This window comes from Stenotrophomonas sp. AGC87, assembly GCF_057333975.1.
The window spans coordinates 26,210-80,337 of sequence record NZ_JBHFHW010000010.1 but is presented as its reverse complement, the minus strand read 5'-3'; the positions used below and the strand labels follow the sequence as shown (position 1 = coordinate 80,337).

The window sequence follows — 54,128 nt, the reverse complement described above, 5'->3', positions numbered from 1 at the left end:
GCCTTCAGCTGGCCGTAGCCCTCGGCGAGGCTGTGCCGCGCCTTGCCGCCTTCCATCGCCTTGCCGTCCTTGTCGCGCATCGGCCGGGCGTGGATTCGCTCGATCACCGCCGCGACGTGGGCGCCCGGGTGCGCAGCGCGCTGCTCGCGGATGAAGATCGCCACGGCGCGTGCGTCGACCTCTGCCCCCTGCCCCAGGTCCATGGTCGGCATGTCCAGCACCGGCCCGGGCTCGCCGTCGATCAGCGTGGCCACCGCGCCGGTGAGGCCCGGGTCTACCCCGAACGTGAGTCGCATGGTCATCGGATTCCCCTTGTGCTCATCAGGAGCAGTACGTTGCGGATGGTTTCGTTCAGGGCGCCGACCTCATCGATCTTGTAGATGCGCCACATGGTCTTTCGGCCGTGCCAGCCGTTCTCGCTGCCCTGGTGGCAGTCGTCGCACAGGGCCACGGTGGTGAAGTGATCGCCCTGGACGATGTGGTGTGCCGCGCTGGGTGCTGCCCGGCCACACACGCTGCAGGGGCAGCGCTTCACCAGCTCGATGTGCGCCTTCTCGGCCTTCGTGAAGGCCTTGGAGTTCTTGGTTCTCACGCAGCCGCCTGCTCAGCCAGGCGCTGATCGCGCAGCGGAGCCACGTCCCGCAGCTTCACGTCGTTGTCGGTGGCCCACCACTGGGCGAAGGTGATCAGTTCTCCCATCTCCTTCACGCGCAGGCGGCGCGTTTGCATCGACAGATTCACGATGCTGGCGCCGTCCAGCGACGGGACCACATCGCCCTGCTGTCGATCCGTTTCACGAGCCCACGCATCGACCAGAAGGCGCTTCCATCCTTCAACATCGATCTTTCTGCCAGCCCACCTGCGTTGCTTGGAGATATCGCCGCAAACGGCGTGAAACAAGGCGTTCTGCTCTTTGCTGCGGGACGGCTCGTACCGCTTCACGGTGACGATTACGTCCTGGCCGATCTCCAGAAAGCTGCAGGCGAACTGCCAGGCCGCAGCCATTCGGGTGCGCGCGTCACCGGCGCGGAGGATGAAGGTTCCGAGCATGGTCAGTCTCCTTGGGCCAGTTCTTTGCCGCTCTTGCGGCGACCGCGCGGGACATCGAACCCGTCGCCGTCGTCATCAGCGGAGGCGCGGATCGCGGTCCGCAACGTGTAGTTCGGCTTGTCGCCGTGGTAGTTCTCGAAGCGGCTGCATTCGAGGTGGTGCCGCAGGTAGGCGGTGCCCGTCTCGCCCTGGCGGTTCTTCGCGAGGATGAATTCCGACACGCCGGGCGCGCCGCACAGGTCCTTCGTGTAGTAGTCGTCGCGGTAGAGCATCGCGATCACGTCGGCGTCCTGCTCGATGCCGCCGGACTCGCGCAGGTCGGCCATGACCGGGCGCTTGTCGGTTCGCGTTTCCACGCCGCGGTTGAGCTGAGACAGCGCTATCACGGGGCAGCCGAGGTTCTTGGCCAGCTGTTTCAGCGTGCGGGAGATGTACGAAACCTCCTCCGTTCGGTTGCCTGCCTTGGCCGGACCGGACAGCAGCTGCAGGTAATCGACCGCGATGATGCTGAGCCCACCACTGACCTTGGCGTGCATGCGCGACGCTCGAGCGACCAGCGAGTCCACCGGCAGCGACCCGCAGTCATCGATCGCCAGCGCCAGCCCGTGAAGGTGGTTGCGGGCGATGCTGAGCTTGTGCCAGTCCTCGTCGGTCAGCTCCCCTTTGACTCGCATGCGCGACAGCGGGACGCCGGAATGCATGCTCGCCAGCCGCATCAGCAGCTGTCGGCGGCTCATCTCCAGGCTGAAAACGGCGGCATTTTTGCCGTGGTCGGCAACGCTGTAGACCCACTCCAGCATGTTGGCTGTCTTGCCCATCGACGGGCGGGCGGCCAGGATCATCAGGTCGGTCGGCTCCAACCCGGGCAGCTTGCGCGCCACGTTGTGCCACGGCGGGACCAAGCCAAGATCGGCTGTGCCCTCGAAGCGGGCCTCCATTTCAGCCCACATGCCCGGCAGCTCGCTGCGCACCAGCAGCAGCCCGCCGGTACCGCCCGCCTGAACGCTCAGGTTGGCGAACTTGGCGGTGGCGCTGGCCACGAGGGCCTCGGCGTCTTCGTCGGCAACCTCATAGGCTTCGTTGGTGATCTCGCCGGCGCGTTGGATCACGCCGCGCAGCAATGCTTTGTTCCGCACCACCTGCGCGTATGCCCGGATGTTCGCTGCCGACGGCACGGTGCTGGCCAGCTCGATCAGGTAGCCGCCATCGGCGACCAGCTCCAGCTTGCCGTGGTTCTCGAACCAGTTGGCCAGCAGCACCGCATCGAAGGGCTGCTCACGGTCGGCCAGGTCGCAGATGGCCTGGTAGATCATCTGGTGGTCGCGGCGATAGAAGTCCTGCTCGGCCAGCAGATCGCGGACCTCTCGCAGGGCTTCCGGGGCCAGCATCAGTCCGCCGAGGACCGATTGCTCCGAGTCGACCGAATGCGGCGGCACCGGCAGATAGGCGTAGTCGTCGCGGTAGGCAGGCTGGGCGCTCATTCGACCTCCCCCTGCTCACGGACGCGCTCGGCGTCACGCTCCCGGGCCAGCTGCACGCCTGCCGTGGTCAGATCGCAGGAGCCGGTATCCGGGAACCACCAGAGCTTGAACCAGTTCCGGCGCACGGCGTCGCGGAAGTGGGCGCGCCAATCCTTCTGCATCCGGCCGTCGGCGCGATGCCGGGCCGAGAACTCGCGCCATGCCAGGTGCAGGTAGTCCTTCGGAATCCCCGTGTCGTTGGCGAACGTGAAGATCGGATCGTTCTTCGGGATCGCCGATTCGCCAGCGGCCTGGCATTGGTCGAGGAACGCCGAGAACGTGATCTTCTCCCGCTTCCGTCGACCCGACTTCTGCCCCTCGGCGTCAGCCGGGGGGGTTGGGGGGTTCTTTTCTTCTTCTCTTCTCTTCTCTTCTCTAGTCCGCTTTTTGTCCGCTTCGGATGCGGACGCCGGTGCGGACATATTGCGGACGTTCTTCTTCCTGTCTGCGTCCTGTGCACGGCGCTTCGCCGATGCCCCGTTATGGTCGTCAAACCTTGGTACGACAAGGTTTTCGCCTTCTTCGAGCATCCATTCCACGGCGATCATGGCGGCCGAAAAGCCCGGCCAGCCGATCAGATCGTCCAGCACGACCGGCGAGTAACCGACCAGCGTGCCGTCGTCGGAATGCGCATCGAACAGACACCAAACCGCGTGCAGTCCACCGATGACGCGAAGCCTGTCCGCTTTCAATGCGGACGCGATGCGGACAACTTTCGGACTCGTTGCGAGGTTGGAGCGCATCTTGATCCAGTCACCGGCCATGTTCGGCCTCCATGACGCGCGCCATCATCTTTTGGTCCAGCACGGCGACCTGCTCAGGTGACCGGGCTAGTGATGCCGCCCGGTACTCGCTGTAGACGCGGCGCAGTTCTTCCCGGTCTCCAGCCTCAAAAGCAGCCATCACCAAGCCGCGAAGGCTCTCGATGCGCTCTTCTCGCGCGATGTCAGAGGCGTTCACGGCCACTTCCCTCCCAGCTGCTCGGCCAGCGCACTGAACTGGTTGGACAGCTGCTGGAGCTTCGCCAACGCTTCGGCTTGCTGCACGTCAGGACATTCGAGGTACTTCTGGATGAGGTAGTGGATCGGCGTGAAGTCTTTTGTCTCGGCGAGGTAGCGCTCGAAATCGTCTACCGACAGGCCGCGCAGCTTGCCGCCGCTGTCGCATCCGGCCAGCTTCTCGCTGAGCTTCGAAGGAGCCATATCGAGCTTCCCGGCGATGGCTGTCACGCCTGCGCCGCTGTAGACCCGTGTGGCAACGTGTTCGCGGAGACTTCTGCTGCGCGAGAGCCCGTTCTCGTAGGAAATCGTCAGGGTTTTCATGCGGTTATCTCGGACGGTGGGAATGCGGGTGTCTACGTAAACCCCTGCGTTCCCCTGGATGGTTCTGAAAATGGCCGCACCCCAACGGAGTGCAGCCAGTGTCGAAACGTGATCAGTCAGCCGAAACCAACGTCCTCACGCTCGTGCGGAGTGGAGGTAAGTGCTTCGTCCTGAAGCGGGTGGGACGGAAAGTGCAGGTGCGGCCAGTGGCCCAGCGGCGGCGCAGCGCGGTGATCGGCAGCGGCACCGTGGTGCCCTTCCCCACCGGTGGCCGGTGAGGTGGTCATGTCAGGCGGCCTTAGAAGAGGCGGATCCCCGCTCGCGGTAGGATGCGATTTCCACACCACTACCCACCGACGAGGGGGAATCCATGAGCTTGTGTCCGCACTGCAACGCCGAGTTCAAGCAGGTCAATCTCAGGGTCATCAAGGCTGTGCAGCCTGCAAAGGCCTGGAATGCGCTTTCATACGACTGCCCGAACTGCGACAAGTCGCTATCGGTTGGGATCGATGTGACTGCGATCAGGGAGGACATCATCAATGCGCTCCGGGTTCCGAATCGCGGTTCTGGCTTTCAGAAATAGGTCGCTGGCAGGGGCAAGCTGAGGCATCCCCATCCATCGCACATACAGCGGCGTGCCCTTCTCGGGGCGCCGCTCCTGTTGCGGTGATCCGCGATTCATCGGCCGGGAGGGCTCGTTCGATAAGGTCGGCCTCAGCGACCTCGGCGACCTGTGCAAATGTCAGGGCACCACGCGGGGTTAACCCTTTTTCGGCGTGCAGCTCCGTATGTGCCGAGGTGGCCTGGCCGCTGGCATCTACGACCACAACCAGTGCGATCCATCCCAGGCGAATGGTTTTCGTGTCGTCCTGGCTCATCTCAGGCCCCCGCGGCAACGGCTGGGGTGGACTTGCGACGGCGAGAGGATTTGGTGGCCGGGGCGAAGAGATCGGGCCGGCGGGCTTTCAGCTCCCACTGCCGGGAATCCGGGATGGGCTGCTCTTCCGGCCAATGGAAGACCGCACCACGGCTCACGTTGAAAAAGCGGGCAAGCTCGGCATCCGACTCCAGGCCGAGCAACGTCTTAACGGAGGCTTTGGTCATGTCCATAGAGCAGCAGTCTAGCTCTCTAGACTTCGATGTCAAGCGCTCTAGCCTCCATTCAGTCTACTTTTCTAGTCCTATGGAGACGATGGCTGAACGAGTAAAACGAGCGCTTGCGCTCCGGGAGATGACGCCGAGCGATCTGATCGCCCGGAAGGTGCTGAGCAAGGCCGGCATCTACTTCATCCTGGACGGCACCACCAAGGCCGAGAAGATACGCGCCTCAACGGTAGCCAAGCTCTCTGCAGCCCTACAGGTGAACCCGGACTGGCTTCAGTATGGCCGTGGGCCTATGGAAGGTGGCGCCCCAGTCGATGAGCAGCAGTGGGAAGACGTGAGGGGCTACTCGCAGGCCATGGGGCTTGGTGGGGGACCCGAGGCGTCTGAGTACGCGGAAACGCACAAGCTCAAGTTCAAGGCATCATCGCTCGCGAGGAAGCGCCTGCGCGCGCCTGCCTTGGCGGTGATGTATGGCCAGGGCGATTCCATGGAACCCCGCATCCAGTCGGGCGACGCCATCCTTTTCGACACGAGCGACACCCGTCCACGTGACGGTGCCCTGTTCGTGATCCTGGTGCCTGGTGCCCACAACGCTGAGTACCAGGTGAAACGGTGCGAAATGCTGGATGACTTGGTGTATTTCAAAGCGGACAACCCCAACGGCGATCATCGCTGGAAGAAGGCGAAACGCCTGGACGACAAACGGAACCCGATTCAGATAGTCGGGCGCGTGCGTTGGATTGGAAGCTGGGAGGATTGAGTGTCGCCGCCAGTCGAAGCCCTCGCAGTGCACAGGATCACGGCGCTGATCAGGGCCGGCTATGTTGTTGACAGGGTTCAGCCCTGTTCGGACTCAGTCGGCCTGACGTTCCCTGACCCGCAGCAGAAATACCGCACAGCCACGGTGCTTGATTCCGGGACAGCGATCCTTCATGCGTCAGGAGGAGAGCAAGCTCGTTTCCCTTTCGACGCTGACCCGTCTTCATTTGCGAGAGCACTCTCCGCAGTACCCAAGCCCCGCCCTCGTTTTGAGCACTATCGAACGAACGTCATCGCATTTTGGGTACTTTTTTACCCCGCCATCTTCTGGTTCACCGAACACACCTGGGCGGTTCTTAAAAAAGCCTTTAGCTGAACGAATCTACAGACGTTCATAAATATTTGCGGTCTAGTGCGTCTAGTTCTCTTGACTGCTCGGTCTAGTTCGCTAGACTGATACCCGTCGGCCCACACCGGGCCATCCAACGGGGCTCCACCATGGACATCGCAACCGCCACCCAGCTGATCGCCGATTACCAGGCCGCCAACTTGATTGGCACCGATGTTGCGGAGGCCGCCAACGCCGCCATCCGCCAGCCGGCCGTCTACGGCGATGAACTGAACGACTCGAACCGTGGCCGCCTGCTCTCGCTGGTCTACGGCATCCGCACCTCGTCGCCGGTCTACACCGGCCCGTCCTTCACCGTGCTGGAGGCCTGAGCCATGTCCATCCACACGGCACACGACTTGGACCGCAACGCCCAGCGCAGCTACGACGGCCACGGCGAGTGCGCGCCGGATGACGAGGCCTTCCAGTTCGCCTGCGACCAGGTGGCGGCGGAGCTGGAGACGGAAGCTGAAACCGCGAACGTCGTTTCGTCGCTGAGCGGTGCCCGGCACGTCGTGCACTTCCTGATGGCTCAGCAGATCCCGGCGCACCTGCTGCCTTGGGCCCGCGAGCTGGCCGATCTGGTCAACAACATGTCCGACCGCGTCGACTCGCAGATGAAGACCTTTGCGGCCGGTGACATGGAGGACGCGGCATGAGCGGCCCTGTCGATGTGCTGGCGGTGCTGGACGCCGCAGAGATGACCGCTCGCGTCATAGGCGCAGACGAAGCGGCCGACGAGTTCGAAGCGGCCCGCGCCGCAGTCGCCGAGCTGATCGAGGCTGCTACCCGGCTTCATGACCGTGCCGAGTTTGAGGGTTTCGGGCGCGATGCCTCTGCCGAGATGGATGCCGTAAACACCGCCCTCGCCCGCGTCAAAGGCGGTGCCGCATGACCGCAGCCGACCGCGCCGCGCACCGCTACGCCATCGGCCACATGGCCGCCTACTTCATCGCGTTCTGCCTCGGCGCTGTGTTCGCCCTGGTGGTGGGAGCAATGCAATGAGCGAAAAGACGCATACCGAATTGCTGGGCGAATGGATCAAGGTCGCCGACGAACTCTCTGCCAAGAACAGGACGCTGGAAGGTCGCGTTATCCAGTTGACCGAAAAGCTGGAGTCCCTCGAAGAGGACGCCAAGCGCTATCGCTTCCTGCGCGACCAGCACAGCTGCGCTTGGGAAGAAGAGCTCGATGCGGAAATCGAGGCTGCGTCATGACCGACACCGACTTCATCAAGGCGATGCAGCAGGGCCTGCCGCCGATCAACCCGCCGTCGACCACGGGCCTGGTCGTCACCGAGTACAGCGTGGCCGAGGCAGACGGCGAAGCCGCCACCAGGATCGCCGCCGCCGCACCGGAGCTGCTGAAGGCGCTGACCAAGGCAGTCAGGGAGACGGAGGGGTTTCTTTTCGAGGCGTGGCTGGTGCGCGTCTGCCCCAGCGGCGACGTCGAAGCAGTCCATCGCCAGTGGCTGGCAAGCAGTGACTACTGCGAGTTCATCGACGAATGGCGCGAGCAGATTGACGCCATCGACAAGGCCACCGGAGAGCAGGCATGCGCCTCCTGACCGCCACCGGCTGCCGCAGCTGGTCCGACTTCGCCGCCTGCATTGCCTGCTACGCGATCGTCGCTGCCCTCGGGTGCGCGATGTGCTGGCCGGCGGCCTGGTCCTGATTTCCCCGCCGGCACGCCCGGCACAACCGAGAGGCAACACCATGTTCCAACTCGCAGGCGTGACCGCAAAGGTCGCATCGTTCAACCCCCGCGCCGAGAAGCACGGCGAGGACAACAAGCTCGCCGCCGATATCAAGATCGCTGTCGTCGTCGGCAACAGCGCGTTGGACCAGTTCCACAAGGACCTGCGCAAGGCGCTGTATCGCAAGGCCAACACCGGTGAGCAGCAGGACTTGATCGAAGGCACCGACGGCCTGGTGTCGGTGAAGTTCCCGCGCATCGGCGCGCTGTCCTGGGACGAAGAGTTCCCGGGCTATGAGGTGGTGCTGGGCTCCGGCCTGGGCCTGTCCGAGCCGCTGGCCATCACCGATGCGCTGCTCAAGAAGTTCAAGTTCGAGCCCCTCGAGGGCGGCAGCGTGGCGGTCACCTTCAACGTGGTGTTCCACCCGGACCAAGAAGAAGCCGGCGCCCTCTGCGGCCTGATTCAGGAAGACGTGGAGCTGACCCTGATCCCGCCGAGCGCGCAGGGCAAGGGCGCCGCGCCGCAGGAAGACCTCGCAGCAGTTGCGTAATCCCCCGCTGCCCGCTCCCCACGGGCAGCACCACCCGCGCCGGCCGGGATCCCCAATGCCGGCACCTATCCAACCAATCCTCATGACAAAGGAACTGCCCGTGTCTGACGCACTGATCCCACTGGAAACCGTCAACGCCCTGGAGGTGTTCACGGGCGGCAAGCTGGACGACCTGCTGCACCGCATCCGCGAGGAAGCCACCAGCCTGGTACCCAATCTCAAGACTGTGGCGGGCCGCAAGGAGATCGCATCGATCGCCTACAAGGTGTCGCAGTCGAAGACCGCGATCGATGCCGCCGGCAAGGCGCTGGTCGCCGACTTGAAGAAGCAGACCGGCGATATCGATTCGGCGCGCAAGAAGGCCCGCGACACCCTCGATGCACTGCGCGATGAAGTGCGCCAGCCCCTGACCGATTGGGAGGCCGAGCAGGAGCGCATCGAGCGCGAGCGCATCGAAGCCGAAGAACGCGCCAAGGCAGAGGTCGAAGCCGCCCGCTTGGCCGAGATCGCCCGCCGGGAAGAACAGATTCGTGCCCGCGAGGACGCTGTGCGCGCCGCGGAGGCCGCGGAACAGAAGCGCATCGCCGACGAGGCAGCAGAACGTGAGCGTGCCGAGCGTGAGGCCCGCCTGCAGGCTGAGGCTGCCGAGAAGGCAAAGCGCGAAGCGGCCGAGGCCGTGGAGCGCGCCGAACGCGAAGCCCGCGAGGCGACCGAACGTGCCGCCCGCGAGGCTGCTGAGTCCGAGCAGCGCGCCAAAGATGCCGCAGAGCGTGCCGAGCGCGAGAAGGCCGAGGCAGTCGCTGCCGCCGAGCAACGCGCGAAAGAAGAGGCCGAGCGCGTTGAGCGCGAGCGCCAGCAGCAGGCCGACGCGCAGCGCCGGGAGGACGAGCGCCGTGCTGCCGACGTTGAGCATCGCCGGACGATCAACCGTGCCGCGGTCGCCGCCCTGGTCACCCTGGGCCTTGACGACAAGGCCGCCGCCACCGTCATCACCGCCATCGCGCAGGGCAAGGTCCCGGCCGTGGCCATCCGCTACTGAGGTCCCCATGAACCAGATGACCACCCGCGCCGCTGCCGGCGAACTGATCACCGAAGAACAGGCCTACGCCATCCGGACTGCACTGAAGACCAGCCTGTATCCCGGCGCCAGCGATGCGTCCGTGGACCTGGTTCTCGCCTACTGCAAGGCGGCCGGCCTCGATCCCATGAAGAAGCCGGTCCACATCGTGCCGATGTGGGACGCCAAGGCGCGCACGACCCGCGACGTCGTCATGCCCGGCATCGGCCTGTACCGGACAGATGCTGCCCGTACCGGCGAGTTTGCCGGCATGTCCAAGCCGGTTTTCGGGCCGATGGTCACCGAGCAGATTGGCAACCGGGATGTGACCTTCCCCGAATGGTGCGAGGTCACGGTCTACCGCCAACTGCGCAGCGGCCACATCGCCGAGTACACGGCGATCGAATACTGGATCGAGAACTACGCCATCAAGGGCGGCAAGGACCAGGACCAGTCGCCCAATGCGATGTGGTCGAAGCGCGCGCGCGGTCAGCTGGCGAAATGTGCCGAGGCCCAGGCGCTGCGCAAGGCGTTCCCCGAGGCGGTGGGCTCCCAGCCGACTGCCGAGGAAATGGAAGGCAAGGAGATCATCGAAGGCGAGAGCGCGCGTGGCGACCGCCGACCGCCAGCGGGCGTCATTACCCGGCAGGCGCCGGCCGCCCCGGAAGACACCGAAGAGCGGCGCGTGCTGTACGCCCACCTGCAGGAGTTCGCAGAAACGGGCATGGCCGAGTACCAGGGCGTGTGGGGGCGGCTGACCAAGGAACAGCGGCAGATGATCGGCACGTCCGGGCACGAAGCATTGAAGGCGGTTGCCGAACGTGCCGACGCGGTCGACGCTGACGCACAGCAGGATGCCGCCGATGAAGAGGTGCCGCTGTGATCCTGCTCCCCTGTGACCAAGGCAGCCCGGAATGGCACCGCGCACGCGCGGGTGTCATCACCGCCAGCATGTTCGCCACCGCGCGCTCTCGCGTGGGCGAGCTGACCGACCAGCAGCGCACATTCGTGGACGCCGTGCTGTCCGGCCTGTCGGAGAAGACCGCGGCCGAGCGTGCGGGCTACAAGGCCGTGCCGCGCTCGGCCATCATCGAGAAAGCCATCGCCGGCGAGCCGGTGGGCGATTTCAGCGAGGCTGCCAAGAACTACGCCTTCCGCCTGGCGATCGAGCGGATCAGCGGCGACCCGCTCGACGAGGGGTTCGAGACGTTCGCCATGCGCCGCGGGCACGAGCTGGAACCGGCAGCGCGTGCCGAGCATGAGCTGCAGTCAGGCCTGATCGTGCAGCGCGCCGGGTTTGTCCTCACGGACGACGAGCATTACGGCTGCTCGGCAGACGGCCTGATCAGTACCGATGGCGGCTCTGAATATAAGTGCTTCATCAACCCGGAGAAGTTGCGCGCCTTCCACATCGACAACGATGCGAGCGAGGTGTTCGAGCAGGCGCAGGGCTGCATGTGGATCACCGGCAGGAAGTGGTGGCACATCGGCCTCTACTGCCCGGCGCTGGAGTCCGTCGGCAGGCAGCTGTGGTGGCGCAAGTTCGACCGCGACGATGCCTTCATCGAGAAGATGACGGCGGACCTGGAGCAGTTCCGCGGCATGGTCGACGGCTTCGAGCGCGACCTGCGCGGTCCGGTAGCGGAGGCCGCCTGATGGACGTTCGCCTTTACCCCTGCCACGCCAAGTCCACCCGCCGCGCCGGCCTGGCACGTGCGGCCCTGTTCGCCCACGTCATCGACGGCAAGAGCTACACCACCAGGCAGGTGGCCACGCAGCTGGGCCTGTCCCTGCACGGCGCGGCCAGGCGGATCAAGCGCGGCCCCTACCCGCTGACCTGGTCGACGCTGCAGCAGTCCCGGCTGGTGAAGTCATGAGCCGCAAGACCTGCACCGGCTGCTGCCGCCGCCTGCCGCTGGAGTCCTTCCCCAACGCGGGGAAGCGCGGCAAGGAACCGACCTGCTTCATGTGCACCAACGACGCCCGCCGCCTGCGCACGCCGCTGCCGGCGATCAAGCGCGACCCGGTGCAGGTCCAGATCAACAACACCTTCAACCTGTGGCACGGGCCGGTGAGCCGCGTGCTGCTACGGAGCCACGCATGAGCAAGATTCCCGCCACGAAGGAAGTGACCAGCGCCGCTGAGGCGTTGGATGAAGCAATCACCAAGTTGAAGAAGGCCGAAGATGATTACCTGAAGGTCAAGGGCCTCGGTCAGACCGGCTACAACGTCAGCGTGAATGGCGTACAGATCGCTGTAGCAGTCATGGACCCGATCAGCTACACCGGAAAAGTGGTCCGTGGCAGGGAAATGCTCCACCTCGGCGCACTCAAGGCGATGCAGGGAATGATCGACGCTTGGAAGGCAGAAGTAGTCCGGCGGCGTGCGGTACTGCGGCAGCTGGCGGCTGACCTCGCGGAGGCCGTATGACCAGCATCCACGTGAAGCCGCTGTTCGACACACCGACCCGGCAGCAGAAGGAAACCGAGTCGCGCACGATCGCCGCCGCCCTGGAGCGCTTCCGCAAGGCTGGCGGGAAGATCGAGGTCTTGGGCATCACCGCGATCGACAAGGCCGGTATCAGCCGCCGGCAGGTCGTCGAGGGTGGCGCGGAGCAGCGCAAGGCCGCGAAGGCAGGCAAGCCATGAGCCGCCCCGTCACCCGCCGCGCGCCGCAGCGTAACGGCGGCTTCTCCTGGGGCCGCTTCCCGATGGGCAACACCGGGATCGTCTGCTACCGCCTGTTCCGCCGCGACCTGACCGGCGCGGTGCACATCCAATCCCTGCACTTCTACCCGCGCGACCAGCGCCGCGAGGTCGCACTGGCGCTGCGCCAGGCGTGCCACCGGCTGCGCGATCGCGTCGACGAACTGGACCTTGCCGCACTGGGAGTGACCGCATGAACACCGAACGCACCGAGAAGTTCGTCAACGCCATCGCCTGCGACCTGGAGGAAGACGGGTTCCGGCAGGTCAGCGGCACCACGCTGCGCCGGACGCTGGCCACCGCTGTGAGCGCGGCGCTGCCGCTGCTGGCCGATACCGGAATCCCGGCATCGCAGCCCGCAGAGCTGGCCGAGCAGCAGGGGGTGCTTCCGCCGCTGCCGCCGGTCGATGGATACGACAAGCGTGTGCAGGGGCATTATTCCGCCGAACAGATGCGGGACTACGCACGCAACGCCATCCGAATCGCCAGGCAGGAACAGGATTGCAGCGGACTTGACATCGACAAAATGGCGCAAGAGCTGCTAGAGCGACACACTGTTGCGGTCCCCGTAGCAGTTGAGGATGGCCGGTGCTTCATGGTCCGCGAGCAGGACGCGCTGGATGCAATACGGACCGCCCTTGCCGCAACTGGCAAGCAGCAGGTTGGCGAGGTGCAGGGGGATGGGCGCTGGATCAAGCAGACAAAGTTCTATGACCCGAGCCAGCCGCCCGAGGTCTGCACCGGAAACTGCACCGAGGCGGCGCTGGCATCCCTGTTCGGTATCCGGCTGGAGGATGTGCCCAGCATGCAGGGCCTGGTCGCCAGCGATTACTGGGAAGCGCTGGAGGCGTTCGTACTCTCGCGCGGATACGGGCTGTCCATGCAGCCTGCCAGCCACCGCCCGGCAGGGCTGTACCTAGCCGATGGTCCCTCGGCGCGCGGGTGTGGGCATTTCGTAGTGATGCGGGGCGGCAAGATGGTCCACGACCCGCATCCGTCCGACGCTGGCCTGCTGGAGGTCGAGCATGTGTGGTCCCTGATGGTGCTTGACCCTGCCGCCCTCGCCGCCCGCCAGCCGGGGGCGCAGGAAGAGCTGCACGGGTTCCTGAAGAACAGCACGCCACTACGTGAGGCGGCACTACGCGCCCTGGGCTTCATCGACCGCAGCGACGAGCATGGCCGCACCGCCTATGACTGCCTTCGCAGGGAGTTGCACGCGGAATGCGCCGCCCCGCCCGGCGCCGCCGGCACTTCCCATCCAACCGGAGCTGTTCGCATGATCAACCATAAAGGAGGCTGCCATGGGAGCGGCTGAGAAACTGATGACCCTCGCCCAGGCGGCCGACCGTTGCGAGTGCTCCACGAAGACACTCCGCCGGGCGATAGACGCCGGCCAGCTCGCAGCCTGCCGCCTCGGGCAAGGCCCGAAATCGGATCGGATTCACCCCGCTGACCTGAACGCATGGTTGGCAAAATGCAAGGTCAGGACATGCCAGTCACCAAGCGCCCCAACGGCCACTATCAGGTCACCATCGGATACGGCGGACGAACGTATCGCAAGACTTCTCGGCTCTGGTCGTTCGCAGACGCCAAGGCGTTCGAGCGCAAGTGGCTCGCCTCCGTCAAAGACGTTGCGGCTGGTCGCGAGCCGGAAAGACTGATCGGCGATGCCCTGGAGAAGTGGTTGATCGAGCATGTGCCGCGGTTGCGGTCGGCGAACAAGACGCGCGCCCATGTCAGGGCGCTGATGCCCTACACGAACGGGCGCAAGCTGTCGGAGGTGTCGAAGGTGTGGGCCGAGATCAAGGCACAGGAAATCCACCTCGCGCCGGCCACCGTGAACCACAAGGGCCGAATCCTGCGGCAAATCACCCGGATGGCGTGGCGGGAGTGGGGTTGGCTGGAGCGGCCGGCGGCGATTGGCCTGCTGCCGGAGAAGCCGCGCGAGACGTTCCTTACGACCGAACAGGTCGAGGCACTGGCGAGGGCTTGCCCGAATCCATTGGCGGGCGACTACGTGCGCCTGGCGGCCTACACGGGCATTCGCCGTGGGCACCTGCTGCGGCTGACCCATCACGAGGTCAAGGAGGGCTTCATCCGGCTGGACCGGACGAGCAAGACGAGCTCGCTGCAGCTTGTGCCACTGCACCCGAAGGTGCTGGGGATCGCTCACCGGCTCCCCCTGCCGATCTCAGAGGACCAAGTCAGGTCGTCGTGGGCGGCGGCGCGGGAGGCCTGCGGCCTGCAGGACGTGCGCTGGCATGATCTGCGCCATACGTGCGCGTCCTGGCTGGTGCAGGCCGGGGTGTCGCTGCACACGGTTTCGGAGGTGCTGGGGCACAGTTCGCTGGCGATGACGAGGCGGTATGCTCACCTCGCGCCGGGCCATCTGGCCGATGCGATCAAGAAGCTGGCCTGAGCGTTCACTGCACAAAAACTGCACAGGCCAATTCTTGTGCGGTTGTGGATAACAGGCTGAAAGCCTTGGTGCCCGGGGCCGGAATCGAACCGGCATGGGGTCGCCCCCGGCGGATTTTAAGTCCGATGCGTCTACCAGTTTCGCCACCCGGGCAACGGCGCGCATAGGGTGCCTGATCGCACCGCTTTTTGGAATGCATGCGCGCCGCTGCGGCCCCGCTCAGATCGCGCGGGAATACCGGACGGGTTGGTCCGGCTGCGTCAGATAGCGGTCGAAACACATCGCCAGCAGCCGCAGCAGTGGGCGCCCGCGCTCGCTCGCGCGCACCACGCCCTGCGCGTAATCGGCCAGGCCGTCCGCCTGCAGTGCCGCCAGTGCGCGCAGCCCCTCGGCGAAATACGACTCGAAGTCCACGCCGTGCCGTGCCGCCACGGCAGCCCCGTCCACTTCTCCTTGGCACATCAACTGGCCGATCACTTCCGCGCGCAGCACATCGTCCTGGTCCAGGGTCAGGCCGCGCCAGACCGGCAACCGCCCTGCATCGACCGCCGCTTCCCAGGCCGGTAGTTCACGCGGGTTCTGGCTGTAGGTCTCGCCGATATGGCTGATCGCGCTGGCCCCCAGGCCCACCAGATCGGTATCGGCGTGCGTGGTGTATCCCATGAAGTTGCGGTGCAGCTGGCCCGCGCGTTGTGCACGGGACAGGTCTTCTTCGGGCAGCGCGAAGTGGTCCATGCCGATGTACTGGTAGCCCGCGTCAGAGAGGCGCTGCACCGCCAAGCCCAACAAGGCCAGCTTCTGCTCGGGGCTGGGCAGATCCGCATCGGCGATCTGGCGCTGCGCACGGAACAGGTGCGGCAGGTGCGCGTACCCGTACACCGCCAGGCGATCCGGTCGCTCGCGCAGCACGGTTTCCAGCGTCTGCGCGAAACCGGGGAGTGTCTGCTTCGGCAGGCCGTAGATCAGATCGACATTGACCGAGCGCAACCCATGCTCGCGGCAGGCACGCAGAATATCCAGCGTGGCCTCCACGCCCTGCTCGCGGTTGATGGCCTTCTGTACGTCCGGATCGAAATCCTGCACGCCGAGGCTGGCGCGGTTGAAGCCCAGCTCGGCCAGCACCGCGATATCGGCGCGTGTGACGAAGCGCGGGTCGAGCTCGATGGAGAAGTCGCGCGCGGCCGCCGTGCTGAAGTTGAAGCGCTGGCGCAGCCCATCGATCAACTCGCGCATCTGTGCCGGCGCCAGGAAGTTGGGCGTGCCACCGCCGAGGTGCAGCTGGATCACTTCGCGCGCCGGATCGAACTGCGGCGCCATCAGGTCCGCCTCGCTCAGCACGCGGGCGACGTAGCTGATGCCTTTGCTGTGATCGCGGGTGATGACCCGGTTGCAGCCGCAGTAGAAGCACGGGCTGCTGCAGTACGGCACATGCACGTACAGCGACAGCGCGCGGCCCCGGCGGTTGCTGTCCACGATGGCCTCGCGCAGGGCCAGCTCACCGTAGCCGTCATGGAAATGCGGGGCGGTGGGATAGGAGGTGTAGCGCGGGCCCGGCCGGTCGTGGCGACGCAGCAGCTCGGGATCGAAGTGCCAGGCGAGCCCGGCGGCGGCAGGCGAGAAGGTATCCATGCCGCCAGCTTGCGGGTGCGCGGGTGCGCACGCATTGCGTCAGATCAATTCACACCTGGGCGGCCCGCGATCGGCAGGCTTGGCCAGCGCAGCATCTGGAAGCGACGCCAGAACGTGTCGGCGATCCGCTCGGCCACATCGTCGGCGAGCCGCTGCATCGGTGGATTGCTGCATTCGGCGGTGGTCTGCCGGAACAGGGCCAGCCAGCGGTCGAACAGGTCGCGGTCGAGCTCATCCATGGCCATGTGCTTGGGCATCGGCGCGCCCTTGAAGCGCCGCGTGCCGCGCAGCATCGCCGACCAGAAATCGACCAGCTGCGCCAGATGCGCATCCCAGTCGTGGATCCGCGCCGTGAACACCGGACCCAGGCGCGGCTCCTCGCGGACGCGCGCGTAGAAGTCGTGCACCAGGCGGGTGACGTCCTCTTCGCTGCACAGGTCCAGTGCCGGGAGAGGCAGGAAGTTGTCGGTGGGATCGGACATGAACACCCTCGGGCAGCAACGCCCAGCATCGGCGGCAGGACCTGCCGCTGCCTTGATCAGGATCAATGAAGGCGGCGGCGAAGCCTTCTAGTCTGGGAGCTCGACAGGACGCGCGCACTCGCGATCCCGGCCCCCGGTCGGCGCGAAGTATAGCCGTGCCCTGCCCCCTCCTCCTGACCGTGGCCGCAATGAACGACCTGCACGACCCGCCCGACGGCAGCCGCCGACGGCTGATCCAGCAATGGGGCGCCATCCTGTGGCCCAGCTTCGTCGCGGCTGGCCTGGCCAGCGTGGTGTTCTTCGCCTTTGTCGACCCGCTGCGCCTGCGCGACATCAGTTTCCCGCAACACGAGATCAGCCGCGAGCTGGGCTACACGCTGGGGTTCTTCATGTTCTGGGCGGTCACCGCCGCCGCCAGCGCGATCACCTGGTACCTGCTGCGGCCGATGCCCAGCGACGATGACGACCTGCCACTGGGGTGACCATGACAGACCGCCTCACCCTGCATCTGGTCGATCCATCGCCCTCGCCCTCGGCCCCGGGCCGGCGCGCGCCGCTGCGCTGGCGGCCACTGCTCTCGGCCATGCTGCTGGCCGGCTTCTATCTCCTGCCGTGGCTGCGCTGGGAGGGTCGCCAGGCGCTGTTGTTCGACCTCACCGCGCGCCGCTTCGATCTGTTCGGCTGGACCCTCTGGCCGCACGACGTCGGCATCCTGCTTGGCTTGGCCGCCGTGCTGGCCACCGCGCTGGTACTGCTCACCAACCTCGCCGGCCGGGTGTGGTGTGGCTACGGCTGTCCGCAGACCTTGTGGAGCCGGTTGTTCCGGTGGATGGATCAAGGCACCGCGCGCTGGCTGCCGGCCACAGGTGCAGCGCGTGCGATCAAGCATCTGCTGTGGCTGTTGGTGGCCGCGTGGACGGGCATCACCTTCGTGGGCTTTTTCAGCCCGATCCACGGCCTGGTCGGTACGCCGTGGCCACCGGTCTGGAGTGGCTGGGAAACGTTCTGGATCGTCTTCTATGCGGCAGCCACCTGGGGCAATGCCGGCTTCCTGCGCGAACATGTCTGCCGCGAGCTGTGTCCGTATGCGCGCATCCACGGCATGTTCTGCGACAACGACACGCCGCGCATGCAGTACCACGCACGCCGCGGCGAACCGCGCGGCCCACGCGTGGCTGGGCTGGGCGGTGTCCAGGCGCGGGGCCGCGGACTGCTTGATCCCACCAGCGCCAGCGACTATGCGTTCCGCGCCGCGCACGAGGATATCGCCGGCCCGATGCCGCACTTCAGCGCCGATCGACTCGGCGATTGTCTGGATTGCGGGGACTGCGTCAGCGTCTGCCCGATGGCGCTGGACGTACGCGCCGGGCCGAACGCTGATTGCATCAGTTGTGGCGACTGCCAGGATGCCTGCGATGCGCGCATGCGTGCCTGGCAGTTCCCACCGGGATTGCTTCGTTATGCGCGTCCATCGGCCATGCAGCACCGCCCGACACGCTGGGTCCGCCCGCGCACGCTCGCCGCGGCCGGCACGCTGTTGGCGCTGCTGGCCATCGGTCTTCATCACCTGTAGTGGCGCCGCGTTGGCGGGTGTCCCCGTATCGTTTCCCCGGTCCCCCGACCCGGTTTCAGCGCGCGCGCGGGCGTGCGCTGCGCGGCGGCACCAACTGGGCGCGCCGCACGATCCCCAACTGTTCGATGATCAACGCCAGCTCATTGGTGACACGGGTTCGCGCGGTGCCCTGCGCGGGTGGGACCAGGCGCTCGAGCACGCGCTGGTAGGTGGACCAGAATTCCGGGCCGCAGCCATGTTTCACGTAGCTGGCTTCCAGCTCGGTTCGCACTCCGTCAGCCAAGTCATGTTCGCCGTATTCCATACGACCTCCGTGGGACTTGCTTGCTTCAGGGACGACAAAACCCCCTCAGGGGGCGGATTCACTTCGGGTTCACCTAAAATTTGCACGGCCATCGCATTAAGTCAATTACCCGAAGGATAAAAGCCACGCCCCCGATGAACCGTTCATACAACCTCCGGACCCGTGCCTGCATCATGCGGGGCGGATACTGACAACAATATGTCAGGGCGGCGCTCCCGATAATCCGCGCCTGGCCGCCACTCCCCGGGAAGCTGCACAGGGGCGGGCAATCTCACTCAGCCGCCGAGCGGCTCTCCTGCAGACCCGCGCGCTCGGGCAGGTGCGGCGCGACGAACTGCATCAGACGTTCCATGGCACTGTCTGCCGGCGGTCCGCCCGCGGCGCGATCGGCAAACGCCTCCCACTCTCCGGCAGACAAAGTCTCGACCAGGGTCGGCTCCACGCCCAGCCAGCGCATGCTCCAGTAAGGAAAGTAGCGCGCAGGCACGCGGGCGTGACCGAGTTTGCGGATGTTCCGATGGCTGCGGGCCTGCAGTACGCGCTCGTGTACTGCCGACACCCCATCATCCGGGCCTTCGAAGTACTGCAGGAAACGATTGCCATCGCAGAGAAGCACACCGGTGACCCCGGCCAGGCTGTTGAAGCGGATGGCATCCTCGACAAGTGCATCGAGATGCTCCGCGGACAGCGGGCCCGCAACGTCGCTGACATACGCGATCGCGCAAAGGGGCATGGGTAAACTCCGACGATTTCAAAGCACTATGCTGGCACTTTCAGGTATCTAAATAAAGCCGCTGCCTGAAGCATTCAGAACACACCTGAAACGAAAGTCTCCCGTCCTAAACGCTTTCACCAGACAGGGCACACGCCCAGCGCTGCGGGGTTACCGATGCCCCGACATCGAGCTTCGTACCGCCTCACTGAACGCATCGAGCAGGAACGGCTTGGCAATCATCGCCATGCCATTATCGAGGAATGCCGAGCGCTCCTGTGCTTTCTCTGCGTAGCCGGTCATGAACAGCACCGGCAACGAGGGCCGCGATTGCCTGGCGATTTCGGCCAGTTGGCGTCCGTTGAGGCCAGGCAATCCGACGTCGGTGATCAGCAGGTCGATCTTCTTGGATGAGCCGAGGATCGGAATGGCGCCATCGGCATCCCCCACGACTTCGGCCGTATACCCGAGGTCTTCCAGCACCACGGTGACCAGCATGCGCACCTGCTCGTCGTCCTCCACCACCAGGATCGATTGCCCGGCGCCGAGCGACACCGGCTGTGCGCACGGTGCACCGTCGTCCTCAGCCGCGTCGTGCACCACCGGCATGAACAACGCTACCGTGGTGCCCTGCCCTGGCGTGGAATCCACCGTGATGTGGCCGCCGGACTGCTGCATGAAGCCGTAAATCATCGACATGCCCAAGCCTGTGCCCTTGCCGATCGGCTTGGTGGTGAAGAACGGCTCGAAGACCCGCTCGACCACCTCCGGTGGCATGCCGGTGCCGGAATCGGAGACCGATACCACGGCGTACTCGCCTGCCGGAATGGTCGGCACTTCGCCCTCGGCGGCGAAAACGTGCGAGGTCCGCAGGATCAACTCCCCCCCTTCAGGCATCGCGTCACGTGCATTGATCGCCAGATTCAGCAGCGCACTTTCGAACTGGTTGCTGTCCAGGTTGGCGCGCAGCGGTGCGTCACTGGTCGCCATCTGGATGCGGATCTTCTCGCCCAGCGTGCTGCGCAGCAGGTGCTGGACCGATCCAACCAGCGCGTTGAGTTCCACTGTCTTCGAATCCAGCAACTGCCGTCGCGAAAACGCCAGTAAACGCTGGGTCAAGGCCGCCGCGCGCTGGCTGGAGGCGGTGGCCGCATCCAGGAAGCGCTCCATCCCTTCCATGCGCCCCATGTCCAGGCGCATGCGCATGATGTCCAGCGAGGAGAGGATGCCGGTCAGCATGTTGTTGAAGTCGTGCGCGATGCCGCCGGTCAACTGCCCGATCGCATCCATCTTCTGCGACTGGCGCAGGGCCGCTTCGCTGGCTTCGCGTGCGGCCATCTGGCGCTCCAACTCGGCGGTGCGCTCGGCCACCATCGCTTCCAGATCCTGCGCGTGCTGCTGGCTGGTCTCCAGGGCGAGTTTGGACGCGGTGATATCGGTCACGAACACATGGAAGCCGTCGGGCTCGCCTGCGGTGTTGAAGCGCGGCGAATAGCGGATTTCACTGTCGCGCCGGCGGCCGTCACTGAAGGGCCAATTGACCTCGAAGACGACGTGTTCGCCCGCCATCGCACGCTCGATCATCGGCCGGCGCGTCGCCCATACTTCTTCTCCGAATACCTCCGGCACGCGCTTGCCGATCACCTCCGAGACGGGACGCTCGAACCAGGATTCATACGCCTTGTTCGCAAAACGATACTGGAGATCACGGTCGATGAAAGCGATCAGGACCGGCATCGCATCGGCCACCAGGCGCAGTTCTGCTTCGCTGCGCTCCAGTGCGGCACGGCCATCGGCCAGCGCCTGCATCTGATCGCGGACCAGGAACTGCTTGTCGCGCGCACGCAGCGCACTGCGCACGGAGCTGAGCAGCGAGCTGCTGCCCAGCGGCCGGTCCAGTTCGATGATGTTGATCGACAACTGCAGGTCAGGATCGGCCAAGGGGCGCTTCTGCGAGCGCGGCGAACGCAGCAGAATGAAGGGGATATCCGACCAGGACGGTTGCTTGGCCAAGGGCTCCAGCAACGCGGCGGTGCCCTTGGCGACCGCCTCTTCGGTGACGACCACCGCGCCAACGTCATCATCGAGCGCGTCGGCCAGCCGTGGCAGGCTCTCCTGGATGGCGGTGCGCAGCCCGGCGGCAGTGAGTACGCCGGCAATGCTCTGCGCATCGCGCCCGAACGGCGCAACGATATGCACCACACCGGAAACGGCGTCACTCTGCACGGGTGTGGCCGAGCAGATGCGCCGTATTACCCACGAATTCCGGCGTGCCGGTCAGAATGCCCTTGAACTCATTGAGCGGGGCGCTCAGCGAAATCCCCTTGCCGTCGATCTTCAGCTCGCGGATCGTATTCTCGTGCGCACCGCCCCGATTCTTGATCACCGAGATCGCCTTGCGGATGCGCCCCTGCGATTCGAAGAAGCGAAACAATACGACCGAGTCGGCGATGTAGGAGACGTTGAGATTGCCGGTCGACATCGTGCCAACCAGGCCATGCTGCGGATTGATCAGGATGGTCGCCACGCCCTTCTGGTTGAGATAGGACAGCATCTCGTGCAGCTGAAGCATCAGCTGCTTTTCCTGGGGCATCGCAGTGACGTAACCGTTGAGGCTATCGATCACCAGCAGGCGGCAGTGGCGCTCCTCGACTGCACGCCGCATGTTCCAGGCGAACTCGCCCGGTGAGATCTCGGCCGGATCGACCTGGAAGATTTCCAGCAGGCCCGACGCCAGGTGCTTGCTCAGATCGATATCCAGCGACTCAGCGCGGGCCAGCAGGGTGCCGATGCGCTCATCGAACTCGAAAATGCAGCAGTGTTCACCGCGCTCGCAGGCCGCCCAGACGTACTGCAGCGCCACATTCGTCTTGCCGCTGCCAGCCGGGCCGGTCAACAGCGTGCTGGTGCCCCGCAGCGGACCGCCGCCGAGCAGACTGTCGATCTCGCCGACCCCGCTGCTGATCGGCGTGCCGTTGAATGTGGCATGGTGGTCCGAGGCGATCAAGCGCGGGAACACCTCCAGGCCGCCTTCGCGGATGGTCATATCGTGGTAGCCGGCGGTGAAGTTCACGCCACGCAGTTTCTGCACATGCATCCGGCGGCGGGCCGGGCCGAAATCCAGCGTGAGCCGTTCCAGCGACACCACGCCATGACACAGACTGTGCAACTGGCCATCGCGCTCCTCACCGGAGGCCGTCATGTCATCGACCAGCACCACGGTCGCGCTCTTGGGCGCGAAGAACTGCTTGAGCGAGAGGATCTGGCGGCGATAACGCAGCGGATCCTGCGACAGCAATCGCAGCTCGGACAGCGAATCGAACACCACCCGATGCGGCTTGATGCGCTCCACCTCGCCGAGGATCAGCTTGACCGTTTCGTCCAGCTCGACTTCCCAGGAGTGCAGTACCGACTGCATCCGTCCATCGCCCAGCGCTTCCTCGGCCGAGGCCAGCTCGAACAACTCCAGCCCCTCCAGGGACCAGCCGTGCGCATTGGCAACTTCGCGCAGCTCGTCAGCCGTCTCGGAGAGCGTGATGTAGAGGCAGCGCTCGCCCTTGCTCAGCCCGTGCAGCAGAAACTGCAGGGACAGCGTGGTCTTGCCGGAGCCTGGCGGTCCTTCCAGCAGGTACAGCCGCCCCTGCGGGAAGCCCCCGCCGAGGATGCTGTCGAGGCCTTCGATACCCGTCGCTACGCGTGCTTTTTGTGTCTGCATAAGGCTGCCAAAGTGGACGGCCGCAGCATACGAAGCGCGTTGTGTAGGCCCTGTCGGCTCTGGCCTCCGAAACTGAATGGAGGCCCACAACGCACAAAGCCCGCTTTCGCGGGCTCTGGGCTACTTTCTATTTGGAGGCCTGGGTCGGAATTGAACCGGCGTACGCGGATTTGCAGTCCGCTGCATGACCACTCTGCCACCAGGCCGGTGACCCTACGATCATCGAAGGCGTGTTGCGTGCCCCGATAAAACAAGACCCCGAGAACGGGGCCTGGTCAGGATTTGGAGCGGGAAACGAGACTCGAACTCGCGACCTCAACCTTGGCAAGGTTGCGCTCTACCAACTGAGCTATTCCCGCAAAATCAAGCGTGTATGTTACCGAAACCACTCGAAACACACCAGCTTTTTCACACTTTTTTTCACATCCCGGCCGATGCTTCCGGACCGGATGCCCGCGTGCCACCGCGGAGAAAAACAAGGCCCCAAGGGGGCCCTGTCGAAATCTGGAGCGGGAAACGAGACTCGAACTCGCGACCTCAACCTTGGCAAGGTTGCGCTCTACCAACTGAGCTATTCCCGCAGACTTTCGCTTGCCCCGACCGCACCGCACCCTGAGGCGCTGGAGGCTGTCGGCCCCTCGACCTGCGTCGAAGGAGCGCTATTCTGTCGGAATTCCTTCACGCCGTCAACATCCTTTTCCCACCAAGTCAGTGCGCTACCCCGACCTGCCCCGACGCCTTCACAGCGCTGGCGCAGCGCCTCCTCGCCCCACCTGAATCCTTCGGCCATGCCAAGCCATTCCCGTACCGCCCGCCTCGCCATCGTCATTGCGATCAGCCTCCTCGCCGCCACCCTCCTCCTGGGTGCAACGACGCACGCCTTCTCCAACGCCTGGCTGATGCTGACCGACAGAAGCAACGTGATTCCTGCCGAATCCTCGATCGTGTCGTTCGATCCCTACGTCATCAACCAAGGCTCATCGAACTACTGGCTGTACGGCAAAGACCGCACGAACTACTACCACTTCGCACATACGGAGCAGGCGCTCTACGTGTACGTGCCCATCGAAAACAGGTGTCCGGGGTTCGACCGCGGGAACATCCGCACGTGGTGCAACGTCCGGATCGGAACGCACTGACTGAGGATCACAGCTGAACGTGCATCGCGCAGCTCGGCAGCAATCTTCTAGGACGACCAGCGATACAGAGCGAGTCGAACGTCGAGGTACTTCGACCCAGACGCCTGGCAATGGTCCGTAGGCGTCTTACATTCTGCCTTTCGATCTGGACGACAGCGAGCTCTTCCGCAGCAAAATGCGCAGACATGCCGACATCATGCTGATGTGTGAGTTGTCGCACTTGGCAATCGAGTCTATGCAGACAGCGTAGTCAATCACCTGTTCTCGTAGACTGAAACAACTCCCTCCCCTGCCCGTTCTTCAGCAGCTCATACATCACGGCCAGAAACACGTTACGGGTGGATTCATCGCTGAGAAGCCTGGTCGCCATGCTGGTGTGGCTGCCCATTGCCGCTGCGATGGCCGCCACTGCCTTGGATGGAAGATCGGCTTTCATGGCCTGCTCCAAGCTGTTGTTCTGTATCTGAGCCATCACTGTGCCGTCGGAGCGAAATTTTTCAGAAATGTGCACAGCCAGAGCCACTTGATCAGTATCTGTAATATGCTTGCCGAAGGCATTATTGAGCTTCTCAATCAACTCAGTCAGATATTTCTTTTCGCGATCACGTGCATCACGCTGGCCACTGTCACTCATGTAATGACCCACCGGTTCCTGCTCAGGTCATGCGGTTAATGTAGCGGCATAAGCCGCGTCCGGGGTCATCATCTTCAGCACCTGATGTGGGCGCTGTTGGTTGTAGAAGCCAATCCAGTCGCCAATGATCCGCTGGGCATGGACTTGGCTCTCAAAGCGGTGGCGATGCACGCACTGCTCCTTGAGTGTCCGGATTACGCGCTCCACCATCCCGTTCTGCTGCGGGCAGTGCGGCGTGATGAATTCCTGTTTCAGGCCGTAGCTGCGTACCAAGCGCGTGTAGTCACGGCTGGTGAAGACCAGACCGTTATCCGAGCGCAGCAGGAAAGGCTCCGGCACACGTCCCAGCGTGCCAAAGCGGGTGATCAAGGCCTGCTCCAGAGCGGCCGACGCAGTGCTCGCCTTGCCGGTGCGTGACAGGTGCCAGCCCAGCAGCTGCCGCGTGCTGCAGTCGATCACCAGCGCCAGACTCAGCCAGCCGTCCTTGCCGCCCCATACACGGCACAGGTCCGTGGCCCATCGCTGGTCGGGTCGTTCGGCACGAGAGACCTTTGCCTGGATCCTGGGCCGTTGCCCAAGTGCGCGCTTGCGCACCTGCCAGCCCTTGAGCTGGAGGATCCGCTGGACGGTGTTCTTGTTCATGCCCAGCAATGCAGCCACCGTGCGGTAGCCGAACGACGGCTCCGCCTCGATCATCTCCTTGATCGGCTCGGCAAGCTCCGCTTTGACCTTTGCAGGCGAACGGGTCGGCTTGTAGTACGTGGTCCGCCGCGCCACGCCGCACCACTGGCACAGCTTGGTCATCGGTATCGCTACACCTTCGTCCTTCAGCCCCTGCTGGACCGAGAGCATCAACTCTCGTCCTTTCCCAACAGGGACGCCAGCTTTTCTCGGGCGCGGATCTCCAGCATGGCCTCGCCGTAGGCTTCCTGCAGGTCTTTGAGCTGGCGCTCATACTGCTCGCGCACGTCCTCCGGCTTGGCCCGCAGCGCGTTCTCCATGCCGCTCTTGCCATCGTCCACCCAGCTCTCGATCTCCGCCGGCGTCAGGTCGAACTGGCGACTGGCCGCAGCCACGGTGGTCTTGCCCTGGATGATCTCAAGGACCAGTGCCGACTTGCGACGGGCCGTCCAACGCTTGATCTCTTCTTCCATCACTTCGCTCATCGGTGTCTCCTTCGGGGAAAGTAACGCCTGAGCAGGAAATCAGTGGGTCATTACATCTATGCCGATGTCGGCAGCTACGAGCCACTGGCGCGACTGGATGGCAAGCCGGGGTGCGAAGAGTTTTTCTACTTTCATACCAACCTCGCGGGGCTGCCTGAACAACTGACTGATGCCGAGGGCGGTACGGTGTGGCACAGCGAGTACCAGACCTGGGGCAAGTCACGGGAGGAATGGCGCAGCGCGCAGCAGACCAGGGAGCAGAACCTGCGCTTTCAAGGGCAGTACCTTGACCGCGAAACAGGGCTGCACTACAACACGTTCAGGTTCTTTGATCCGGAGGTGGGGCGGTTTACGCAGGCGGATCCGATTGGATTGGCGGGTGGGGTAAACTTTTATTCATATGGCCCCAACCCAATGGAGTGGATCGATCCTCTGGGGTTATCTGCAGTAAACCCAAAGACGATTTTGTATTCACAGGATGACATAAACCATATATTTGAAGACGGCAGAAACGTCAACGAGCTAAAACACCGACTAAAAAATGACCCATCATATGCCCATCAGATTGAACCTATCCGCAAAGTCAGAATGCATCACTTACCTGATGACCTTCAGGTAAAACTAAAGTCTCAAGGAGCACACAAAGACTCGGTTTTTAGCTTGGATAACAGACGGCTTTATGCCGCCAAGGAAGCAGGAATCTCTAAAATCCCATCTCGATGGGCGACTCCTGCAGAATTAGCCAGCATTAGACTTGAACGAAGATTTACCACAAAAAATGGTGGGAAATCCATAAAGAGCAGAGGTTGCCCTTGATATGAAAATGAAGTCAATAGAAACAAAATATGGCGTCATTTACGGTCGAAATGCATTGATCTTATTAAGCACCGGATTAAACCTCCATCCATTCACGCTAAATATTAAAGCGTCCCTTTCACTGTCAGCCTGCAAACCTGAAGTCATCAATGTGCCTGACGAAACCATCACATTCATATTCGAAAAAATAGAACACCTTTCAATATATAAGCTAGATGACTATCCAAATGAAAAATACACAAACTCAAGCTTTGACGAAATCGAAGGTGAATATAAAAACAACAAAAAACGATTTGCACTAACGACTTACGACCATGTTTTCGATGTAATCGGGCATTGTAAAGTCATATACTAATAGCAATCAAAGCTGCCCGTGCAACGTACCATTCAAAATGGTGGCTGCGTACGGGAGACCTTCGGGTCTGCCGGGTTCCTTTTGCGTCGGTCTTGCAGACCCGCACGTAGCCGCCACCCAGTTGACGATTTTTTGTGTCTGCTGTTCCGTGTCATGGCGGCTCTGCGTGGGGCGCACGCGTGCGCACCGGGTTCCTTGATTCCCGGTCTACCAACTTGCGTACAGCCGCCGCCCTTCGTTTGGTAGCGATAGGTGTCGACTCCATGGAAGCGCAAGCGGTAAACGAGTAACGACGTGACACTCGGCGGCGCATTGCGGGTCAAGGCGAGTCGTCGCACCGCCGCTCCCTCATCTGCTGCAACGCGCAATCGCCTGTGAGATCTGCGTTCTCAGCCCTCCCCACTACACCACCAAAATCGCCTCACACACATCAATCGACGGGATCGGCACCGTGCAACGGCGCGTGTCGAGCCATTGGCGCATCTTGCAGGCATCAAAAATCTGCCCCTCGTCCATCATCGCCAAGATGAGCGTTTGAGACATACGGTAACACCCACAGTGCAGGCAGCGTCGCCCTTCCCACCCGTCCGGGCAGTCGATGACCTCAGCGTGGCCCGCGCAGATCAGGCAGCTCATGCAACCCCCCGGCTTGTTTTTGTTGGCGGGAAAGACAGCGTTTACGCACCACAAAACTACAGAGTGCGAATGGCACATGAAAATTCCATGCCAGCCTTGCCGATGTCTCCCCGCGCAATGCGCCGGGCGCCCTGTCTGTCAGCGCGCAGGCGCCAGCGTGAACAGCCCCTGCAGCCGCCGCGCCAGCAAACCACCAAAAGCCAGTACCGGTATCACCGCACACGCCGCCGCCAACCACAGCACCGCCGCAAACCCATGCCCGACCAGTTGCCCGGCCAAAGCCGGGCCGGCCATCGAGCTCAGGGCAAACGCCCCCGGTATCAGCATGATCGAGCGCCCGCTGCTGTCCAGCCGGGCAATCGCCGCGGTCTGGTACACGCAGCCCCAGGTGAACCCCACCTCCCAGATCCACGCGCCGGCGGCGTACATCACAAAGCCCTCGGCATTGCCCAGCAGCATCAACCCCGCCCCCAGCACCACCAGCACAATGACATGCGGCACGCGCACGCCCAGGCGGTCGCCTACCACCGCCAGCGCCAGCGCGGCCGCGCCGCCCAGCAGCTTGAGCACCGCGAACACAATGCCCAGCTCCGTCGGCTTGAGCGCCAGGCCATGGCCCAGACGCTCCAGAAACGCCCACAGCCCGATCTGCCCCGCCCCAAACAGAAAGAAGAACCCCAACGCCGCATACGCCGCCGCCGGCAAGTGAAAGCGCGCCAGCAGCGAGCCCGGGTGCACGGGCACCGTTGCACCGATGAAGTCCTGGCGCCGGGGCAAAACCAGCGCACTGAGGCTCAGCAGCAGGATGATCGCCGCCAGCATCAACGCCGCGCCGGCATAGTGAAAATACGCAATCACCAGCGACGGCAAGGCGAACAGCACCGCCGCCACCACCCCCAGTTCGATGCCCAGGCGCATGCCCAGGGCACGTTCCTTGTTGGCCATCGCGCCCATGATGCGCATGCCCAGGCAGGTCATCAGCGCGGCAAAAAAGCCGATCACCGCCCACAACGGCAACTGCGCCGTGGCCGGCAACCAGGACGACAGGGCATGACCCGTCCTGCCATAGGTTGACACCTGTGGCGGATGATCCAGCCGCCGCTAGGCGGCCAGGGACGCCCCATGCACCGCATCGGGCGTCTGCATTTTAAGGGACAGATGTGGCCGCTCGGCGTTATAGATCGCCACCGACTCGGCCACCATCTGGCGTGCCTGCGCGAGGTCTTGAGGCCGATACAGCAGGAACTCACCTTTCAAGATCCCATTCACCCGTTCGGCCAGCGCGTTCTGGTAGCAGTCGTAGCCATCGGTCATCGAGCAGGTCACGCCGTGCTTGGTGTGGATCTTCTGGTAGTAGTCCGAGCAATATTGGATGCCACGGTCGGAGTGGTGGACCAGCCGTTGGCGCGTCTTTCGCCCCTTCAACGCCATTTGCAGGGCTTGGGCGACCTGCTCTGTCTGCAACGTGTCATGCACGCTCCAGCCTACGATCTTGCGTGACCACGCATCGGTAATCAGGCTCAGGTACACAAACTTTCCCTGCGTAGGAAGATAGGTGATATCAGCCCCCCCCATACCTGCTCGCTGCCGGTGGGCACTACGCGCCGTTCGCCAGCCTTGAGCAGGTTGGGGTGACGCCGGAAGCGGTGATGGCTGTTGGTTGTCTTGTGATATGCACGCCGCATGAGCACCAGGAGCCGGGCATCACGAAGGACACCAAACAGGCGGTCCCGCCCCATCGCTATTCCCGATGCCTGCAGTGCCGGCCTGATCAGACCGTGGAGCTTGCGGGTGCCGATGCGTGGCTGACGGGCCCGATAGCCACCCACCAAGGCGATCGCCCGTGCGCCCTCGACCAGTTGCTGTTGCTGGCGATGGCCGGCTTGGTAGTACGCCTGCCGACTAATGCCGAAATGTCGGCAAGCCCTTGCCACGCTTAGGCCTTGGAGCCGCCCTTGCGTGAGGACTTGCCGGAAGGCTTTTTTACGATCCGCACCCCGTAGTCCTCCTTGAGAACATCGACGATGGCTTCGAAAAGCTGCGCTTTCTCGTTGGCTTCCCGCAATTGCACCTGCAAGGCCTTGATCTGTTGTTCCGGCGTCAGCGGCTTGGCCGCCCCGCTTTTGGGTGAAGTGGTCATGGGGGCAGATGATGCACCACCCGACCAATCCTGCCGACCATGACGGCGAAGCCAGCCAAGCACGGTGCTCCGTCCTTGGATCCCGTAGCGCTCCTGGGCCTTTTTGTAGGTCAGTCCCCCGCGCTCGACCTGGTCGACCACCGACAATTTGAAGGCCAGCGAGTAATCCCGCTGGCTGCGCCTGAGTGTTGAATCCATTGAACATTCCTCTTCCTGTGGGAAAAGGTGTCAACTCAATTCAGGACGGGTCACACAACGAAAAAAGGGCCCCTTAAAGGGGCCCTTCTTTCTGACGAATTACAGATCTTTCAATCTGTAGCTCCAAATACTGGAGCGGGAAACGAGACTCGAACTCGCGACCTCAACCTTGGCAAGGTTGCGCTCTACCAACTGAGCTATTCCCGCTTGGGAGGCGAAATTCTACAGCCAAATGCATCCCTGTCAACAGCCCTTAAGCATTCTTTTTTGCTTTGGCATTCTCACGCGCGAGGCGTTCGTCTTCGCGCAGGCTCGGCCAGGCGGCGTGCAGGTACTGCAGGCCCGACCACAGCGTCAGGATCGAGGCGATGGCCAGGGTCCAGTCACCGATGTGGAAGACCTCGGTGCCCATCCAGATGTCCTGCATCGGGGTGTGCGGTGCGACCGAATACAGCAGGCACAGCAGCGCGACCATCTGCGCGGTGGTTTTCACCTTGCCGATCACGGCCACACGCACCTTGGCACGCTGGCCGATTTCCGCCATCCATTCGCGCAGTGCCGACACGGCGATTTCACGGCCGACGATCACGGCTGCCCAGACCGCCATCCACGCGGTGGGGTGGCCCTGCACGATCAGGAACAGCGCCACGGCCACCATCAGCTTGTCCGCGACCGGGTCGAGGAAGGCGCCGAATGCGGACTGCAGGTCGTAGCGGCGGGCGATCCAGCCGTCGAGCCAGTCGGTGAGTGCAGCCAGGCCGAAGATCGCCGCCGAGGCGAAATTGGTCCACTTGTAGGGGAGATAGAACACCAGCACCAGGACGGGGATCATCAGGATCCGCAGCAGGGTCAGCCAGGTGGGGAGGGTCAACTTCATTGCGTCTCTCTACTCGCCCGCCGCGTCGGGCGTGGGCAGTCCATGAAGGTTAGCGTAGATACGCGCAGCGAGGGCGTCATTGATGCCGTCCACTTTCGCGATTTCCGCTTCGCCGGCGGCTTTCAGGCCGACCAGGCCGCCGAAATGTTTGAGCAGGCTGGCGCGCCGGCGCGGGCCGATGCCAGGAATATCCTCGAGCTTGCTGGTCATCCGGGCCTTCTGGCGGCGCCCACGGTGGCCGGTAATGGCGAAGCGGTGGGCCTCGTCACGCACCTGCTGGATGAACTGCAGCGCCGGTGAGGCCGCGCCCGGGCGCAGCTCGCGGCCGTCCGGCATGACCAGGGCTTCATGCCCTGCCCTACGCTCCACGCCCTTGGCCACGCCGACCAGCATCACCCCTTCCACGCCCAGATCGGCCAGCGCCGCCTGCGCCTGGGCCAACTGGCCGGCGCCACCATCGATCAGCAACAGATCGGGCAGCACCGCATCTTCCTCCACCGCCCGACGGAAGCGCCGCTCGATCGCCTGTCGCATGGCCGCGTAGTCATCGCCGGGCTCGATGCCGCTGATATTGAAACGGCGGTACTGGCTGCGGACCGGGCCCGCCGCATCGAACACCACGCACGAGGCCACGGTGGCTTCGCCCATGGTGTGACTGATATCGAAACACTCCACGCGCTTGACCTGTTCGGTCAGGCCGAGCATCTGCCGCAGGTCTTCGCTGCGCGCGTGCTGCGCGGTGCGGCTGCCCAGTTCGGTCACCAGGGTGATCTGCGCGTTGCGCGCGGCCAGTTCCACGTAGCCGGCGCGCTCTCCGCGCACGTTCCAGCGCAGCTGCACCTTGTGCTCGGCGGAGGCACTCAATGCTGATTCGATCAGGCTGGCATCCGGGATTTCGCGGTCGAGCAGGATCTCGCGCGGCGGCGCGTGCTCGGCGTAGTACTGGGAGACGAACGCGCCCAGCACTTCATCGGCACTCTCCTCGCCATTGGTGCGCGGGAAGAACGGCCGCGTGCCCATGTTGCGGCCATCACGGAACGCCAGCAGCAGCACGCAGGCACTGGCGCCCTGGGTGGCGCAGGCGAGCACGTCCAGATCCGCCGCGCGGCCGTCCACGTACTGGCGGGTCTGCATGCTGCGCAGCGAGGCGATCAGATCGCGCAGGCGCGCGGCCTGCTCGAATTCCAGTGCTTCGCTGGCGGTCTGCATCTGAGTGCCGAGCTCGCGCGCCAGCTGATCGCTCTTGCCTTCCAGGAACATCGAGGCGCGGCGTACCGACTCGGCGTAATCGTCCGGCGCCACCAGCTCCACGCAGGGCGCGCTGCAGCGGCCGATCTGATACTGCAGGCAGGGCCGAGAGCGGTTGCGGAAGACGCTGTCTTCGCAGCTGCGCAGCTTGAACAGCTTGTGCATCAGGTTGAGCGTTTCACGCACGGCAGTGACGCCCGGGTACGGACCGAAGTACCGCCCCGGCACCGCGCGCGGGCCACGGTGCAGCGCGATGCGCGGCCATTGCTCGCGGGTCAGCAGCACGTGCGGATAGGTCTTGTCGTCGCGCAGAGAGACGTTGTAACGCGGCGATAGCGACTTGATCAGCTGGTTTTCCAGCAGCAGCGCCTCGGCCTCCGAGCGGGTCACGGTCACGTCCATGCGCGCGACCTGCGACAGCATCGACATGATCCGCGTGGTCTTGGGCGTGCCGTTGAAATAGCTGCCCACACGGTTGCGCAGCGCACGCGCCTTGCCGACGTACAGCAGGGTGTCGTCGGCGGCGTACATGCGGTACACGCCGGGGGCGGTGCTCAGGTGGGCCGCAAATGCCTTGCCATCGAAGGCGGGGGCGGAAGAAACAGTCATTCGTTGATCGGCACGTCGCTCAGGACACCACTGACGGGGTCGAATCGCAGCACGGCATGGGCATCGGTCTCGGCAATCCACACCGCGCCACCACCCAGTGCCAGGCCAGCCGGGCCATGCAGGCGGCGCGGCAACTCCAGCGTACTCAGCTCACCACCGCCCAGGCGCAGCGTGCGCAGGCGGCCGTTGCCGGCATCGGCGATCCACAGCAGCGGCGCATCCGGACTCAGGGCAATTGCCTGCGGGTACTGCAGCAGTGCCGAGGTGCGCGGGCCGTCCTGTTCGCCGAACGTCCACAGCCCCTGCCCGACCAGCGTCTGCACCAGATCACCACGCAACTGCATGGCGCGGATCGAGGAGCCCAGCGCATCGCAGACGTACAGCACCTGCTGGACCGCAGCGACCGAGCACGGCTGCGCGAACGCGGCCATGTGGCCACTGCCGTCGCGCTCGTCGATGGCCCCACTGCCCGCGCGCCACTGCAGGCTGCGCTGGCCAAGGTGATAGCTCCAGATACGGTTGTCGCCGGCCATCGCGATGTGGATCTGGTTATCGGCGACGGCCAGCCCCTGCGGATGATTGAGGGCGGTGTGGCGCGGATCGGCGACGGGCCCTTCAATCGGCTCACCGGGGCGGCCGGTGCCGCACAGCGTGTCGACCTGGCCGGAGAGCAGATGGACGCGGCGCAGGGCATGGTTGCCGGTGTCGGCCACGTACAGCCATTCGCGCTCCAGCGCGAGGCCCTGTGGATGGTGGAAGGCCGCCTGGGCCTGGTCGCCATCCATGAAATCGGCGGTACCCATGCCGAACTGGCGCAGCACGCGGCCACCATGGCTGCACTCCAGCACGCGGTGATGGCCGGTGTCGGCGATGTACAGGCGCTCGGTGGTCACCGCCAACCCGGTCGGGAAGCGCAGCGGCAGGCGCGGCTCGGGGCTCAGTTCACGGGCGCCGTGCAAGTCCTCATCGGACGGCCGCGAGCTGCCTTCGCACAGCGCAGTAAGGGAGCGTTCCAGCTCCCCGCCGAGACCGACCAGACGCTCGCGCTCACGCCCTTGGGCATCGAGCAGAACCAGGGTCGGCCATGCGGTCACGCCAAAGCGGCGCCAGCCATCCCAGTCCGCATCCAGCAGGGCCGGCGCGTTGAGCCCCTGGCGGCGCAGCAGTTTGAGGGATTGATCGGGATCGCGCTCGCCATCGAAACGCGGCACCTGCAGCACCAGCAGCTGCAGCTTGCCCGGGTTGCGTGATTGCCATTGGGCCAGCTCGGCCAGCCGTTGCGCGCACCACACCGAGGCGGCGTTGACGAAGGCCAGCACGACCGGCCGCCCCTGCAGCTCCGCCAGGGTGGTCGGTTTGGCGTTGAGCCAGGTGGCGAACTCAGGCAGATCCTGGACGGGCTGGACGTTCATGCCCCGATTATGCCGGACTACGCGTCATGCAACCGTCGTGCCACGGTCACGGGTGTGCCGCCCACCAGGTTTCGGCGCGCGCCAGATCGTCCGGGGTATCGATGCCGGGCGGGAACTCGGCCGGGGTCAGGGCCACGCTGATGCGGTGCCCCGCTTCCAGCACGCGCAGCTGCTCCAGCGACTCCAACTGCTCCAGCGTGCCCGGCGGCAACGCGGCGAACTGGCGCAGGAAGCCGGCGCGGTAGCCGTAGATGCCGATATGGCGCAGCCAGTGCGGGCCGGCGAGCGTGTCGCGCGAGCGCGCGAAGGCATCGCGGTGCCACGGAATCGGCGCGCGGCTGAAGTACAGCGCATCCAGGTTCTGCTTGCGCACGACCTTGACCACGTTCGGGTCGAACAGGGTTTCCGCGTCGTCCACCGGCGTGGCCAGCGTGGACATCTCCGCACCGCTATAGACCAGGGCTTCGGCCACCGCGCGGATGCCTTCGGCGGGGGCGAAGGGCTCATCGCCCTGCAGGTTCACCACCAGGGTGTCATCGGACCAGCCCGCCTGTGCGGCGCACTCGGCCAGCCGATCGGTGCCGGAGGCGTGCTCGGTGGAGGTCATCGCCACGCGCACTTCGGCCAAGCCCTGCAGGGCGTCGGCGATGCGCTGATCGTCGGTGGCGACCCACACCTCGCGCGCGCCGGCGAGCAGCGCGCGTTGCGCCACGCGCAGCACCAGCGGCTCGCCGCCGAGCAGGCGCAGCGGCTTGCCCGGCAGCCGCGAAGCGGCATAACGGGCGGGAATGGCGACGACGAACTCGACGGAAGCGCTCATGGGGGATGACCTGTACGAAAGGAATGCAGTCAGGGACGCAGTGTGCCGCAACCGGCACCGGGCCCGTCAACGCTTGCCGAGTTTCTCGACGCGGTCCAGCAGGCTGATCCAGAACGCAGCCGGCAACTCGGCCGACAGCGGCACGGCGAAGTGCCATTCGGTCGCGAAGGCCTTGCACTTGACCGCATCCTTCTCGGTCATGAGCACCGGCAGTTCGCTGCCGAAGCGCAGATCTGCTGGCTGGTAGGCATGGTGATCGGCGAAGGCATGCGGCACCACGCCGATGCGATGCGCGCGCAGCATGTCGAAAAAGCGCTGCGGATGGGCGATACCGGCCACCGCATGCACGCGCTGGCCCTGGAAATGCGACAGGCGCCGCGCGCGGCCGCCCTGCAGCGGCTGTGCGCTGTCGATGCGCAGCTGCATCGGCCATTCGCCGAAGCCGCAGGCGGTCTGCGCTTCGGTACCATCGCTGGCCTGACCCATGTTGACCACGCGGAAATCGCAGTCGCGCGCACGGCTGGCCGGCTCGCGCAGCGGCCCGGCGGGAATCAGCCGGCCGTTGCCGTAACGACGCTGGGCGTCGACAACTTCAATTTCGATGTCGCGCGCCAGCCGGTAGTGCTGCAGGCCGTCGTCGCAGACGATGATGTCGCAGCCCGCCTCGACCAGCGCCTTGCCGGCCGCCACACGGTCCGCATCCACCCGCACCGGCACGCCGGTTTTCCAGGCGATCAGCACCGGCTCGTCGCCGCCGACGGCGGTATCGGTACTGGCCAGCACCCAGCGCGGGGTGCCCGCATCGTCGCGACCATAGCCACGGCTGGCGACCCCCGGCTTCCAGCCCGCTTCGCGCAGGCGGTTGACCAGGGCGATCGTGAGCGGGGTCTTGCCGGTGCCACCGGCGGTGACGTTGCCGACCACCACCACCGGCACCGGCAGCGAATGCCGTTTCAGCCAGCGGCGGCGATAGGCCATCCGGCGCAGTGCGATCGCCGCGCCGTACAGCGGTGACGCCAGGCGTGCCAGGAACGGAATGGCGCTGCCGTCGTACCAGTACGACGGCGTGTGGGTGCCCTTGCCTGCCATCAAGGCTGCCTTTCGCGGAACTGCATCTTGTGCAGGTGCTCGTACAGGCCACCCAGCGCCAGCAGTTCGTTGTGCGTGCCGCGCTCGACGATGCGGCCATGGTCCATCACCAGCACCTGGTCGGCATGTTCGATGGTGGACAGACGGTGCGCGATCACCAGCGTGGTGCGCTCGGGCATCAGGCGCTGCAACGCATCCTGCACCAGGCGCTCGGACTCGTTGTCGAGCGCGGCGGTGGCTTCATCCAGGATCAGGATCGGCGCATCGCGCAGGATCGCGCGGGCAATCGCCAGGCGCTGACGCTGGCCGCCGGAGAGCAGCGCACCGTTCTCGCCGACCGGCGTCTGCAGTTGCTGCGGCATGCGCGCGATGAACTCCCACGCATTGGCCGCTTCGGCCGCGGCCCGGATCTGCGCTTCGGTTGCGTCCATACCGTAGGCGATGTTGGCGCCCACGGTGTCATCGAACAGCATGACCTTCTGCCCGACCATGGCCACCTGGCGACGCAGGTCAGCCAGCGGGTAATCGTCCAACGCCACGCCATCCAGCGTGATGCGACCACCGCTGGGTTCGTAGAAGCGCGGCACCAAGCGGATCAGGCTGGTTTTGCCGCTGCCGGAACGGCCGACAATCGCCGTCACCGTGCCGGGCTTGGCCACGAAACTGATGTCGTCCAGCGCGATGCCGGTGTCTTCGCGATAGCGCAGCATCACGTGTTCGAACGCGAGCTCGCCACGTGCGCGGCCGATCCGCTGGATGCCTTGATCCCGCTCGACCGGCATATCGAGAATCCCGAACAGGCGCTCGGCCGCGGCCACACCGCGCGAGATCGAGGTCTGCACACTGGTCAGGCGACGCAGTGACGGAATGATCGCCATCATCGAGGTCATCAGGCCCATGAACTGGCCTGCGTTGAGCTTGCCGGCCAGTGCCTCGCGGGTGGACACCCACACGATCACCGCCAACGCCAGGGCCGCCAGGAACTGCACCGTGCTGGAGGCCAGCGCGCGCGTGGTTTCGACCTTCATGTTCAGGCCGAGCATGCGGTTGGCAAGCCTGGAATAGCGCGAAATCTCGTGCGCCTGGGTGCCATGCACCTTCACTTCCTGCTGCGCGGCCAGGGACTGTTCGGCGGTCTGCGCCATGCCGCCCATGCCGTCCTGGATGCCGCGGCTGATCCGGCGGTAACGCTTGCCCACGATCGAGACGATCACGCCGATCAGCGGCACCACCACCAGCATCGCCATCGTGACCTTGACGCTCATCTGCAGCATCACCACCAGCATGGCGATGATGGTGAGCGTATCGGCCACCAGGGTCTTGAGCGCATCGGCGCTGGCCTGGGTGACCTGCTCGGTGTCGAAGTTCAGGCGGCTGACCATCACCGGCGTGGCTTCGGCATCAAAATGCGAGGACGGCAGATGCAGGTACTTTTCCAGCACCTGCTCACGCAGGTCGCGCACCACGCTGCGGCCGGTGCGGGCCAGTGCGTAATCGCTGACCAGGGTGGCCAGGCTGCGCATCATGAACAACCCGAGGATGGTCAGCGGCAGGATCACCGCCATGCGCGGCTCCGGGTTGACGAAGCCCCGGTTGACCAGCGGCTCCATCAACTTGGTGAAGCTGTAACCGGCCAGGGCCTCGACCACCATCGCGACCACGGCGGCGACCATGAAGACCCAATAGGCACCGGTATACCCGAGCAGGCGCTTGTAGATCGGCCAGACGGGGGAATGTTTCTTGCTCATGGACGCACCTCCGGCGCGGTAGCGATGGCGATGCGGCGGAAGCCCAGCTGGCCCAGAGCGTCCTGGGCCGTGACGACAGCCTGGTAAGGCGTGCGCGCGTCGGCGCGCAACAGCACGGCCTGTTCCCGATCGCTGCCGGCGACGGCGGCAATCGTCTGCTTGACCGACTCGACGTCGGTGCGCAGCACTTCCTGGTCGTTGATGAAGTAACGCCCCTCGGCATTGACCAGCACGCTCAGCGAGCGCGGCGGCTCGGTGGTGTCCTGCTGGCTGGCGGTCGGCAACTGCAGCTGCAGCGTCGAGCGCGCGTCGAAGGTGGTGGTGACCACGAAGAAGATGATCAGAACGAGGATCACATCGATCAGGGGAACCAGATCGATATGCGGCTCGTCCTGGATCCGGTCATTGCGGATGCGCATCCGTCAGCCCTTGACCGTGACCGGTGCGGCGCCGGCCGAACCAGCGGCGGCACGCGGCGCGTTGTTCATCACGCCCGGGCGACCATCAAGCGCATCCAGCAGCGCCGACGCCTCCTGCTCCATCTCGATCACGTAGCCGGCGATGCGGCCTTTGAAATAGCGATGGAACATCAGCGCAGGGATTGCCACGATCATGCCGGTCGCGGTGCAGACCAGCGCCTTGCCGATACCGCCGGCCAGCTGGTTCACATCGCCCACGCCGTGGTCGAGGATGCCCATGAACATCTGGATCATGCCGACCACCGTGCCGAGCAGGCCCAGCAGCGGGCCGGCCGAGGCGATCGTGCCGAGGGCATTCAGGAACCGCTCCATGCGGTGAACCAGATGCCGGCCGGCATCTTCGATGCGCTCACGGATCTGGTCGCGCGGGCGGTTGCGCGCTTCCAGCGCGGTCGCCAGCAGCGCGCCCAACGGCGAGTTGCCGCGCAGCGACTGGATATGACTCGGATCGAGCTTGCCGCGCGCGGCCCAGTTGCGCACTTCCTGGCCCAGCCCGGGGGGCAGGACTTCATTGCGCCGCAGGGTCCAGAAACGCTCCAGGACGATTGCCAAAGCCAGTACGCCCAACAGCAGCAGCGGCAGCATCGGCCAGCCACCGGCCTTGACCAGTTCCCACACGTTTCAATCCTCCGGCCCAGCGGCCGCCTGTTTGATCGCCGATAGGATAGCAGCCGGCCGGCTCCGCTCCGCGGCATCCCACCAACGCCGCTCGAAAACCCGTTGTTCACGTACCTGCAGGCCTTCACGCCCGAGCCAGACGCGAACCGCGCCGCTCTCGGCCGTGTTGAGCACTTCGGCGCCCACGGACTGCCAGCGCTCCACCACCTCGGCACGCGGATGGCCAAACCGGTTGCGGTGACCGGTCGAGACGATCGCCAGCCGCGGCGCAACGGCCGCCACCCAGGCCGGCGTGGACGAACTGGCACTGCCATGGTGCGGAACCACGACCGCTTGGGCCGCCAGCAGCGCGCCGGCGTGCCGCACCAGCAGGGCCTCGCTGCGCTTCTCGATGTCCCCGGCCAGCAGGATGGCCCCCTGGTTGGTTTCCAGCCGCAGCACGCAGCTGCTGTCGTTGGTCGACTGCGGTTCGTCGCGCGGCGGATGCAGCACCCGGAACGTCACTCCATCCCACTGCCAGGATTGCCCGGCATGGCAGGCCGATGCGCGGCCACGCAGGGCGCCGGGCGGCGCCTGCAATGTTGCGCCGGGAAAGCTGCGACGCACCCCGCGCAGGCCACCGGTATGGTCGCGATGGTCGTGGCTGATCATGATCCGGTCCAGCCGGCCCTGCCCCAGCGCACGCAGGGTGGGCACGACGATCCGCTCGCCGGCATCGAAGCCATCGTCGGCCCCCGGCCCGGTGTCATACAGCAACGTGTGGCGGCGCGTGCGCACCGCGACCGCCAGGCCCTGCCCCACATCCATCACCAGCAGTTCCACCTCGCCCTCGCCCGGGCCATGCCGCGCCGGCCACAGCAGCGGCAGGCACAGCAGCAGGGCGGGCACCCGGCCACCACTGCCGCGCGGCAGCAGCAGCCAGAACACACCGAACACCGCCGAGATCAACGCCCAGCGATTGGCCTGCGGCAGCCACCACAGCGACAGCTCACTGCGCGCGGCGAACCCGAACAGCCACCAGCTCGCCTCGAAGCACCACGCGGCCAGCTGCCACGGCCAGCGTCCGGCACCGTCGATCAGCGCTTCCAATGCAGTGCCCAGCAGGGCCAGCGGTACGACCACCATCGTCCACCAGGGAATCGCCACCAGGTTCACCAGCGGCCCCGCACGCGAGGCCTGCCCGAACAGCGCCACGGTCAACGGCAGCAGCGCCACGGTCGCCACGCCCTGCGCGCTCAGGAAACCCCGCAACCAGCCCTCCTCGCGCCCCGGCAGGCACCAGATCAGCCACAACACACCGGCAAAGCTCAGCCAGAAGCCGGGCGCAAGGACGGCGAGCGGGTCGAACAGCAGCATCGCCAGCGCCGCCAGGGAGAGCGACTGCGCCACAGTTGCGCGCCGCCGGCTGCAGCGCGCAGTGGCCACCACCGCGATCATCAGCACAGTACGCACCGTCGGCAGCGCGAAACCGGCCGCTGCGGCGTACAGGGCCGCGCCTGCAACGGCCGCCGCCGCGGCCCCCATCGGACGCGGTACGTACAGGCCGAGCATCGGCAGGCACCGCCAGAGCCCGCCCGCCAAGAGAGCAGCGACGCCGGCCACCACGCCGACATGGAAGCCGGAGATTGCCACCAGGTGGGTCACCCCCAGCGCACGCAGGTCGTCCCAATCGGCTTGGCTCAGGCCGCGGGTATCGCCCAGTGCCAACGCCTGGACGAAGCGACGGCCATCGCCCTGGACCGCCCTGGCGATCGCGTCAGCCATCCGCTCTCGCCACGCAGGCAATCCGGTCGGCTCACCCAGCGGGTGCGCCTGGGCAGGCTCCCGCACGTACCCACTGCCAGCCACCCGTTGCCGCAACGCATAGCCTTCGGCGTCAAAACCGCCGGGGTTCACCCGCCCGCGCGGCGGCCGGACACGGACCGTGAGCGACCAGCGTTCGCCGGCCTGGAGCGTGCGCCGGCGCTCATCGGCTGCGCCGCGGAATCCGTCATACCAGCCCAGCGCGAGGTCACGGCCGCGAAGTTCGGCTGGCATTGCCGGATCATCGTCCACCCGGAAGTGGAAGCGGGTACCGCCGGAGCCGTGTTGAGGCAGGCTGATCACGCGCCCGTGCAGCGCATGGTCCACCGGCGGACCACCAGGGGGCAGCTGCTGCGCCAGCCCGGCGTGGGCATGCACGGCGGCCCAACCGAGACCGAAGAGGGCAGCACCGAGGAGGCGGAGGCGGCAGGGCAGGATCCAGAACAGAATGCCGGACACTGCCGCGGCAACGCCCCACCCCAGCGGCAGCAGCCGGGGCGAGAAGACGATCGTACAGATGCCTGCCAGCAAAGCGACGACACATGCCTTGCCGAAGATCGGAAGAGATGCGTGTGCCGCCATGCCGCCGGTGTGTAGCGCTCGCCGCATGTGCAGCACCCGGGAAACCCTGAGTGTCACCGGCGGGCGCAGTGCGGGGTATCAGTGCGCCATGCAGGCCGTTGTCAGGAAACGCACATAGCAAAAAAGCCAACCCGAGGGCTGGCTTTTCTGTTGTGCCACGACAGTCTCCGGGACTGAAGTGGTGGGCGGTACAGGGTTCGAACCTGTGACCCCTACCATGTCAAGGTAGTGCTCTACCGCTGAGCTAACCGCCCGTTTTGCTTTCCTGCCCCGCTGCGAATGCGTCGGTGCAGGCCGCGTATATTACGGACGCCCCCCGGAAAGCGCAACACTTTTGTGAAGATATTTCACAACGTGGTGTTCAGCCCAGACTGGCCTCCTTCAACTGGCGGATCTGATCGCGCACGCGGGCCGCATCTTCGAACTCCAGATCGCGGGCGTGCTGGTACATTTGCTGCTCCAAAGCCTGCAGGCGCTTGGCGATCTGGGCCGGCTCCATCGTGCGGTAATCGGTGGACTCTTCGGCCACGCGCCCGCCCTTGCCTTTGCCCTTCCCTTTGCCGCGCGACTCTTTCTCTGCCGCTTCCGAACGCGCGCCTTCGAGCACATCGGTGATCGGACGCAGCACCGACTTGGGCACGATGCCGTGCAGTTCGTTGTATTCGACCTGCTTGGCGCGGCGGCGGTCGGTCTCGTCGATCGCGGCCTGCATCGAGCGGGTCATCTTGTCCGCATAGAGGATCGCCTTGCCGCGCAGGTTGCGCGCGGCGCGGCCGATGGTCTGGATCAGCGACCCGGTCGAACGCAGGAAACCTTCCTTGTCCGCATCCAGGATCGCCACCAGCGATACCTCCGGCATGTCCAGGCCTTCGCGCAGCAGGTTGATGCCGACCAGCACATCGAACTTGCCCAGACGCAGATCGCGGATGATCTCCACACGCTCGACGGTGTCGATATCCGAGTGCAGGTAACGCACGCGGATGCCATGTTCGGTCAGGTACTCGGTGAGGTTCTCGGCCATGCGCTTGGTCAGCGTCGTGACCAGCACGCGGTCGCCGAGCTTGATGCGCTCGTTGACCTCGGACATCAAATCGTCGACCTGGGTGCCGACCGGTCGGATCTCGACCACCGGATCGATCAGGCCCGTCGGGCGCACCACCAGCTCGGTGATCTCACCTTCGGTCTCGCGCAGCTCATACGGCCCCGGCGTGGCCGAGACATAGATGCTGCGCGGGCAACGCTCTTCCCACTCTTCAAAACGCAGCGGACGATTGTCCAGGGCCGAAGGCAGGCGGAACCCGAACTCGACCAGGGTTTCCTTGCGCGAGCGGTCGCCTTTGAACATCGCGCCGATCTGCGGAATGGTCACGTGCGATTCGTCGATCACCAGCAGCGCATCCGGCGGCAGGTAGTCGAACAGCGTCGGTGGCGGATCCCCGGCATTCTTGCCGGTGAGATGCCGCGAGTAGTTCTCGATGCCGTTGCAGTAGCCGACCTCGGCCATCATCTCCAGATCGAACTGGGTACGCTGCGCCAGGCGCTGCGCTTCCACCAGCTTGTTCTGTTCGTACAGCTGTTCCAGACGGACCTTCAACTCCGCCTTGATCGTGTCCACCGCCGACAGCACGCGCTCGCGGGTGGTCGCGTAGTGGGTCTTGGGATAGATCGTGTAGCGCATCATCTTGCGCAGGCTTTCGCCAGTCAGCGGATCGAACATGCTGATCTGCTCGACCTCGCCTTCAAACAACTCGATGCGCACCGCTTCGCTGTCCGATTCGGCCGGAAACACATCGATCACCTCGCCGCGCACGCGGAAGGTGCCGCGGTGCAGCTCGAACTCGTTGCGGGTGTACTGCAGCTGGGTCAGGTGCTTGATCAGGTCGCGCTGGTCGATCCGCTCACCGGTGGAGAGGATCAGACGCATCGACAGATAATCCTCGGGCGCGCCGAGGCCGTAGATCGCCGACACCGTCGCCACCACGATCGCATCCGGGCGCGACAGCAGGGTCTTGGTCGCCGCCAGGCGCATCTGCTCGATGTGCTCATTGATCGAACTGTCCTTCTCGATGAAGGTGTCCGACGAGGGCACGTAAGCCTCCGGCTGGTAATAGTCGTAGTAACTGACGAAATACTCGACCGCGTTGTGCGGGAAGAACGACTTGAACTCGCCGTACAACTGCGCCGCCAAGGTCTTGTTCGGCGCCATCACCAGCGTGGGCTTCTGCACCCGCTGGATCACGTTGGCGACCGTGTAGGTCTTGCCGGAACCGGTGACGCCGAGCAGGGTCTGCTTGGCGATGCCCGCCTCGAAGTTGGCGGTCAGTTTCTCGATGGCCGCCGGTTGGTCGCCCGCCGGCGAATACGGGGATACAAGTTGGAAACGATCGCTCATGGTGTCGCCACTGCCGGGAAGCCTTCAGTATAACGGCCGGGTTGGTGACGGCCTGTTGAGGGGAGTGCCGACAGCAAAACGCGGCATGAACCGGCGTCGGTGGGACCTTCGGGCCGCCAAAGTGAAGGTTGCCTGCCGCCCGGACCGTCACCGTGGAAAATTCCCGCCCCCTGCCCCGCCCGGTCACCTGCGCCGGCGTGACGCTGATCCAGTCGCTGATCGCGATGGCGGTCCTGGCCATCCTCACCGGCATGGCCCTGCCGGCCATGAAGCAGACCCGGGACCGCCTGCAGGCCGACAGCCTGCGCATGCAGCTGGCCTCGGCGTTGGCGACCGCGCGCAACACGGCGATCACCGAACGGCGCCCGATCGCGGTCTGCCCCACTGACGATGGCGCCACGTGCGGCCGGGACTGGAGCCGGGGCTGGATGCTCTATGCCCCCGCAACGCCCTCCTCGGGCGAAGCTTCTTCCGCAGGCCCCCTGCTGGTGCAGCAGCACGCCCGCTCGAGGCTGAGCGCCTGGGGCAGCCAGGCCAAGCCGCGCATCCAGTTCCGGCCGGATGGGCGGCTCAATGGCAGCAACCAGTCGGTCACCTTCTGCCTGGACGGCGCCTCCCAGGGGAAGGTGGTGGTCAGCCTTTCAGGCCGCATCCGCAGCGAGCGGCCGCGGCGCCCCGTGGCCTGCTGAGGGACGCCTTGCCCGTCGCGCGGAAACACAAAAAGCAAAAGCCGCGATTGCTCGCGGCTTTTGCAGATCTGGCGCCCGAAGTTGGACTCGAACCAACGACCCCCTGATTAACAGTCAAGTGCTCTAACCGGCTGAGCTATTCGGGCGGGGTGCGCATTCTAGCCAGCATCGGCAGGGTGATGCAAGCGCTCCGGCACAACCGGCGACGGGGCAACGTTACCAGCAGCCAGAGACGGTCTTCTCGGTGGGCTTCTTGCGCCCCGCCTGATCCAGCGCCAACGTGCCGCACGTGTCCTTGGCCTGGCTTCCGCCGGCCACCGGGACGGCCTGGATACCGAAGGTACTGGCCGTCGGATCCTTGTCGAAAGACAGGGTGTAATGTGCGGTGCCATCGCGCGGTGACTGGGTGAACTGCAGTTTGGCGGTGGCGTACGTGTTCTGGACCGTGTGGTAACGCTCCAGGTTCTGGGCCAGCTCCACCAGATCGGCCTTGGCCTGGGCGCGCCGGGATTTCCGCACGGAGTCCTGATAGGCCGGCATGGCGATGGTGGCAAGGATGGCCACCACGGCCACCGTGATCATCAGCTCGATCAGGGTGAAACCGGCGACACGGCGGCGGAAGGCGGTCTGCATGGGGGCTCTCGTCATGAAAGTCATCAGCGCACCTGTCGCCAGGACTGGCGTCCGCAGGGGCGCGGCATGTACAGCGGGTCGGCACCCGGTGCACGCAGCACGAAGGTGCACTGGTTGGCCTTGATCAGCTCATCGACCGTGCAGGTGGCCTTGGTCGGGTCGCACGGGGTCAACTTGGGCACGAAGATGTTGGTGTCCTTCACCGGTGGGCCACTGTTGGTTTCCCCGCCCTTGGTCAGCGCAATGCCGCCGCAGTTGCCTGTGCACAGCGAATCGCCCCCGATCTCCTGACTGAGGCCGGTCATCGATCCAGCGCCGGTGAGCAGATCCAGCGAGTACATCCAGTTGGTACCGCCGCCGCCGCCGCAGATCGCCTGACCCGGCTCGTAGGTGGTGAACACCACCTTCCGGTCCTGGATGCTCGGATAGCCAACGAAGCGCTCACCGGCCACCACGTCGCCGACGATCAGGTCGGTATACCAGCCGCGCTTGCTCACATAATTGACGGCGTTGCTGCTGACATCCCGCAGCGAGTAACCCCCGCTTCCGGCACGCGCGGTGATCTGCTGCGAGATCAGATCACCGCGTCCGCCAATCGTCGAGGTCATGTTGTCCCAGACGCCGTACAGCGATTGCACCGGCGAAGACGAACTCACGGAATTGTCGTCATTGGTGAAGTACTGGCCGGTGCCGAACACGATGTTGTAGCCACGCCCGGCAGCCTTGGAGACTTCCAGCCCCCCCATGATCGGCTGGGCGACACTGTTGCGGCTGGCGGTGAACAGCGGCGCGCCACTGTAGGCCACGGCCCATTTACTGGGGTCTGGATCGCGGAGATCGAACTTCCACAGATTGCCCTGCATGTCACCGCCATAGACGGTGTCGGCGATCCCGTTGCTGTTGTAGGCGGCCACCGGCGCGACGTTGATCAGGCCGTTGCGCAACGCATAGCCGCTGCCACTGGGCGACAGCCGCTTGAGCACCTGCCCGGTCTGGATATCCACCACGAACAGCACCGGCTTGCCACTGGACGCATTGACGCCGTTGCCGAAGATCGCCACGAACCGCGGCGCGCTGTCAGCCGCGCTGCCGGCGACCGGAACGATCACCGGCTTGCCCAGCGCGAAGCCCATGTCCGAATCGGTCTTGCCCGAGACTTCCCACAGCACGTCATCCTTGGTGAAGGCCGCCGGATTGCTGATGTTCAAGCCGAACACCGCGCCGTTGCCGACAGCCTTCGCATTGGGCGCCAGGGTGGCGCCACCGGCACCGGTGGAGCCGACCAGCACGGTATGCCAGGCATCGCCGTAGTAGACGTCCGAAGAGGTCAGCGCACCATCCACGTAATAACGATGCGAGTACTTCGGATTGGCCAGCTCGGCCATGTGCTGCAGCGACGCGGACGGAATGAACGCGAAGAGCTCATTGCCAGCCGTTGTGCCGGTGGAGGCGTCGAAGGCATGCAGCATGCCGTCGTTCGCGCCGACATACACCATGGTGCTCCGGCTCTTCTTCGCGGTCAGGTAGTCCTTGTATCGCGTCGCCAGCGTCGCCTTCCAGCTGGGCGTGGAGCCCCACGCGCCATAGCCGTAGTTGTCGGCCGTGGACACGATCTCGGTGGTGGAGTTGACGATATCGCCAAGAATCAAGCCACGCGAGCGGAAGCCGCTGATGGCCGAGCCTTTCAGGTAGTTCACCAGATCGGCCACGCTGTGCGATCCGAACCACTCGGGAATCGAATTACTGAAACCGATGTTGGACAACTGAGCTGCGCGGTCGGCACCAGGAATATTGTTCGCCTCGAACGGTGCAGCCGCCACGGGCACCAGCGCCCCACTCCCATTGACCGTGGTCGGCGAGGTCGCCATGACGATGGTGCGACCACTGGAGCTCATCTTGGTCGAGGCGCGCCACAGCTCAATGTCATCGGTACCCGTATCGGACACCTTGCTGGCAACGACATCACCCACCCAGTCATTGGTGCCCGAGGTCACTTTGTAACTGGCCGAGACCGTGAACGAGCCCGCATTGATACGCGCACCGGAGCCACCGCCCGCCACCGGCGCATCGCCTTCCGCCGCACTTGCGAAGATCGCCTCGAGCGCGGCCTTGAGCTTGGCTGGATTGCGTGCAAGGAAGTAGTTGTCCGGTGTACCTGGCACCTTGGTGTCCCACTTTCCACTGGGCACGCCGTATTTGGCGGCGTACCACAGCGGGCTCTCCAGCTGGTTGGCCTGCGCGCCGCTCAACTTGTAGCGAACCAGAGAAGGCTTGGTCCAATTGTTCGGCGGATTCTCCGAGGTGCTGATCACCGAGCCATTGCTGTCGCCTGGACGCAGCAGCAGGCGCTGTACGTTGGTCGACGCGTTCGAGCCAACGATGGTGTAACCGGTCAACATCGCATTGCCTGCGTACGCCGAAAGATTCTCAAGGCGTACCAGTACCTCATCTTCGCCGATGGTCGCGTTCAACAAGCCATTGGCGCATTCCGTCTTGTTCTCCGATCGCCAACACATGTCAGCCACGCCCGCCTTGTCCCCGCAGGCAGCACCGACGCAGTAGCTCATCATCGTCACGACGTCGTTGTCATGATCGTTGCCCCACAACGAATCCTCCCACACCAGCGAGAAGCTGCCGGACTTGCCGTCGGCACGATAGGGACGACCATAGACATACTTGGCACCCACCGTCGACTGCTTGGTGCCGATTCCGACGGCGCCGAGGAAGCAGCTACGCCAGCCCGAATCACTGATCTTGGCACTGCCGGTGTTGTTTGCCTGACACAGCGGCGACAACGAAATCGTGCCCCCGGCAACGCTGATGTCGAACTTGGGCAGGTTCTCCGCCATGGCCACGGTATAGGTGGTCGCGGTCACTTTGTAGTCCGCCGGCTTGCCTGTCAGGCCCGGGCGCAGATCGGTCTCCGCGGCGGCCTTTGCCAACCCTGCCATCAGGTAGCTACCTTCGGTGGAAGGAATGTCCGGACAGATACCGCGGACCAGACTGAGGTTGTCGACGGTGCGGGCTTCGCAGATGTCTTCATGGGTGGGGATCGATTCGTAGCGACCCGTCAAACCGACCCGCCCAGCCATATAGCTCTTGCCTTTGATGCCTTCGGCAGCACCGAGTGCGTCGGTCGCCGACACCGCCGAAGCCAGATGGGGCACCGAGCCGACGTTGTCACTGTCGAACGACGGGAGCCCCGAGGACATCACCAGGATGTTGCAGGTGGCGCAGTACGAGTTACCCCCCGTTGCCGTGCTCCGGTAAGGATCCTTCCATTCGACCCCGGTTGGCAGTCCCGAAAGATCACCGGTATCTCCGTAAACCTTGGTTCCAGCGCCCACGTAACGCAGCGCCTCGGCATACATTTCGGCCAGCGGATTACCCCAGGCACTGCAGTTCTTGGCACCGTCGCCGGAACTGCCCGGATCCAGCAAATGGCCGCGCCCCTTGAATCCCTGGCGGTTCAGAATGCTGTAGTCGTTGCAGTCATTCCAATTGTTGCTCCAGTTCCACTGGTCAATCCGGAAGTTGGACATCGTATTGATGATGCCCTCGGCGCCACTGTTCTTCGCCAGGCAGAGCTGCCCGGTGGCCAGGTTGATCTCATCGCCCGCGTCACAGAGTGTGCTGCCATTGCCAGCAATCTTGCCGATGTTCCGGCGAAGCACACCGCCATCGCGAGGACTGGAGTAGGTGCCGGTCACCAGGCCAAAACGAAGGCGACCACTCTCACCATAGCTCTGCAGCAGACCACTGGGCTTGTAGTGATCATTGGTACCGTCGTTGTACTTGCGGCAGAAACTCTCCCGGTGCGCGTCCTTGCCAGGATCACAGACTTCCACCCTGACCGTGTAGTCACGATTCAGCCTCCTGGGTACATCCGCACTGCCATCGCCACTGCGATTGACGTCGCACTGCTTGAGGGCTGTGGACGCCCACTCGGACCACACGCCGTCAGCCACGCGCATGAGCGGCTCGCCATTCGCACTGATGCTGGCATTGCAGAACGATGCGCTCGCCTTCAAGGGCGTGAAGCTGTTGATATCGTTGCCGGTGTAAACCTTGACCCACGCGTGCAGGTCATTGGGAATCTGTGCGCGCTCCAGCACGGTCTTGTTGGCATCATCGGTGGAACGCTGCCCGCCATAGAGGACGTAGCGCATCACATCCAGCCGGCTCATCGTCACCCAGTTGAGGAAGTTGCCCGACCAGACCGTGCCACCACAGCTGTGCTTGTTGTCGCCGGTGGCTGCGTTGGCGGCCTTGAACACTCCAGCGTCATAGCTGTAGCAAAGATTCGAATCGAAATAGCCTTCGTACGGGAACTTGTCCTGGTACGTGGTATCGATGATCTTGTCGTCGTCCAGATCGCTGTAGTCGCTGTAAGCCTTGTTGAACAGCTGCTCATCGCGCGACATCACCATCATCATCAGCGGCGGCTGGCTCTGTTTGGTATAGAGCGGCTCCTGCGCGATGTCGTAGTCGCCCAGCGCGGCGCGCAGGGGCACGACACGGCTGAGCAGGAAGCCCACCACGATGACAAGGAAGCCAATGCGCAGCCAGTTGATCGTGCGCTTGCTGAAATGGAAGCGATCAGAGGTCATGGGATATAAATCGTGTCGACGACCGCACTGGCCGAGGGGTTGGTCGGTTCGTCACTGGCCAGTGCAGTGATCTGATAGATGTTGCCGGTCTCTTCATTCTGGCGCTCACCCACGCGCGCACTGGAGGCGGCGAAGCACTTGTCCAAGCGCCGCGTATAGCTCGCCTTGGCGTCGGAGGTGCCGTCGGCCCAGGTCAGGGGATCGAAGATCGGGCTGCACTCTTCCTGCTTTGCCGTGTAGGTACCGCCGGCCGCCAGGTCGGTATCGATGGTGTTCTCCAGCGTGCGTGCATCCGCCTCGGCATTCTGGAAGGCCAGGTTGGTGCGCAGGTAGTTGGCCGCCATGCGCTCCTGCATGCCGGTCACCTGCATGCCTGCTACGCCGAGAAGGGCAAGCAGGATCAATATGATGAGGGCGACATACAGCACGGCACCGTTCTGGCGGCGCGGTGCGACAAAGGGTTTTGGACGCGATGCCATGGAAGCCTCAATTGCCATAAAGGCGATTACGTACGGCGATCGTGGTTTGATAGACCGTCCGGAAACGACCGTCCGTCGGCGCGGTGAAGGTGACGCCCATGGCCGTCAACGCCGCATCCTCGTTGGCCTGTGCTGCGGCCGACGGATCCGGGCTTTCCAGCACCAGGCCCAGCTGCACCGCCCCGACCCGGCGCCACGCATCGGCGGCCGGCGTGATCGAGGCGTCCACGTCGGCAGCGGTTCCCTGCCGATCGATGTAGCCGGTGGGCGGCGAGGAGGCGCTGAGCGAGCGATCCTGCCCATACAGAAGCTGCATGTTGCGGACCCCCTCCACCAGTGCTTCCGGCGTACCCGCGACCAGTGCTTCACCGGGTTTGGCCGAGAAACGCACGCGATAGAGCGAACTCTGCCTGGTGGTGGCGTCGTAGCCGATGTAATAGACCACGCTCTCCGCGCGGTACAGCATGGCCTGGCCCGGGGTATAGAGGCTGGTGAAGCTGCCGGTGTTGTTCGGCGCGGACTCGAACGTCACGGTACCGGCGGACCCACTCACCGCGCTTGCCTGGAACATGGTGGCGGTCAGGCAGTCGGCGACGCCGAACAGGCCCGGCGCTTCCACACCACTTTGGAGAACGGCCCAACGGCTGCTGTCGAAATTGAACACCGGTTTGTCGTCCGTGCCCCCCACCACTGTGACCGGGACACCATCGGGCACCAGAAACCGGAGCGCGACGATGTCGCTGCCGTCCACCCGATTGGTCAACGCTGCGGCGTATTCCGTCGGCAGCGCCGGGGTGTACTCGATGCCGCCTGTCGACGGTGTGGCACTGAGGGTCAAGGGGTCGCCGGGCTTGGTGTCGGTGGCCTCGAAGCCCTGGATGGACTGCATGAAATCCAGCGCCGGGTGGCCGCCGGCATCGAACGTTGTATGCATCGAGCCAGGGCTCTGCACGTTGTGACTCTGGTCGTTGACGCAACCGAAGTGGCCGGCCATGCGCAGATCACGCTGCAGGAAGTCCATCGCGAAACGGCCATTCTCCTGCACGCGCGCCAGCCCCTCCGAGAGGCGCGAGGCCGTGCGCGAAGCGGCGAACACCTGCATCAGGCCCAACAGCAGGACCAGGCCGATGACCATGGCGATCATCAATTCGATCAGCGAAAGACCGCGTACGCGTTCACGGGGGGACATGGCGCGCATCACAGCTGCGTCCTCGCCGCAAAGGTGGTGTCCGCCGCGTCCAGCCAGCGCTCGTCTCCCCAGCTCACGCTGACCGTCACTTCATCGCCGCTGCGGGTCACCTTGGCACTGGCTTCATCGCCCAGGGCCTTGCCCAGCCGACAGCGCCAGTCCGTCATGTACTGATCTTTGGTGATCTTGGCGCCGATCGGCGATGTGCAATCGGCCGCCTTGGTGGTCGCCGCGTAGGTGCCCACGTAGGTCGTCGCGGCGACGCGATTGATCCGGATCTGGTCCAGCAGCTCGTAGCTGAGATTGGTCGCCTGGGTGCGGAAATTCGCGCTCTGCACGAACCGCACGTTCATCGTCTGCAGCAACGCGAAACCAAGCAGGCCGATGCTCATCACCACGATCGCGATCAGCACCTCGATCATGGTGAAGCCGCCCTGCCGTGCGCGCCGCGCGCCAAGATGTCGTGCCGTCACTTGCAGCTCTCCCGTTCCACACGTACCTGCCCAACGGCCGACAGCCGCAGCGTGCGCTGCAGCGGCTGGTCGCCGCATTCATCGGGCTTGAGGGTGATGTCCAGCGCCGCAGCGGCGCGGTTGCGACCCCGGCCGTCGAAGGCGAGCGTCAGGTTGTTCTCGCTGCCCAGCATCTTGGTCGAGCCGGCCGAGTACCGCAGCACCGGCTCGCCGGAATCGAAGCTGCCACTGCCGTCGGCATCGGACCAGACCATCCAGCCGTCGCCCCAGGTATCGCCGTTGCAGCTGGTGCCATCGGATGAGGCGCATACCCCGGCCCCACGGGTGTTCTTCAGCGCTTCGCTGCGCGCCAGCGCCAATGAAGCCATCAGCTCGTTGGTGGTGGTGGCCGCACGGTTCGAGCGCAGTACGCCCTGGAAACTTGGAAACGCAATCACTGCCAGGATGGCAAGCACCGCGATGGTGACCATCAACTCGATCAGTGTGAAGCCGTTGGACCGGCGCAAAGACATGAAACGCTCCCCAGCGTTGATGACACAGAAGATGAACGTCCCGCCGCCGATCAGCAAGAGGCGGCAGGACGAACGGTCGCCCGGAGGCGACAGGCGTCAATCAGTTGACGCAGATCCAGACCGACGGCAGGCCCCCCTGCCCGCCGCCAGCCCGGTCAGAGCCTCAGGCCATGACCTTGTAGCAGGGCTGGTACTCGCCCGAGATCTTCATGCGGCGCTGCTCGACGAAGGCGCGCAGCAGCTCATCCAGGGCCTGCATCATGTCCGCATCGCCATGGATCTCGAACGGACCGAACTGCTCGATGCGGCGCATGCCGTCTTCCTTCACGTTGCCGGCCACGATGCCGGAGAACGCGCGACGCAGGTCGGCGGCCAGGGCATGCGGCGGGCGGCCGTGGTGCAGGTCCAGCGCGGCCATCGCCTCGTGGGTCGGCACGAACGGCTGCTGGTACTCCCACGGAATCTCGATCGACCAGTTGAAGAAGAACGAATCCTTCTGCGCCAGGCGGTGCTCGCGCACGCGCTTGATGCCCTGGGCCATATTGCGGGCGACATTGACCGGGTCGCCGATGATGATCTCGTAGCGGCTGGCGGCCTCTTCACCCAGGGTGAGGCGGATGAAGCGGTCGATCTGCTCGAAGTACGGCGCGGCCACGGTCGGGCCGGTCAGGATCAGCGGGAACGGCAGATCCTTGTTCTCCTCGCGCAGCAGGATGCCCAGCAGGTACAGGATCTCCTCGGCGGTGCCGACGCCGCCGGCGAACACGATGATGCCGTGGCCGATGCGCACGAACGCTTCGAGACGCTTCTCGATGTCCGGCATGATCACCAGATGGTTCACGATCGGGTTCGGCGACTCCGCGGCGATGATGCCCGGCTCGGTCAGGCCGATGTAGCGCGTGGTGGTCTTGCGCTGCTTGGCGTGGGCGATGGTGGCGCCCTTCATCGGGCCCTTCATCGCACCCGGGCCGCAGCCGGTGCAGATGTCCAGCCCGCGCAGGCCCAGCTCGTAGCCGACCTGCTTGGTGTACAGATACTCATCGCGACCGATCGAGTGACCGCCCCAGCAGACGACCAGATTCGGGTCACCCGGGTTGAGGATGCGCGCGTTGCGCAGCAGCCCGAACACCGCGTTGGTGATGCCCTCGGAGGACTCCAGTTCGGCCGCATAGGCCGGGCCCATCTCGATGGCCATGTAGGCCAGGTCGCGGACCACCGCGAACAGCAGCTCGGCCACGCCGCGGATGATCTCGCCATCCACGAACGCCATCGCCGGCGCATTGACCAGGTCGATGCGCACGCCGCGGTCCTGCTGGGCCACCTGGATATCGAAATCGGGATACAGATCGCGCGCCGCACGCGGATCGTCGGAGGCGCTGCCGCTGGTCAGCACGGCCAGCGCGCAGCGGCGCAGCAACTCGTGCATGCCGCCACCGGAGGCATCGCGCAGGCGCGCCACTTCAGCGCGCGACAGCACATCCAGCCCACCGCGCGGGTAGATCCGCGCGTCCTGCACCGGCAGCGTCCGCGCCGGCTTTTCGTTGATCGTCATGTCCATCTTTTTCGCTTTCCTCAAGGTTACCGACTGTACCGCTGCCCCCTTAAAAAGCAAAACGGCCGGGAAACCCGACCGTTGGATGTGTCCTGACCGCGACAGGGGCACTGGGCCGTCGCAATTGCGCTGATTTGCGCGCAACTCATTGAAGATACATCCATGGTGTCGTTCTGGCAAGGGCGCCAATACGGCATGACGCCGGCAATGCTGGTCCCAAAAAGAAAGCGGCCGGGGTTTCCCCG

62 protein-coding genes, 7 tRNA genes and 2 pseudogenes (1 of these 71 cut by a window edge) are annotated in these 54,128 nt (G+C 64.7%); 25 read left to right on the top strand and 46 right to left on the bottom strand.

Going from position 1 to position 54,128, the window contains the following annotated elements; genetic code table 11:
• The 10 genes from ACE026_RS04575 to ACE026_RS04530 form a co-directional block, all read right to left on the bottom strand.
• On the bottom strand, positions 1–302 hold the 5' portion of the coding sequence (locus tag ACE026_RS04575; RefSeq protein WP_486038121.1) for a hypothetical protein. It extends 250 nt beyond the left edge of the window; only the first 302 of its 552 coding nucleotides appear in the window; it begins with the start codon at positions 300–302; the stop codon falls past the left edge of the window.
• A complete protein-coding gene (locus tag ACE026_RS04570) occupies positions 299–592 on the bottom strand; it encodes a hypothetical protein (protein WP_486038119.1) in 294 nt (97 codons plus the stop codon). The genes ACE026_RS04575 and ACE026_RS04570 overlap by 4 nt, the downstream gene beginning before the upstream one ends.
• Positions 589–1,050 carry a recombination protein NinB gene (locus ACE026_RS04565; RefSeq protein WP_486038118.1) on the bottom strand — a complete coding sequence of 154 codons (462 nt, stop codon included), beginning with the start codon at positions 1,048–1,050 and terminating at the stop codon, positions 589–591. The genes ACE026_RS04570 and ACE026_RS04565 overlap by 4 nt, the downstream gene beginning before the upstream one ends.
• 2 nt (positions 1,051–1,052) lie before the next feature.
• Positions 1,053–2,531, bottom strand: coding sequence for a replicative DNA helicase (gene dnaB / locus ACE026_RS04560; RefSeq protein ID WP_102789494.1), 1,479 nt, complete (start codon positions 2,529–2,531; stop codon positions 1,053–1,055).
• Positions 2,528–3,334 carry a hypothetical protein gene (locus ACE026_RS04555; RefSeq protein ID WP_486038116.1) on the bottom strand — a complete coding sequence of 269 codons (807 nt, stop codon included), beginning with the start codon at positions 3,332–3,334 and terminating at the stop codon, positions 2,528–2,530. Before ACE026_RS04555 ends, dnaB begins: the two co-directional genes overlap by 4 nt.
• The gene (locus ACE026_RS04550; protein ID WP_486038114.1) at positions 3,324–3,530 is read right to left on the bottom strand and encodes a hypothetical protein; all 207 of its coding nucleotides are present in this window, start codon (positions 3,528–3,530) and stop codon (positions 3,324–3,326) included. The genes ACE026_RS04555 and ACE026_RS04550 overlap by 11 nt, the downstream gene beginning before the upstream one ends.
• Positions 3,527–3,892 carry a hypothetical protein gene (locus ACE026_RS04545; protein ID WP_486038112.1) on the bottom strand — a complete coding sequence of 122 codons (366 nt, stop codon included), beginning with the start codon at positions 3,890–3,892 and terminating at the stop codon, positions 3,527–3,529. Before ACE026_RS04545 ends, ACE026_RS04550 begins: the two co-directional genes overlap by 4 nt.
• Positions 3,893–4,008: 116 nt before the next feature.
• Positions 4,009–4,179: a hypothetical protein gene (locus ACE026_RS04540; protein WP_486038110.1), complete on the bottom strand. Its 171-nt coding sequence runs from the start codon at positions 4,177–4,179 to the stop codon at positions 4,009–4,011.
• A 249-nt stretch (positions 4,180–4,428) separates the two neighbouring features.
• Positions 4,429–4,770, bottom strand: a complete 342-nt coding sequence (locus tag ACE026_RS04535) for a hypothetical protein (protein ID WP_486038108.1) — start codon at positions 4,768–4,770, stop codon at positions 4,429–4,431.
• 1 nt (position 4,771) lies between these two features.
• Positions 4,772–5,002, bottom strand: a complete 231-nt coding sequence (locus tag ACE026_RS04530) for a helix-turn-helix domain-containing protein (protein WP_486038106.1) — start codon at positions 5,000–5,002, stop codon at positions 4,772–4,774.
• Between the two features lie 82 nt (positions 5,003–5,084).
• On the opposite strand from ACE026_RS04530, the gene ACE026_RS04525 reads away from it, so the two are divergent.
• The 19 genes and pseudogenes from ACE026_RS04525 (at position 5,085) to ACE026_RS04435 (ending at position 14,570) form a co-directional block, all read left to right on the top strand.
• On the top strand, positions 5,085–5,756 hold the full coding sequence (locus tag ACE026_RS04525; RefSeq protein WP_246863979.1) for a S24 family peptidase: 672 nt from the start codon (positions 5,085–5,087) through the stop codon (positions 5,754–5,756).
• Positions 5,757–6,131, top strand: a complete 375-nt coding sequence (locus tag ACE026_RS04520; RefSeq protein ID WP_486038103.1) for a hypothetical protein — start codon at positions 5,757–5,759, stop codon at positions 6,129–6,131.
• Positions 6,132–6,253: 122 nt separating this feature from the next.
• Positions 6,254–6,475: a hypothetical protein gene (locus ACE026_RS04515; protein ID WP_486038101.1), complete on the top strand. Its 222-nt coding sequence runs from the start codon at positions 6,254–6,256 to the stop codon at positions 6,473–6,475.
• A 3-nt stretch (positions 6,476–6,478) separates the two neighbouring features.
• Positions 6,479–6,802 carry a hypothetical protein gene (locus ACE026_RS04510; protein WP_486038099.1) on the top strand — a complete coding sequence of 108 codons (324 nt, stop codon included), beginning with the start codon at positions 6,479–6,481 and terminating at the stop codon, positions 6,800–6,802.
• Positions 6,799–7,038 (top strand): hypothetical protein, encoded by a 240-nt coding sequence (locus ACE026_RS04505; protein ID WP_486038097.1) that lies wholly within the window; start codon positions 6,799–6,801, stop codon positions 7,036–7,038. Before ACE026_RS04510 ends, ACE026_RS04505 begins: the two co-directional genes overlap by 4 nt.
• 106 nt (positions 7,039–7,144) lie before the next feature.
• Complete coding sequence (locus ACE026_RS04500; protein WP_486038095.1) at positions 7,145–7,360, top strand: hypothetical protein; 216 nt, start codon at positions 7,145–7,147, stop codon at positions 7,358–7,360.
• Entirely contained in the window at positions 7,357–7,710 is a 354-nt protein-coding gene (locus ACE026_RS04495) for a hypothetical protein (RefSeq protein ID WP_486038093.1), read from the top strand. The genes ACE026_RS04500 and ACE026_RS04495 overlap by 4 nt, the downstream gene beginning before the upstream one ends.
• A gap of 148 nt (positions 7,711–7,858) precedes the next feature.
• On the top strand, positions 7,859–8,389 hold the full coding sequence (locus ACE026_RS04490) for a hypothetical protein (RefSeq protein WP_486038091.1): 531 nt from the start codon (positions 7,859–7,861) through the stop codon (positions 8,387–8,389).
• Between the two features lie 100 nt (positions 8,390–8,489).
• The gene (locus tag ACE026_RS04485) at positions 8,490–9,428 is read left to right on the top strand and encodes a hypothetical protein (protein ID WP_486038089.1); all 939 of its coding nucleotides are present in this window, start codon (positions 8,490–8,492) and stop codon (positions 9,426–9,428) included.
• A gap of 7 nt (positions 9,429–9,435) precedes the next feature.
• Positions 9,436–10,329 (top strand): phage recombination protein Bet, encoded by an 894-nt coding sequence (gene bet, locus ACE026_RS04480; RefSeq protein WP_486038087.1) that lies wholly within the window; start codon positions 9,436–9,438, stop codon positions 10,327–10,329.
• Positions 10,326–11,102, top strand: a complete 777-nt coding sequence (locus ACE026_RS04475; RefSeq protein WP_486038085.1) for a lambda exonuclease family protein — start codon at positions 10,326–10,328, stop codon at positions 11,100–11,102. The genes bet and ACE026_RS04475 overlap by 4 nt, the downstream gene beginning before the upstream one ends.
• Positions 11,102–11,323, top strand: coding sequence for a hypothetical protein (locus ACE026_RS04470; protein ID WP_343313615.1), 222 nt, complete (start codon positions 11,102–11,104; stop codon positions 11,321–11,323). Before ACE026_RS04475 ends, ACE026_RS04470 begins: the two co-directional genes overlap by 1 nt.
• Positions 11,320–11,550 carry a hypothetical protein gene (locus ACE026_RS04465; protein WP_486038083.1) on the top strand — a complete coding sequence of 77 codons (231 nt, stop codon included), beginning with the start codon at positions 11,320–11,322 and terminating at the stop codon, positions 11,548–11,550. Before ACE026_RS04470 ends, ACE026_RS04465 begins: the two co-directional genes overlap by 4 nt.
• Positions 11,547–11,876, top strand: coding sequence for a hypothetical protein (locus ACE026_RS04460; protein ID WP_486038081.1), 330 nt, complete (start codon positions 11,547–11,549; stop codon positions 11,874–11,876). Before ACE026_RS04465 ends, ACE026_RS04460 begins: the two co-directional genes overlap by 4 nt.
• Positions 11,873–12,094, top strand: coding sequence for a hypothetical protein (locus ACE026_RS04455; RefSeq protein WP_486038079.1), 222 nt, complete (start codon positions 11,873–11,875; stop codon positions 12,092–12,094). The genes ACE026_RS04460 and ACE026_RS04455 overlap by 4 nt, the downstream gene beginning before the upstream one ends.
• Positions 12,091–12,348 carry a hypothetical protein gene (locus ACE026_RS04450; protein ID WP_486038077.1) on the top strand — a complete coding sequence of 86 codons (258 nt, stop codon included), beginning with the start codon at positions 12,091–12,093 and terminating at the stop codon, positions 12,346–12,348. Before ACE026_RS04455 ends, ACE026_RS04450 begins: the two co-directional genes overlap by 4 nt.
• Complete coding sequence (locus ACE026_RS04445) at positions 12,345–13,466, top strand: hypothetical protein (RefSeq protein ID WP_486038075.1); 1,122 nt, start codon at positions 12,345–12,347, stop codon at positions 13,464–13,466. Before ACE026_RS04450 ends, ACE026_RS04445 begins: the two co-directional genes overlap by 4 nt.
• Positions 13,453–13,617: pseudogene (locus ACE026_RS04440) on the top strand (helix-turn-helix domain-containing protein); the annotation flags it as partial. The gene ACE026_RS04445 and the pseudogene ACE026_RS04440, both read left to right, overlap by 14 nt.
• Before the next feature lie 23 nt (positions 13,618–13,640).
• Positions 13,641–14,570, top strand: a complete 930-nt coding sequence (locus ACE026_RS04435; protein ID WP_486038074.1) for a tyrosine-type recombinase/integrase — start codon at positions 13,641–13,643, stop codon at positions 14,568–14,570.
• A 66-nt stretch (positions 14,571–14,636) separates the two neighbouring features.
• Here ACE026_RS04435 and ACE026_RS04430 read toward each other — a convergent pair.
• From ACE026_RS04430 to ACE026_RS04420, 3 genes are all read right to left on the bottom strand, one after another.
• Positions 14,637–14,723 (bottom strand) — tRNA-Leu (locus tag ACE026_RS04430).
• Positions 14,724–14,789: 66 nt separating this feature from the next.
• Positions 14,790–16,199, bottom strand: a complete 1,410-nt coding sequence (gene hemN / locus ACE026_RS04425; protein ID WP_486038072.1) for an oxygen-independent coproporphyrinogen III oxidase — start codon at positions 16,197–16,199, stop codon at positions 14,790–14,792.
• 44 nt (positions 16,200–16,243) lie between these two features.
• Positions 16,244–16,681: a group III truncated hemoglobin gene (locus tag ACE026_RS04420; RefSeq protein WP_486038070.1), complete on the bottom strand. Its 438-nt coding sequence runs from the start codon at positions 16,679–16,681 to the stop codon at positions 16,244–16,246.
• 188 nt (positions 16,682–16,869) lie between these two features.
• Between ACE026_RS04420 and ACE026_RS04415 the strand changes: the two genes are divergently transcribed.
• Together ACE026_RS04415 and ACE026_RS04410 are read left to right on the top strand one after the other, a co-directional pair.
• Positions 16,870–17,163: a hypothetical protein gene (locus ACE026_RS04415; protein WP_121041710.1), complete on the top strand. Its 294-nt coding sequence runs from the start codon at positions 16,870–16,872 to the stop codon at positions 17,161–17,163.
• Positions 17,164–17,264: 101 nt separating this feature from the next.
• On the top strand, positions 17,265–18,254 hold the full coding sequence (locus tag ACE026_RS04410) for a 4Fe-4S dicluster domain-containing protein (protein ID WP_486038287.1): 990 nt from the start codon (positions 17,265–17,267) through the stop codon (positions 18,252–18,254).
• A gap of 55 nt (positions 18,255–18,309) precedes the next feature.
• Here the strand turns inward: ACE026_RS04410 and ACE026_RS04405 are convergent, their stop codons facing one another.
• The 7 genes from ACE026_RS04405 to ACE026_RS04375 all read right to left on the bottom strand — a co-directional run bounded on the left by ACE026_RS04405 (position 18,310) and on the right by ACE026_RS04375 (position 23,566).
• A complete protein-coding gene (locus ACE026_RS04405; protein ID WP_019183363.1) occupies positions 18,310–18,558 on the bottom strand; it encodes a hypothetical protein in 249 nt (82 codons plus the stop codon).
• Between the two features lie 271 nt (positions 18,559–18,829).
• Positions 18,830–19,291: a BLUF domain-containing protein gene (locus ACE026_RS04400; protein WP_486038068.1), complete on the bottom strand. Its 462-nt coding sequence runs from the start codon at positions 19,289–19,291 to the stop codon at positions 18,830–18,832.
• 150 nt (positions 19,292–19,441) lie between these two features.
• Entirely contained in the window at positions 19,442–21,496 is a 2,055-nt protein-coding gene (locus ACE026_RS04395) for a hybrid sensor histidine kinase/response regulator (protein WP_486038066.1), read from the bottom strand.
• Positions 21,486–23,075 (bottom strand): DUF7125 family protein, encoded by a 1,590-nt coding sequence (locus ACE026_RS04390; protein ID WP_486038064.1) that lies wholly within the window; start codon positions 23,073–23,075, stop codon positions 21,486–21,488. The genes ACE026_RS04395 and ACE026_RS04390 overlap by 11 nt, the downstream gene beginning before the upstream one ends.
• A gap of 42 nt (positions 23,076–23,117) precedes the next feature.
• Positions 23,118–23,191, bottom strand: a tRNA-Cys gene (locus ACE026_RS04385).
• Positions 23,192–23,268: 77 nt separating this feature from the next.
• A tRNA-Gly gene (locus ACE026_RS04380) sits at positions 23,269–23,344 on the bottom strand.
• A 146-nt stretch (positions 23,345–23,490) separates the two neighbouring features.
• Positions 23,491–23,566: transfer RNA gene (locus ACE026_RS04375), tRNA-Gly, on the bottom strand.
• A gap of 207 nt (positions 23,567–23,773) precedes the next feature.
• On the opposite strand from ACE026_RS04375, the gene ACE026_RS04370 reads away from it, so the two are divergent.
• Positions 23,774–24,124: a hypothetical protein gene (locus tag ACE026_RS04370; protein ID WP_486038062.1), complete on the top strand. Its 351-nt coding sequence runs from the start codon at positions 23,774–23,776 to the stop codon at positions 24,122–24,124.
• Positions 24,125–24,374: 250 nt separating this feature from the next.
• Here ACE026_RS04370 and ACE026_RS04365 read toward each other — a convergent pair whose 3' ends face one another.
• Genes ACE026_RS04365 through ACE026_RS04355 form a run of 3 tightly spaced genes read right to left on the bottom strand, consistent with a single transcriptional unit; the run spans position 24,375 to position 25,924 of the window.
• Entirely contained in the window at positions 24,375–24,758 is a 384-nt protein-coding gene (locus ACE026_RS04365; protein WP_486038060.1) for a hypothetical protein, read from the bottom strand.
• 27 nt (positions 24,759–24,785) lie between these two features.
• Positions 24,786–25,610, bottom strand: a complete 825-nt coding sequence (locus ACE026_RS04360) for an IS3 family transposase (protein ID WP_486038058.1) — start codon at positions 25,608–25,610, stop codon at positions 24,786–24,788.
• A complete protein-coding gene (locus tag ACE026_RS04355) occupies positions 25,610–25,924 on the bottom strand; it encodes a DUF1153 domain-containing protein (RefSeq protein WP_486038056.1) in 315 nt (104 codons plus the stop codon). Before ACE026_RS04355 ends, ACE026_RS04360 begins: the two co-directional genes overlap by 1 nt.
• Positions 25,925–25,966: 42 nt before the next feature.
• Here ACE026_RS04355 and ACE026_RS04350 point away from each other — a divergent pair, with 42 nt between their 5' ends.
• The gene (locus tag ACE026_RS04350) at positions 25,967–26,740 is read left to right on the top strand and encodes an RHS repeat domain-containing protein (protein ID WP_486038054.1); all 774 of its coding nucleotides are present in this window, start codon (positions 25,967–25,969) and stop codon (positions 26,738–26,740) included.
• A 7-nt stretch (positions 26,741–26,747) separates the two neighbouring features.
• On the top strand, positions 26,748–27,095 hold the full coding sequence (locus ACE026_RS04345) for a hypothetical protein (RefSeq protein WP_486038052.1): 348 nt from the start codon (positions 26,748–26,750) through the stop codon (positions 27,093–27,095).
• A gap of 402 nt (positions 27,096–27,497) precedes the next feature.
• Here ACE026_RS04345 and ACE026_RS04340 read toward each other — a convergent pair whose 3' ends face one another.
• From ACE026_RS04340 to uvrB, 15 genes and pseudogenes are all read right to left on the bottom strand, one after another.
• On the bottom strand, positions 27,498–27,731 hold the full coding sequence (locus ACE026_RS04340) for a hypothetical protein (RefSeq protein WP_486038051.1): 234 nt from the start codon (positions 27,729–27,731) through the stop codon (positions 27,498–27,500).
• Between the two features lie 138 nt (positions 27,732–27,869).
• A complete protein-coding gene (locus tag ACE026_RS04335) occupies positions 27,870–28,808 on the bottom strand; it encodes a hypothetical protein (RefSeq protein WP_486038049.1) in 939 nt (312 codons plus the stop codon).
• A 24-nt stretch (positions 28,809–28,832) separates the two neighbouring features.
• Positions 28,833–30,069 (bottom strand): annotated as a pseudogene (locus ACE026_RS04330) (IS3 family transposase).
• A gap of 131 nt (positions 30,070–30,200) precedes the next feature.
• Positions 30,201–30,276 (bottom strand) — tRNA-Gly (locus ACE026_RS04325).
• Positions 30,277–30,322: 46 nt separating this feature from the next.
• Positions 30,323–30,946 (bottom strand): CDP-diacylglycerol--glycerol-3-phosphate 3-phosphatidyltransferase, encoded by a 624-nt coding sequence (gene pgsA, locus ACE026_RS04320; RefSeq protein WP_486038048.1) that lies wholly within the window; start codon positions 30,944–30,946, stop codon positions 30,323–30,325.
• Between the two features lie 9 nt (positions 30,947–30,955).
• Positions 30,956–32,803: an excinuclease ABC subunit UvrC gene (gene uvrC / locus ACE026_RS04315; RefSeq protein WP_346481861.1), complete on the bottom strand. Its 1,848-nt coding sequence runs from the start codon at positions 32,801–32,803 to the stop codon at positions 30,956–30,958.
• Positions 32,800–34,215 (bottom strand): hypothetical protein, encoded by a 1,416-nt coding sequence (locus tag ACE026_RS04310; RefSeq protein ID WP_346465475.1) that lies wholly within the window; start codon positions 34,213–34,215, stop codon positions 32,800–32,802. Before ACE026_RS04310 ends, uvrC begins: the two co-directional genes overlap by 4 nt.
• A gap of 46 nt (positions 34,216–34,261) precedes the next feature.
• Positions 34,262–35,035: a 3-deoxy-manno-octulosonate cytidylyltransferase gene (gene kdsB / locus ACE026_RS04305; protein WP_486038046.1), complete on the bottom strand. Its 774-nt coding sequence runs from the start codon at positions 35,033–35,035 to the stop codon at positions 34,262–34,264.
• A gap of 66 nt (positions 35,036–35,101) precedes the next feature.
• Positions 35,102–36,124 carry a tetraacyldisaccharide 4'-kinase gene (gene lpxK / locus ACE026_RS04300; protein WP_346467536.1) on the bottom strand — a complete coding sequence of 341 codons (1,023 nt, stop codon included), beginning with the start codon at positions 36,122–36,124 and terminating at the stop codon, positions 35,102–35,104.
• Entirely contained in the window at positions 36,124–37,872 is a 1,749-nt protein-coding gene (gene msbA, locus ACE026_RS04295; protein WP_486038045.1) for a lipid A export permease/ATP-binding protein MsbA, read from the bottom strand. Before msbA ends, lpxK begins: the two co-directional genes overlap by 1 nt.
• Positions 37,869–38,291: an ExbD/TolR family protein gene (locus ACE026_RS04290; protein ID WP_486038043.1), complete on the bottom strand. Its 423-nt coding sequence runs from the start codon at positions 38,289–38,291 to the stop codon at positions 37,869–37,871. Before ACE026_RS04290 ends, msbA begins: the two co-directional genes overlap by 4 nt.
• Positions 38,292–38,294: 3 nt before the next feature.
• The gene (locus ACE026_RS04285) at positions 38,295–38,969 is read right to left on the bottom strand and encodes a MotA/TolQ/ExbB proton channel family protein (protein ID WP_313211230.1); all 675 of its coding nucleotides are present in this window, start codon (positions 38,967–38,969) and stop codon (positions 38,295–38,297) included.
• A 3-nt stretch (positions 38,970–38,972) separates the two neighbouring features.
• Positions 38,973–41,381 carry a DNA internalization-related competence protein ComEC/Rec2 gene (locus tag ACE026_RS04280; RefSeq protein ID WP_486038041.1) on the bottom strand — a complete coding sequence of 803 codons (2,409 nt, stop codon included), beginning with the start codon at positions 41,379–41,381 and terminating at the stop codon, positions 38,973–38,975.
• A 152-nt stretch (positions 41,382–41,533) separates the two neighbouring features.
• Positions 41,534–41,608, bottom strand: a tRNA-Val gene (locus tag ACE026_RS04275).
• A gap of 107 nt (positions 41,609–41,715) precedes the next feature.
• On the bottom strand, positions 41,716–43,746 hold the full coding sequence (gene uvrB / locus ACE026_RS04270) for an excinuclease ABC subunit UvrB (RefSeq protein ID WP_121041682.1): 2,031 nt from the start codon (positions 43,744–43,746) through the stop codon (positions 41,716–41,718).
• Between the two features lie 152 nt (positions 43,747–43,898).
• Here uvrB and ACE026_RS04265 point away from each other — a divergent pair, with 152 nt between their 5' ends.
• Positions 43,899–44,435: a GspH/FimT family pseudopilin gene (locus ACE026_RS04265; RefSeq protein ID WP_486038038.1), complete on the top strand. Its 537-nt coding sequence runs from the start codon at positions 43,899–43,901 to the stop codon at positions 44,433–44,435.
• A gap of 69 nt (positions 44,436–44,504) precedes the next feature.
• Here the strand turns inward: ACE026_RS04265 and ACE026_RS04260 are convergent.
• From ACE026_RS04260 to ppnN, 8 genes are all read right to left on the bottom strand, one after another.
• Positions 44,505–44,581, bottom strand: a tRNA-Asn gene (locus ACE026_RS04260).
• A 70-nt stretch (positions 44,582–44,651) separates the two neighbouring features.
• On the bottom strand, positions 44,652–45,068 hold the full coding sequence (locus tag ACE026_RS04255) for a type IV pilin protein (protein ID WP_346463748.1): 417 nt from the start codon (positions 45,066–45,068) through the stop codon (positions 44,652–44,654).
• Positions 45,069–45,091: 23 nt separating this feature from the next.
• On the bottom strand, positions 45,092–49,678 hold the full coding sequence (locus tag ACE026_RS04250; protein WP_486038036.1) for a pilus assembly protein: 4,587 nt from the start codon (positions 49,676–49,678) through the stop codon (positions 45,092–45,094).
• Positions 49,675–50,157, bottom strand: coding sequence for a pilus assembly PilX family protein (locus ACE026_RS04245; RefSeq protein ID WP_121041674.1), 483 nt, complete (start codon positions 50,155–50,157; stop codon positions 49,675–49,677). The genes ACE026_RS04250 and ACE026_RS04245 overlap by 4 nt, the downstream gene beginning before the upstream one ends.
• A 7-nt stretch (positions 50,158–50,164) precedes the next feature.
• Positions 50,165–51,346 (bottom strand): PilW family protein, encoded by a 1,182-nt coding sequence (locus tag ACE026_RS04240; protein ID WP_486038033.1) that lies wholly within the window; start codon positions 51,344–51,346, stop codon positions 50,165–50,167.
• Between the two features lie 8 nt (positions 51,347–51,354).
• Positions 51,355–51,819: a type IV pilus modification protein PilV gene (gene pilV, locus ACE026_RS04235; RefSeq protein ID WP_486038031.1), complete on the bottom strand. Its 465-nt coding sequence runs from the start codon at positions 51,817–51,819 to the stop codon at positions 51,355–51,357.
• On the bottom strand, positions 51,816–52,331 hold the full coding sequence (locus ACE026_RS04230; protein ID WP_486038030.1) for a GspH/FimT family pseudopilin: 516 nt from the start codon (positions 52,329–52,331) through the stop codon (positions 51,816–51,818). The genes pilV and ACE026_RS04230 overlap by 4 nt, the downstream gene beginning before the upstream one ends.
• Positions 52,332–52,494: 163 nt before the next feature.
• Complete coding sequence (gene ppnN / locus ACE026_RS04225; protein ID WP_486038286.1) at positions 52,495–53,883, bottom strand: nucleotide 5'-monophosphate nucleosidase PpnN; 1,389 nt, start codon at positions 53,881–53,883, stop codon at positions 52,495–52,497.
• Positions 53,884–54,128: the final 245 nt, after the last annotated feature.

Coding starts and splice junctions, on each gene's coding strand:
- ACE026_RS04565 (WP_486038118.1), bottom strand. CDS start 1,050: ATGCTCGGAACCTTCATCCTCCGCGCCGGTGACGCGCGCACCCGAATG.
- dnaB (WP_102789494.1), bottom strand. CDS start 2,531: ATGAGCGCCCAGCCTGCCTACCGCGACGACTACGCCTATCTGCCGGTG.
- ACE026_RS04555 (WP_486038116.1), bottom strand. CDS start 3,334: ATGGCCGGTGACTGGATCAAGATGCGCTCCAACCTCGCAACGAGTCCG.
- ACE026_RS04545 (WP_486038112.1), bottom strand. CDS start 3,892: ATGAAAACCCTGACGATTTCCTACGAGAACGGGCTCTCGCGCAGCAGA.
- ACE026_RS04540 (WP_486038110.1), bottom strand. CDS start 4,179: ATGACCACCTCACCGGCCACCGGTGGGGAAGGGCACCACGGTGCCGCT.
- ACE026_RS04535 (WP_486038108.1), bottom strand. CDS start 4,770: ATGAGCCAGGACGACACGAAAACCATTCGCCTGGGATGGATCGCACTG.
- ACE026_RS04530 (WP_486038106.1), bottom strand. CDS start 5,002: ATGGACATGACCAAAGCCTCCGTTAAGACGTTGCTCGGCCTGGAGTCG.
- ACE026_RS04525 (WP_246863979.1), top strand. CDS start 5,085: ATGGCTGAACGAGTAAAACGAGCGCTTGCGCTCCGGGAGATGACGCCG.
- ACE026_RS04515 (WP_486038101.1), top strand. CDS start 6,254: ATGGACATCGCAACCGCCACCCAGCTGATCGCCGATTACCAGGCCGCC.
- ACE026_RS04510 (WP_486038099.1), top strand. CDS start 6,479: ATGTCCATCCACACGGCACACGACTTGGACCGCAACGCCCAGCGCAGC.
- ACE026_RS04505 (WP_486038097.1), top strand. CDS start 6,799: ATGAGCGGCCCTGTCGATGTGCTGGCGGTGCTGGACGCCGCAGAGATG.
- ACE026_RS04500 (WP_486038095.1), top strand. CDS start 7,145: ATGAGCGAAAAGACGCATACCGAATTGCTGGGCGAATGGATCAAGGTC.
- ACE026_RS04495 (WP_486038093.1), top strand. CDS start 7,357: ATGACCGACACCGACTTCATCAAGGCGATGCAGCAGGGCCTGCCGCCG.
- ACE026_RS04490 (WP_486038091.1), top strand. CDS start 7,859: ATGTTCCAACTCGCAGGCGTGACCGCAAAGGTCGCATCGTTCAACCCC.
- bet (WP_486038087.1), top strand. CDS start 9,436: ATGAACCAGATGACCACCCGCGCCGCTGCCGGCGAACTGATCACCGAA.
- ACE026_RS04470 (WP_343313615.1), top strand. CDS start 11,102: ATGGACGTTCGCCTTTACCCCTGCCACGCCAAGTCCACCCGCCGCGCC.
- ACE026_RS04465 (WP_486038083.1), top strand. CDS start 11,320: ATGAGCCGCAAGACCTGCACCGGCTGCTGCCGCCGCCTGCCGCTGGAG.
- ACE026_RS04460 (WP_486038081.1), top strand. CDS start 11,547: ATGAGCAAGATTCCCGCCACGAAGGAAGTGACCAGCGCCGCTGAGGCG.
- ACE026_RS04455 (WP_486038079.1), top strand. CDS start 11,873: ATGACCAGCATCCACGTGAAGCCGCTGTTCGACACACCGACCCGGCAG.
- ACE026_RS04450 (WP_486038077.1), top strand. CDS start 12,091: ATGAGCCGCCCCGTCACCCGCCGCGCGCCGCAGCGTAACGGCGGCTTC.
- ACE026_RS04445 (WP_486038075.1), top strand. CDS start 12,345: ATGAACACCGAACGCACCGAGAAGTTCGTCAACGCCATCGCCTGCGAC.
- ACE026_RS04435 (WP_486038074.1), top strand. CDS start 13,641: ATGCCAGTCACCAAGCGCCCCAACGGCCACTATCAGGTCACCATCGGA.
- hemN (WP_486038072.1), bottom strand. CDS start 16,199: ATGGATACCTTCTCGCCTGCCGCCGCCGGGCTCGCCTGGCACTTCGAT.
- ACE026_RS04420 (WP_486038070.1), bottom strand. CDS start 16,681: ATGTCCGATCCCACCGACAACTTCCTGCCTCTCCCGGCACTGGACCTG.
- ACE026_RS04415 (WP_121041710.1), top strand. CDS start 16,870: ATGAACGACCTGCACGACCCGCCCGACGGCAGCCGCCGACGGCTGATC.
- ACE026_RS04410 (WP_486038287.1), top strand. CDS start 17,265: ATGCTGCTGGCCGGCTTCTATCTCCTGCCGTGGCTGCGCTGGGAGGGT.
- ACE026_RS04405 (WP_019183363.1), bottom strand. CDS start 18,558: ATGGAATACGGCGAACATGACTTGGCTGACGGAGTGCGAACCGAGCTG.
- ACE026_RS04400 (WP_486038068.1), bottom strand. CDS start 19,291: ATGCCCCTTTGCGCGATCGCGTATGTCAGCGACGTTGCGGGCCCGCTG.
- ACE026_RS04370 (WP_486038062.1), top strand. CDS start 23,774: ATGCCAAGCCATTCCCGTACCGCCCGCCTCGCCATCGTCATTGCGATC.
- ACE026_RS04365 (WP_486038060.1), bottom strand. CDS start 24,758: ATGAGTGACAGTGGCCAGCGTGATGCACGTGATCGCGAAAAGAAATAT.
- ACE026_RS04360 (WP_486038058.1), bottom strand. CDS start 25,610: ATGCTCTCGGTCCAGCAGGGGCTGAAGGACGAAGGTGTAGCGATACCG.
- ACE026_RS04355 (WP_486038056.1), bottom strand. CDS start 25,924: ATGAGCGAAGTGATGGAAGAAGAGATCAAGCGTTGGACGGCCCGTCGC.
- ACE026_RS04345 (WP_486038052.1), top strand. CDS start 26,748: ATGAAGTCAATAGAAACAAAATATGGCGTCATTTACGGTCGAAATGCA.
- ACE026_RS04340 (WP_486038051.1), bottom strand. CDS start 27,731: ATGAGCTGCCTGATCTGCGCGGGCCACGCTGAGGTCATCGACTGCCCG.
- pgsA (WP_486038048.1), bottom strand. CDS start 30,946: ATGAAGTTGACCCTCCCCACCTGGCTGACCCTGCTGCGGATCCTGATG.
- uvrC (WP_346481861.1), bottom strand. CDS start 32,803: ATGACTGTTTCTTCCGCCCCCGCCTTCGATGGCAAGGCATTTGCGGCC.
- ACE026_RS04310 (WP_346465475.1), bottom strand. CDS start 34,215: ATGAACGTCCAGCCCGTCCAGGATCTGCCTGAGTTCGCCACCTGGCTC.
- kdsB (WP_486038046.1), bottom strand. CDS start 35,035: ATGAGCGCTTCCGTCGAGTTCGTCGTCGCCATTCCCGCCCGTTATGCC.
- lpxK (WP_346467536.1), bottom strand. CDS start 36,124: ATGGCAGGCAAGGGCACCCACACGCCGTCGTACTGGTACGACGGCAGC.
- msbA (WP_486038045.1), bottom strand. CDS start 37,872: ATGAGCAAGAAACATTCCCCCGTCTGGCCGATCTACAAGCGCCTGCTC.
- ACE026_RS04290 (WP_486038043.1), bottom strand. CDS start 38,291: ATGCGCATCCGCAATGACCGGATCCAGGACGAGCCGCATATCGATCTG.
- ACE026_RS04280 (WP_486038041.1), bottom strand. CDS start 41,381: ATGCGGCGAGCGCTACACACCGGCGGCATGGCGGCACACGCATCTCTT.
- uvrB (WP_121041682.1), bottom strand. CDS start 43,746: ATGAGCGATCGTTTCCAACTTGTATCCCCGTATTCGCCGGCGGGCGAC.
- ACE026_RS04255 (WP_346463748.1), bottom strand. CDS start 45,068: ATGCAGACCGCCTTCCGCCGCCGTGTCGCCGGTTTCACCCTGATCGAG.
- ACE026_RS04250 (WP_486038036.1), bottom strand. CDS start 49,678: ATGACCTCTGATCGCTTCCATTTCAGCAAGCGCACGATCAACTGGCTG.
- ACE026_RS04245 (WP_121041674.1), bottom strand. CDS start 50,157: ATGGCATCGCGTCCAAAACCCTTTGTCGCACCGCGCCGCCAGAACGGT.
- ACE026_RS04240 (WP_486038033.1), bottom strand. CDS start 51,346: ATGTCCCCCCGTGAACGCGTACGCGGTCTTTCGCTGATCGAATTGATG.
- ACE026_RS04230 (WP_486038030.1), bottom strand. CDS start 52,331: ATGTCTTTGCGCCGGTCCAACGGCTTCACACTGATCGAGTTGATGGTC.
- ppnN (WP_486038286.1), bottom strand. CDS start 53,883: ATGACGATCAACGAAAAGCCGGCGCGGACGCTGCCGGTGCAGGACGCG.